Origin of the sequence: Coprococcus sp. BIOML-A2 (assembly GCF_009875795.1) — a bacterium.
Taxonomy (GTDB): Bacteria; Bacillota; Clostridia; order Lachnospirales; family Lachnospiraceae; genus Coprococcus; species Coprococcus aceti.
Genome location: NZ_WWSI01000002.1, coordinates 1 through 57,671, shown reverse-complemented (window position 1 = coordinate 57,671; position 57,671 = coordinate 1). Strand labels below are relative to the sequence as shown.

Here is a 57,671-nt window from a genome sequence, read left to right as displayed (position 1 = left end):
TTGTGACTATGGTGTTGTTGTTCAACTCGCCCTTATCCTTCAGATAACGACCGCAGACATAGAGGATCTTGTCTCCGTCCACGATCTCACCCTTGTCGTCCACTGCAAGACATCTGTCCGCATCACCATCAAATGCAAATCCCACATCAAGTCCCTTCTCCTTGACAAATGCCTGAAGCTTTTCAATGTGTGTTGAACCACAGTCTGTGTTGATGTTTGTTCCATTTGGCTCATTGTTGATGACATATGTCTTTGCTCCGAGAGCGTCATACACCGACTTTGCAACCAGATATGACGCACCATTTGCACAGTCAAGACCAATTCTCATTCCCTTGAAAGGTCTGGTAGGGATCGTGAGCAGATAACCTATATATCTGTTTCTTCCCATTGTGTAGTCGGTGGTCTTACCGATGCTGTCCTTCTTTGCAAATGGTATCTCGCCAAGCTCACCATCTATATACTGCTCGATCTCATTCTCGATGGCAGCCTCAAGCTTGTAGCCCTGACCATTGATTACTTTGATTCCATTGTCATAGTATGGGTTATGGCTGGCTGAGATCATGATACCGCAGTCAAAATCACCTGTGCGGACTATATAAGACACACTAGGTGTAGGTGTTACATGCATCAGGTATACATCAGCTCCGCTGGCTGTAAGTCCCGCAACCAGAGAATACTCGAACATGTAGCTTGAAAGTCTCGTATCCTTTCCGATGACGACATGTGCCTTCCCATCCTCATGCTGCTTGCCATAGTAGTAGCCAAGGTATCTTCCAACCTTATAGGCATGCTCCACTGTAAGGTCTACATTTGCCTCGCCTCTGAATCCATCTGTTCCAAAATATTTACCCATTGTAAAATCCTCGATTCTATTATTCTATAACCTCATCCTGCTCGCTTTCCTGAACGACCAGAAGATCTATCGCTCTCCTGTGGATGTGTATCTTGGTCTCCTTATATTCTCCGCCGAACTCACCATCACATGTCCATGCAACCGGATCCTCTGCATCAAACTTGACCCTGTGAGCCCTGAATGAAACCATGCTCCTCTCATTCACATCACCTGTAAGGAGTGCCCTGACCACTCTCTCCAGATCAGCCGGTGTCTTCATTGTCCTTATCAGTACTCCCTCAAAAAGTCCGTCATCGAACTCAACTCCTTTTCGGGTTATACTCTTAAACCCTCCAACGGATACCGAGTTGGACACCATACCGAATATAAACTCGCCTTCCTGCTCGTCCCCGTCTATTGTAACCTTCATCTTGTAAGATGGTACATTTGCCAGGCTTTTTATCCCCTGCAATACATATGCCGCATGCCCAAATATATTCTTCATATTCTGCGGCGTTGCATATGATGTATCTGAGAACATTCCAAAAGCTGCGACATAAACAAAGTTCTTGTCGTTCAGACTTCCTATATCTATGGAGAACGGCTCTGCCTTCACTATCATCTCAGCCGCCTCAACCGTCTCTCTCGGTATGTCCATGCTCCTTGCAAAGTCATTGGTGGAGCCACACGGAATATATCCAAGTGGAACCCTTATCCCGCTCTTCATATATCCTGTAACTGTGTTGCCCAGGGTTCCATCGCCCCCCGCACATACGATCACATCGTAGTTTGCGCCTTCCTCCTGAACAATTCTCTCTGCGTCATCTGCCGATTTCGTAAGATATGTCCTGACCGCGTAATCGTTATTGCAGAACACTTCCAGCACATCCACCAAAGAATTCTTCAGAGTAGTCCTACCCGCTTTGGGATTCATGATGAACAGCATATTCTTCATACTTTCAATAACACAACCTTTCCCTTTGATACTGCTTATTTACTTGTGATCCTCCTTGTACTTCATGTACAGATCATACCCCTTCTTGCGGAGCTTGCATGATGGACAATGTCCGCAGCCCTCGCCCTTGATGCCATTGTAACATGTGAGTGTCATATCTCTGATAACATCCAGTCCGCCCAGCTCATCAGCCATCTTCCATGTCTCCATCTTATCGATCCACATCAATGGTGTTATTATATCAAACTCGTAGTCCATTGCAAGGTTAAGTGTTGTATTTAACGATTTGATAAATATATCCCTGCAGTCCGGGTATCCTGAGAAGTCGCTCTGGGACACTCCTGTTATTATATCAGATATTCCCCTCTGTTTGGCAAATATTGCTACAAATGTAAGAAATACCATGTTTCTTCCATCGACAAATGAATTCGGCGTGCCCTCCTCAGGTGCATTTTCGTCAACCTTCATATCTGTTCTTGTCAGTGAATTTGGCGCGAGCTGGTTCAACAGGCTCATGTCGAGTATGTGATGCTCCACTCCGAATTTGTCCGCGATCTCCTTAGCACACTCAAGCTCTAACGCATGTCTCTGTCCATAGTCAAATGATACGGCGTACACCTTCTTATACTTCTTGAGTGCCCACAACAGACACGTTGTGCTGTCCTGTCCGCCGCTGAATACTACAACTGCCTCATCCTTATTCTTTAAATTCTGCATGATCTCATCCTCCATATATAATCAAATATGATATTCCGAACCGCATTATAACGCTCACGGATAAATAAATTCACCATTATCAATTCAGTGTACCGATAACTATCTTCCCGCATTGTACATCATCAGCATCTTGTTCTGCAGAGCTGTGTCGCTCTCAAATCTTCCCCTGAGAGTGGTCGTCATGGTCTTGCTTCCCGGTTTCTTGATGCCCCTTGCCGTCATGCAGCTGTGATGTGCCTCTATCATGACCGCCACGTCCTCAGTTCCAGCAGCCTTGGATATGACGTAGGCTATGTCCGAGCCTATCCTCTCCTGGAGCTGAAGTCTCTTCGCCACCATATCCGCAATCCTCGCTATCTTAGAAAGTCCGAGCACTCTTCCATTTGGAATGTATGCGACTGACACCTTCATGTCGTACATAAGCGCCATGTGATGCTCACAGTAGCTGAACACCTCTATATCCTTGACAAACACCATGTCACCGGCCTGCCTTGCCACTCCATCCTCAGCAAATGTCTTGCCGAACATCTCGGCCAGCTCGTCATTGGTGTAGTTCATTCCCTCAAATACTTCCTCGTACATACGCGCAACCCTGTCAGGAGTCTCTACAAGTCCCTCCCTGTCAGGATCATCTCCAAGGGCAATCAATATCCCTCTTACGTGTTCCTTTATAGCCTCTTTATCTATCGCCATCTTATACACCTCTTTCTTCCGGATCCCAAATGAACTTGTGAAGCTGTAACTGAAGCTTCACATCATTCATATCGTTCTCGATCATAAAATCCACTATATCCGCAGGATCTATGCTGCCATACACAGGACTGATGAATACTCTCGTCTTCTCATCCAGCGCATACTCCCTAACTATCTCAAAACATTTTTCCAGATCCTCCTGTGAACCGACCACAAATTTCACCGAATCATTCTTGTCTATATAGTTATAATTTGCAAGGCACATGTCATTCTCCATGCCGCTGGATGGACATTTGTAATCCAGCGTGTACGATACATTTCCCCCAAGAGCCTTGAACTCTGCGATATCCACACTTCCATTTGTCTCGATCTCGACCCTTACATCATCCTCCAGCTCAAATGCAAGGAGCAACTTATCTATGTCCTTCTGTATCAGCGGTTCCCCACCTGTCAGGGTTACATTCTTCACCTTTGTTCTTCTGACATAATCGATGATCTCATCCTCGGTGAGTTCCTCATAAGGAACACCTGCCTCATTTGCCCACTTGGTATCGCAGTAACCGCAATCAAGATTGCATCCCGCAAATCTTATGAACACGGCAAGTTCTCCGGCTCTTGCAGCCTCACCGTTGATACTTATAAATCTCTCTACTACTCTGTATGTGCTCACGACTGTATTTCCTTTCTTCCGGTGTATATTCTCCATTCTCTCACATCTTCCAGATTTTTAGACCTGCCAGCTTCTCACCGGAATCCTATCATATATATTTACTCACAATAAGAAGCCACGTTGTTCGGTGTCTCATACACACTTGCCTCTATGACCTTGTAACCCCGGCCTGCCATCTCATCGTATATATACTTTGCGAAGTTCTCAGCAGTAGGTCTGAAATCAACCTTCACGATTCTCAGATTTTCCGCCAGCAGCGCATCCTCCGTCGCCTGCTTCAGGCTTCCCGTTTCCATGATAAGGCTGTGGTCAAAGTAATCCGCAATCTCCTTCAGATCCTTCTTCAGATTGGAGAAATCAACCACCATTCCTCTGTTCTGTGTATCGCTCTCAAGAGTCTCCGCACCGACCTTGATCTCCACCGTCCATCTGTGTCCGTGGATATTGCTGCATTTGCCATCATAATCTTTCAAAAAATGGGCGCTGTCAAAACTTGCCTTTGTCTTTAACTTATACATAACTCCTCCTATAAGCATCCAACTGTTCACCACAAAAAAAGACCAGAATAGGACATTCTGATCTTCTTCTGTCCTAGTTTTGTTTAGTGACAGGATGGTACTAATGAACTGTCAATCTATAATATTGTATTTATGCTTTATTCGTATATTATATCTGCCTATTTCCTATCAGATATACCAGCTTATGTCTCTTACTATGCTTTAGATATTAAGGAATCCCTTAACCTCTGCAAGCATATCCTCCTTGTCACATACTGTGTCGTGGAGAACCTTTGCTGATCTGATATCTTCTATAGCCTGAGGTACCTTTACACCTGAGAGCTTCTCAAGCTCGTCGACAAGCTCAAAGTCTGTCTTGGAATCATACTCAGCGTCTATAGCGTTCATAACGCTTCTTGTGAACTTGTATGGGCTTGCTGTTGACGCGATGACTGTAGGTGTCTTATCTCCTGTCTCTGCCACATACTTTTCATATACTGTAGCCGCAACTGCTGTATGTGTATCGATGATATAATCATCTGACTCATATACCTTTTTGATGGTAGCTGCTGTCTCTGCCTCTGTTGCATATCCACCATAGAACTCAGCAAGCTTTGCCTTCATATCGTCTGTGATGGTGTACACTCCATCTGTTGTGAGTTCTTTCATAAGCTCTGAGTTCTTCTCAGCATCATTGCCGGCAATCTTGTATATCAATCTCTCAAGGTTGCTTGAAATGAGGATATCCATCGATGGTGATGTTGTGAGTATGAACTCTCTGTTTCTATCGTATGTTCCTGTCTGGAAGAAATCAAACAGAACCTTGTTGTCATTTGATGCACAGATGAACTTTGCGATTGGAAGTCCCATCTCCTTGGCATAGTATGCTGCAAGGATATTACCAAAGTTACCTGTTGGAACGTCCACGTTGATCTTGTCGCCTGCCTTGATGGTTCCGTCTGCAACAAGTCTTGTGTAAGCGTATACATAGTATACCATCTGAGGGACAAGACGTCCGATGTTGATTGAGTTTGCTGATGAAAACTGATATCCCTTCTCATCCATGTACTTTGCAAGCTCTGCATCTGAGAACATCTTCTTTACGCCAGTCTGAGCGTCATCGAAGTTTCCTGTGATACCTACAACAAATGTATTATCTCCCTTCTGGGTAACCATCTGCTTCTCCTGAATAGGGCTTACACCGTGCTTTGGATAGAACACGATTATCTTTGTTCCAGGAACATCTGCAAATCCTGCAAGGGCAGCCTTACCTGTATCACCTGATGTTGCTGTGAGGATGACAATCTCATTCTTTACGCCATTCTTCTTTGCTGATGTTGTGAGAAGATATGGAAGGATTGAAAGTGCCATATCCTTGAATGCTATTGTTGATCCATGGAAAAGCTCAAGATAATATGCTCCTGCCTTATTCACAAGTGGTGCTATAACCGGTGTATCAAACTTTGAATCATATGCTGAATCTATACAATGCTTAAGCTCAGCCTCTGTGAAGTCTGTGAACATAAGCTTCATAACCTCGTATGCAACCTGCTGATAGTTCATCTTTGCAAGGTCTTCCAGAGACACATCAAGTGCTGGTATAGAATCTGGTACAAAAAGGCCCCCCTCATTAGCAAGTCCCTTAAGTATAGCCTGTGATGCTGTTGCTGTCTCATTTGCATTTCTTGTGCTTCTGTAGATAAGTTCCATTTGCCAATCTCCTTAATAAATATATTTAAACATTTCGTTATGTACTAAACTCAGGAATCACCTGTATTCTTACAAATAATCGTGTGCATTATAACACAGCATTTTATAAAAAACAAGCTATAGCCCTCCTCATTCGTGCGACTTTCCCAATACTTATATCACTGCATTTAAAAACCCGCCTTACGGCGGGTCTTTAATATATCTGTATATAATTTCTGATTTTTATTACTTTACATATACATCATAGTAGCCTGTTGCGAAGTTGAGAGCTGCCTGATGATTTGAGAAGTAGATGTCAAGGTGATTACCGTTGATCGCTCCACCTCTGTCCTGTACTGTGTATGTGTGACCATCCACGATGAGCTCTGTACCAAATGCAAAGTTGCTTGGTGCTGCACATGTAACACCCTCAACCGCAGGAGCACCTGAAGCTGTTGTCGGGTTATCCATGTTGCTGTACTCTCCACAGCAGATTGGGCATGGACAATATGCCGTAATCCAGAATGTTCCGAGATATGTACCTGATGTCTCACCATTCACCCACATAACCTTGTCATCAGGAAGTCCGTCTGTTGACTTCTCTGTTGATGGATCAACTGATATCTGATCGTCAGGAAGTCCTGCTGCTGACTTATCCTTATCCTTAACCTTCATCTGTGTGGTAGGCTCTGACTTTGTTGTGTCTGCTGCCTGCTGTGCAGCCTCTGTTGCACGAGCCTCTGTTGTGCTCTCCTGAACTCCACCGCTTATGGCTGAAGTCTTCTTAGCTGTCTTCTTGCTTGAGAGGGCTACTGAACCAGTCTTGTTGACATCTGACAGAGTACCATCTGCCAGTGCAACTGATGATGTTGCCTCTCCATAGTCTGCTGTGTTGTCTGCGTATAATGTATTACCTGCTGCTGCGATCGACACTCCCTTGCCCTTGGATGAAACCATGCTGTCATCTGATGCGATAACTGCGTATGATGAAAATCCAACTGCCAGGAGTACTGCTCCTATGCTAATCTTCTTTACGTTTCTTTTCAGTGATGTCTTCATTAGTTTCTGTGATTTCATACGTGATGAATCTGAAAACTTTTGCATAACCTTTTCTCCTTAATTTCTTTACGGTTTCAGAATTGTTACAAAACCGTTAAAATTTAACTCATGACGCTATTATAATCTCTGTCAAAAGAAAGGTCAAGCAAAGTGGCTATTTTTGTAAATCATGCACAATCCGCATAAAATCTTTAATTCCGTTAATGTAAACATGCAACATTTTAAAATGCTATTTTTGTGCATGTTTCACATTTTAGTACCGTAACATTTTTGAAACAAATCAGCATCTTGTATATTTTTACTTTAGAGTTTTTAATAAATTCTTTGTTTTCTGTTACATTTTTTTGTTTTTATGTTAACTCACAATGACTTTTTCAGGTGCGCTGTCAGCCCATCTACAGAGCAGTTCCTCAAGCTCCTCGTAAGTCTCAACCTGGTTCACATTGCTCCTGAGCTTTGCCGAATCATACATTCCGACTGAGTACCATGCCACGTGCTTTCTCATCTCATGGATACCTGTGTACTCACCCTTGAACTCAACCATGAGTCTCGCATGTCTCAGCATCATATCCTTCACTTCATATATGTCAGGCTTGTCCGGCAGCTCGCCATGCTCGTAGTAGTATTTCATATCGTGGAATATCCACGGGTTGCCCCTCGCACCTCTTCCTATCATAAAGCCGTCACAGTTCGTCTGCGCCCTCATGTCTATGATGTCCTGAGGAGTGTTTATATCGCCATTGCCAATGATCGGGATGCTGCACGCCTCCTTCACCCTGGCTATGACGCTCCAGTCCGCATGTCCCTGATAATACTGCTGCCTTGTCCTTCCGTGCACCGCCACAGCGGCAGCCCCGCTCTCCTGGGCTATATGTGCTATCTCAGGCGCATTTATATGCTCTGAATCAAATCCGCTTCTTATCTTGATGGTCAGCGGTATGCTTATAGCTTTTGCCATGGCCTCGACTATCCTTCCAACGAGAACCGGATCCTTCATCAGCGCAGATCCCTCTCCATTGTTGACCACCTTCGGCACAGGGCAGCCCATATTTACATCTATGAACGAATAACCGTTGCTCTCTATCCTCTTTGCCATCTCCGCCATGATCTCAGGATCAGAGCCAAAGAGCTGCAGCCCAAATGGCTTCTCCCGCTCATCCATAGCCAGAAGCGGCTTCGTGTTCTTATTTTTGTAATATATTGCCTTGGCACTCACCATCTCGCTGTACAGGATATCACAGCCCTGTTCCTTGCATAAAAGACGAAATGGCTGGTCACATACACCAGCCATCGGCGCCAGGATCAATTTATCTCTGAAATCCATAAATTTCTCCATTGCTTCTATAATAATATATAATTTGCAAAATCCGACTTATTTCTGCTTGTCCATGATAAGTCTGAGTCCGTGAAGTGTGAGATCCGGATCATACACATCTATGCAGTCCGTGTTCTCATATATCATCTTTCCAAGTCCGCCGGTAGCCACGACCTTCAAATTGTCGTATCCTGACTCCTTGCGCATTCTCTTCACTATATACTCTGTCTGGCCAATATAGCCCATGCACACACCGGCCTGCATACTGGATATCGTGTCCTTGCACAGTATCGTCTCAGGCACCTTTATCTCTATCTCAGGAAGCTTGGCTGTTCCCGTCCACAGAGCATTTGCAATAAGCCTTATACCCGGCGATGTGACCTCAGCCTCAAACACGCCATCGGCATTGATGAGGTCGTACGTTGTGGCAGTTCCAAAGTCCACCGTGAGAACCGGTCCGCCATACATGTGATAAGCCGCAACTGCGTCAACTATTCTGTCAGCTCCAAGCTGCTTCGGGTTTGGCAGCGCTATATTGATCCCCGTCTTTATTCCCGGCTCAACTATGAGTGGTGTTATTCCAAAATACTTCTTTATGCCATTCACCAGGGAATGCATGATCTTCGGAACAACCGAAGCGATTATAACTTCATCTATAACATCAGTTGACAACTGTCTCATTCTGAGCCAGTCGCACAGAAATACTCCGTACTCATCCGATGTTCTCGATATCCCGGTGGTCATCCTGAAGGTCTTCTCCAGGCGTTCTCCGTCAAACAGTCCTATCGTAATATTTGTATTTCCAGCATCAATAGCAAATAACATGCCCCTTTTTCCTTCCTGATCTTCCAATTATTTTATATCATTCATTTACAAGACTGTTAATGTCAACACCCTGTATAAATATCTTATAGAACAGCTCCAGACTCTGGAACAGCTCCTTCTTTTCATTCTGCAGCTTCTTGACCTTGAGTCCGCATCCTATGTCGTCAAATAACAGGTCATCCTCAAGTGCCCTCGTCTGTATCTTCAGATTGCCGGCGTCGTCAAACACCAACATAAATATTCCTCCGACCTCCTGTGTAAACGCTCCACACATGGCGTGAAGCTCGTCCTTTATCTCATCAGGAAGCTTTGAAAATTCCTTGTTCAGATAAAACTTCTGATTATATATCGAGCTGGCGCACAGAACAAGCTCGCCATCCTCTGTCCTGGTTGAAATCTCCATAACCGCTCCTATCCTATAACGTCCGCCATATCGTACATTCCTGCAGGCTTGCCCTTGAGGAACTTTCCTGCCTCAACAGCACCCTTTGCAAATACTGACTTGGAATATGCAGTGTGCTTAAACTCTATAACCTCATCAATACCTGCAAATATCACCTCATGCTCTCCAACTATAGTGCCGCCTCTGACAGCAGAGATTCCGAGCTCCTTCTTATCTCTCTTCTTTCTCACCTTGCTTCTGTCGTACACATACTCATACTGCTCATTGCATGCCTCATTGATTGAATCAGCAAGAGCAAGAGCTGTTCCGGATGGAGCATCCACCTTCTGGTTGTGATGCTTCTCAACTATCTCTATATCATATCCGGCTGGTGAGAATACCTTCGCAGCATCCTTCAGAAGCTTCATGAGTGTATTGATTCCCAGTGACATGTTCGCTGACTTGAGTATGGCAACCTTTGCACTGCACTCCTTTACCTTTGCAAGCTGCTCATCTGAGAGACCTGTTGTGCAGAGAACTATAGGAGTCTGTGTCCTCACACCGTAATCGAGGAGCTTGTCAACAGCTACAGCCGCTGCAAAATCTATGATGACATCAGCCTCGACATCGCAGGCATCTATATCTGTAAATACCGGATATCCGTTATCCCTGTTGTCCACAACATCTATTCCCGCTACGATCTCGGCATCAGGATCGCTTGCAACGATACCTGTTATTACCTGTCCCATCTTTCCATTGCAACCATGCATTATGATCTTTACCATGTCTGTCTATCCTCCATATATATAAGCTTTGTCATTTGTTGTCGTCTTTTGTGTGGTCTATGCACGCTGACATGCGCATATATTTCAACATGTACTCCATTTTACACATTTGCTCTCCATTGTGCAACGTTTATATCCACCTCGGCAAATAAAAATGTCTGCAGCCAGTTGAGACCGCAGACATCTGTATTGTTTCTATGATAATTACAGTCCTAGAGAACTCCGTACTCTTCCATTGCCTTCTTGAGCTTCTCCACGTTCTGTGGCTCCATCTCAGTGAGCGGCATTCTCATTGTTCCATCACACATACCAAGAAGCTCTACAGCCTTCTTGACAGGTATTGGATTGACCTCGCAGAACAGTGCGTTGCAGAGGTCGATGGCCTTGAGCTGGAGATCAAGGCTTCCCTGAACATCTCCGTCAAGATATTTCTGAACCATATCGTGTACGTCCTCAGGGATTATATTGGCTGTTACTGAGATAACACCCTTTCCGCCAAGTGAGAGAAGAGGTACAACCTGATCGTCATTTCCTGAGTAGATATCTATGCATCCCTTTGAAAGACTTGCAAGCTTTACGACCTGGCTTATATTGCCTGAAGCTTCCTTGATACCGACAATGTTCTCAACGTTCTGTGCAAGATATACTGCTGTCTCCGGCTGGATATTGCAGCCTGTACGTGATGGCACATTGTAAAGGATTATAGGCACATTTACTGAATTTGCAACGGCTGTGAAGTGTGCGATGAGGCCCTTCTGTGTAGCCTTGTTGTAGTATGGTGTAACCACGAGCAGACCGTCCACTCCGTAGCTCTCTGCCTCTGTTGAGAGATATATTGCTGTTGCAGTACAGTTTGAACCTGTTCCTGCTATTACCTTTATTCTGTGATCAGCGAATTCTACACACTTCTTCACGCACTCAAGATGCTCCTCGTGTGACAGTGTTGAAGCCTCGCCTGTTGTTCCGCAGATAACTATGGCATCCGTCTTGTGTGCTATATGAAACTCCACGAGCTCCTTGAGCTTATCATAATCCACATCTCCATTTTCAAGAAATGGTGTTACAAGTGCAACTGCTGAACCGGTAAAAATTGACATATTGTCGTCCTCCTTAAAAATAAATAGTCGATACAATATAGCATAAAAATGGGCTGGCAAAAAGCCAACCCATAAAAACATCTCATTCTTACAAGTAGCTCTCCATCCTCAGATGACAGTCATACAGTTCTTAACTGCACAACCAGCAACAGATCCTGTGGAATATCCATCACTTCGGCGGTCTTCCCTTTCGTCAGGCATCTTCTGCATCCACATGCATCAGCCTGCTTAATCATTAATCCCGCGCCTCTACTATATTGTATTCAGTTTAATCTTAGATAGTGCTACTATATCACCGCATCCAGACCATGTCAACCATATATTTTACTGCGTGCTTCACAAGGGTTCCTCCCACTGACGTGGGCCCCTCCTTATGAAATATCATTCAAGACATTCCATCTTGCTCACAGACACCTCGTATGCCACCTTGCTGATCACCTGGTCATTGTCGATACGCTTCTGATACTCCCTGCTCTGGATCCTTCCCCAAATGGCTACATGCTCTCCTACCTGGAGCTTTCCGGCAAATCTCGCATTTCTGCCCCAGCAGATACATGGTATGTAATCGCTCTTGCCGTATGCTCTGTTGACCGCCAGCAGCACATCCGCGATCTCCCTTCCAAGGGGCGTCATCCTGTACACAGGTGCCTTACATATGTAACCGTCAAGATAGATCTGATTTGGTCTGTTCTCCTCCTCAGCATCATCCTCGTCTATGGTCTCGATCTCTCTCACAAACACAGACAGTATAAGGCGGTTTCTGGTCTCCTCATGCTTGTTGTATGACCTGAACTGTCCCTTTGCCATGATGCGCTCCCCTATGTGGGATTCGTTCACATCGAACAGTCTGTCAGACACCATGAGCGGAATAGTATCGTAAGCATCGCTGAGTCTGCTGACGATGAGATCCACCATATAGAAGCCCTCGCCAAATATCTCGTGGCTGAACACGAACTCTGATGCTATCTCTCCTGCCACCACTACCTGATTGTTGTTTAATGTTTTTTCAGTCATATTTTCTCCCTCCGTTATAACAAACTTTTGCATACTTTAAAAGTTATGCCACGCAGTACAAAAATATGCTGTCTTGTTTAATCTAGTTTTGTCGGTCTCTCTTTCGCTGTCTCATTACCTCATACGACAAAAGAGTCGCCGATATTGCAGCGTTCAGCGATTCGACTTTGCCCTCCATCGGAATCCTGAGAAGTCTGTCGGCTCTGCACGCCACCTCATCCGTCAGGCCATTTCCCTCATTTCCTATGAGGAACGCCACCCTGTCCGGGAATCCTATGTCGTAGAGATCGTCGCCGTCCAGATGTGCTCCGTACACCACAACACCTGACCGTCTCAGCTCCTCCACGGTCCCGGGCAGGTCATCGCACATGACAAATGGCACCCTGAATATGGCACCCATCGTCGATCTGACTACCTTCGGATTGTACGGATCGCATGAACCTTTTCCTATAAGCACGGCGGTCACACCTGCTGCCTCTGCGCTTCTGAATATAGTTCCCATATTTCCGGGATCCTGGAGCGTATCTAGCACAAGAAATGTCTCTCTGTCATTCCTGCCGAGCACGGAATCAAGCTGATAATGCATGCATTTCACCACAGCCATGCACCCCTGTGGAGTCTTGGTCTGTGACACCCCTGCGAACACTCCGTCGCTGAGTATCCAGGTATTCCTGCCATCAAGCACACCCATGCTCTTGAATTCATCCCTGTATTCCTTAAGCGCACTCTCCGACAGATACACCTCCTGAACATTCTGAAGCGGAAGCTCCCTGAACATGCGTATCCCCTCGACCACGAACACGTCTCTGTCCTTTCTGAGCTTTGCATCCTTGTTCAGCTTATTAAGTTCTTTTATCCTCGGATTACTGTTTGCTGTAATTACTTCCACTTTTTTCTCCTTTTGCGGTATTTCTGTCACACTTTTCTGAGCAATACCCTGTCTTTGCCGTATTCCATCTGGAGCGCGTACACCACGCCGGAATTCTCATCCACACAGAATCCCCGGCCCATATTCTTCGCCTGTCTGGACTTCTTGAGCTGCACGTACACTGGACATGTGCCCTTGTACTCCTCAAGGATCGACATAAATGCAGACTCGTTCTTCATGTATTCGTCCACATCATCGAACAATACCCAGAGCTGGCTCTTGCTCTGAACAGGCTTCTGTCTGTTGTTCCATGGCTTCCCCGACTGAAAGCTCTTGCCACCTTCTGCCTCCTCAAAGCTTATCATATCCGACAATATGAGCTTGTTTTCCTTCTCACCGAGATTCGCCCTGCCCCTGACAAACACTCTGGAATCCACCAGAAGTCTGTCCCTGAACTTCTCGAAATCCCTCGGGAATACTATAACCTCGACCTGTCCGACCAAATCCTCTATCGTCACATACGCCATATTCTGATTGTTCTTGGTGAGCTTCACCGTCACCCTTGATATGAGTCCGCCGATGACATACATTGCATTGTCCTGAAGCTTCTGTCCATCTCCGTCACCCTGATCCCGGCTCATCTCATCGTCATCCTCGGTGTCCACCACGAAATCCGTCGCCTGAGCCGTGCATGTTCTCTGCATAAGCTCGATATATTTGCCAAGCGGATGTCCCGATATATACACTCCGAGCACAGACTTCTCAAGCGCCAGCTTCTCCTGATCCGAATACTCCTCCACATCAGGGTAAGGTACAAGATTGCTCTGCACAAAATCGTCTCCCATCAGGTCAAACAGAGACATCTGCCCGGACTCCCTGCTCTTTCTCTCCCTTGCTGCTTCCTCCGCTATGGCCGGAAGAGCCATCATCATCTGCTTTCTGTTTGCCCCCATATCATCAAATGCACCGCTGAGTATCAGAGCTTCCACAGTTTTCTTATTTGTATCCTTTGAAGGCATCCTTGTGAGGAAATTCCTGAGATCCTTAAACGGTCCATTCTTGGTTCTCTCCGCCTCTATCCTGTCGACAACAGCGCCTCCGACACTCTTGATACCGGAGAGGCCGTATCTTATCTTGCCGTTGCTTATGGAGAACTTTGCCACTCCCTCATTTATATCCGGAGGGAGCACCTCAACACCCATCTGCTTGCACACGCTTATATACTTTGCAACCTTGCCATTGTTGTCAATTACCGATGACATCAGCGCAGCCATGAACTCCACCGGATAGTAATACTTCAGGTACGCTGTCTGCGCCGCAAGTACCGCATATGCCACGGAGTGGGACTTGTTAAATGCGTACTCCGCGAACTTCATCATCTCGTCAAATATCTTATTTGCCACGGTCTCCGAGATTCCATTTGCCACACATCCCGGAACATTGAGCTCCTTGTTGCCGTACACAAAGTTATGACGCTCCTTCTCCATCTCCTCAGGCTTCTTCTTCGCCATGGCTCGGCGCACAAGGTCACTTCTTCCCAGCGTATAGCCCGCCAGCTTCATAACGATCTGCATTACCTGCTCCTGGTAAATGATACATCCGTAAGTCGGCTCAAGTATCTCCTCAAGCTCAGGGGTATCATAGTGAACCAGCTCACGGTTCTCCTTGCCCCTGATGTAGTCGTCTATGAACTGCATAGGACCCGGTCTAAACAGAGCAACACCGGCAATTACATCGTCCAGACTCTGCGGCTTCAGCTTCATCATGAAGTTTCTCATGCCCTCACTTTCGAGCTGGAACATACCCTCGGTCTTTCCCTGTCCCATGAGTCCAAGTATATTCGGATCATCGTAATCTATATTGTCTATGTCTATATCCTTGCCTGTTGTCTGCTTGACCAGCTTGACTGTATCCTGCACAACAGTCGCCGTACGGAGTCCCAGGAAGTCCATCTTGAGCATTCCCAGATGCTCCACCGTGTTCTTCTCAAACTGGGTTACCACCGCGCCCTCGGCTCCGACTGACAAAGGCGCGTACTCCTCTATGGCTTCACGGCCTATAACCACTCCCGCCGCATGCATTCCTGCATTTCTAGGGAGTCCCTCAAGCTTTCTGGCTATATCCACAAGCTTCTTGATCTCGTCCGAGCCCTCGTACATATCCCTGAAATCCTTGCTCGTCTTGAGTGCTATATCTATAGTCATATCCTTCTCTGCAGGTATTGCCTTTGCAAGGGAATCACACACCGCATACGGGAGATCCATGGCTCTTCCAACGTCTCTTATGACGTTTCTTGCGCCCATGGTCTGATATGCTATTATCTGTGTCACGCACTCCTCGCCATATTTCCTTACACAGTAGTCGATAACCTCCTGACGTCTGATATAACAGAAATCTATATCAATATCCGGCATGGATACTCGCTCCGGGTTCAGGAATCTCTCGAAGAGAAGGTTGTACTGCAAAGGCTCAATTGTCGTTATGTCCAGACAGTAAGCAACCACACTGCCAACCGCCGAACCTCTTCCAGGTCCAACTGCGATTCCCTGCGATTTTGCAAAATGAATGAAATCCCACACTATCAGGAAATAATCCACAAATCCCATGCTCTTTATGACAGACAGCTCATAATCTATTCTCTGTCTGACCTCGTAGCCGTGGGTTCCCTCGGCCATCTTACCGGACTCCTCATATGTAAGTCCGTACTTTTTCTCCATACCCTCATATACCAGATGATCCAGATATTCCTCCGCGGTATATCCCTCCGGCACATCGAATCTCGGAACCTTCTGCTCGCCAAATACGATATTCACATTACACCGCTCTGCGATCTTATGTGTATTCTCCAGAGCCTCCAGGGCATATGGGAACAGCTCAGCCATCTCCTCCTTTGATTTGAGGTAGAACTGACCTCCCTCATAGCGCATTCTGTTCTCGTCCTGAACCTTGTGGTTAGTCTGTATACACAGGAGAACATCATGTGCCTCCCAGTCCTCGGCATAGATGTAGTGCGAATCATTTGTCACGACCATAGGGATACCCAGTTCCTTTGACAGACGCATGATCCCCGCATTCACAGTTGCCTGCTCAGGTATTCCGTGATCCTGCATCTCCAGAAAATAGTTTTCCTCGCCAAATATATTCCTGTATCTTATCGCAGTCTCCTTCGCACCGTCATAGTCGCCCTTTCTAAGCTTTGTCGCAACCTCACCGGCAAGACAGGCGCTGAGCGCTATAATTCCCTCATGGTACTTCTCCAGCACCTCCATATCGACCCTCGGCTTATAGTAAAAGCCCTCGGTAAATCCTCTGGTCACGATCTTGGACAGATTGTGATATCCCAGATCATTCTCCGCCAGAAGGACGAGGTGATAATATCTGTCATCACCTTTTCCAACTTCCCTGTCAAATCGTGATCCCGGACTGACATACACCTCACATCCGAGAATAGGTTTTATCCCCTCTCTGAGACAAGTCTCATAGAACTCTATAACACCGTACATGACGCCGTGATCCGTTATTGCGAGGGAATCATATCCCAGTTCCTTTGCCCTGCGCACAAGTCCGTCTATCTTCGCCGCACCGTCCAGCAGACTGTAGCCTGTATGCACATGCAGATGTGTAAACTCCATATGTCTCCTCCTTATTTGTTATGCAGTATCTCCCGCCTTATATAGTCAAATGTATAATCTTCGCCCTTCTCAGCCAGAGTCGTTAGCATGTCCTCCAGCAGATCCGCCGATTCAGGGTGCAGATGATGTCTGGATCTGCCCCTCAGATAATACTCAAGCGGAAATGAATCCGTATACTTATCACCATTATAATTCTTGCTGGCAGCCACCCTGTCGCAGAACATCTCCACAACGTACTTCTCCGGCATGCGCATTCCCACCAGCTCCACACAGTTCCTGTCAACACTGTAATCTACCCAGTATTCCAGATGGTGCTTGTTTCTTCCCTTGTGGTGCAGCCATGCGCTTGAATATCCCTTGCTCTCGCGCTCCGCATCATTCGGGCTTCTTGTTCCCTGATAATACTTTGCCCCGACTGAGAACTCAGTCCACGAATACTTTGACAGATCGTGCACAAGCCCCTGCCAGTATAATCCGCACTTAAAGCAGTTATGCATGACCATTCTCTTATGTCTGTTTATGGTTTTCAAATGTCTGTACCATTTTGGAGCATCCATATCATCCCGTCCTTTCCCACTGAGTACAAAAGGCTGCCGCAAAAACTTTTGCAGGCAGCCTTCCTCAATATTGAAGCCGAAAAAGGGACTCGAACCCTCGACCCACGCATTACGAATGCGTTGCTCTACCAACTGAGCTATTTCGGCATCTATAAATTACTACCATACGCTATCGGTTAGAAACACCAGATACCATATAGCGGTATATTTACCAATCCTTTATCGACAAACATGTCATCTGTAGATATCCTCACTGAAGTCTGATTGTCATATCTCTGTTTGAATACTCTGGAGCTCTGGGCCTTGGTGTGCGGACTTGTCTGAACATCCACTGGAATGACCTCTCCATCGCCCTCATACACGAAATCAACCTTCGCTGTGGCCGATGAGATCCAGAAATACAGATCACCGATACTCCTGTTCACATACAGCTCTGCAAGAGCGTACTGCTCTGCTATAACTCCATCCATCATATCAAGAACATTATCTGTGTCAATATCCTGAACCAGAATACCAGCCATGACCCTGAGCAGGCCATGATCAAGATGATACAGCTCAAATGACTTGTCATCCTTCTGGTTTGCCAGAGGAAGCACTCCATTCCTGACTCTGTACACCTGACGCACAACGCCCATCCTGACGATCTGATCAACTGACGCCTCGTACTCCCTGGCACGGGCCTTCGGATCAACGTATCCATACATGAACTTCTTGTTCTCCTTGGTAAGCTGAACCGGAATACTGTTCCATATCGCCATGACCTTGGTAAGATATCTCTTCGGAGTGGAGTTTATCAGATATTCAGTAGTTCTGTCAAGTATAGACTTCAAAACCACATCAACTCTTCTGAGATCTCCTGTCTTATAATATTCATCCACCGCCTCCGGCATTCCTCCGGTCACGAAGAAAGTCTCAAGCATTGTCTGGACGCTGTCCCTGACCTCATCCGGCATCGGTGTGATCTTCTGGTTCTCTATAAATGCACAGAGCTTTCTGCCCTTTCCCGCTTTCAGGAATTCCTCAAAGTTCATAGGCATCATCTCATATACGCATATGTCATCCTGGCACTCTTCCTCTCCCGGGATTGGTCCACAGGATGTCGCAATGACACAGATCCTGCAGTCAGTATTATATCTGCTGTACTCAACAAGGTTGCCGAGCAGTCCCACACAGTTCTGCGCATTGTCAAATATAAGAAGCTTATCCTTGAAATCATACTTGTCAAGCGACGTTGTAAGCTTGGCATGAAGCTTCTCCGGTCTCCTCTCCTTTGCTGCATATGCGGCAAAGTCCGGATACTTGTCCATATCTATTATTATATGATCCTCAAAAAATCCCATGGCAAAATCAGCCACAGCCCATGTCTTGCCAACAAACTTGCCACCACGGACAACTGCAATCTTATCCGCTCCGGTCTCATACCATGTTGCAAGGTCATTCATAACATTTCTAAACAAGCATCTCACCTCGATTCGACCACTTTTTCCAAATCTATTATAGGATACCACTAAAAATTTGCAATGTAAATAGTTAAACCCATATCATTGCACTCTCTGATTTTTTATCACTTTATACTATTCATACAGGAATTTTTCCCTGAAATACGTCTTAAGTGCTGGTTCATCGATATCCATATACTTCATCACAACCTCATACAGGAACTCCTTATAATATTCCCAGTCTTTTCCCGACATATCCAGCTCCTGTACATCCTCATAGAATATCTCTCCAAGCTTATTACGAAGTCTTATAGTCGCTACATATAAGTTGATATTACCATTTGCATTCTCTGACTTCACCACATCCACCGTCATGTCTCCATACTTCAGATGGGTCTCTCCACGCATGATCCTTACTTCCTTCTCAATGCGCAAAAGGCATTTCTCCTCAACCATATCCCGCAGGAAATACCCACGATTTTCAAAGAGATATTTCTTTATGGACATGAGAATGATCTCATTCTGAGAATAACCGGTATAATCAGATAATCTCTCCAAATCCCTCGCCATTCTGGAATCCATTCTCAAAGGCTTGCTCGTGAGCTCTCTCTTGTTAAGTCCCGGCATAATATGCTCCCTTTCTCTATCCCTATGGGGTAAAAAACCCGGAGGAGATATGTCCTCCGGGATCATTCTGATCTAATTGATATCCTGTTGTATTACTCTCCCTTGCCGATCGACAGGAATCCACTCTCATTAGCCTTCAGCAGGAATGCAAGACCGATGTTCTTCTTGCCCTCCTCTGTCGCCTTGTAGATCTCACCTGTCTCAACAAGAGACTTGGCTATTGCAACTACGACATCCTTGAACTGCATCATCTGACGCCTGTCCTTGGAACTCAGTTTGAATATGTACTGGTTCTTGGAGCTTATCAGAAGGATGCTGAATGTATGTACGTTATCCTTTGAAGCCCTTATTGCAGATCCGATCATTCTTGAGTTTGCAATGATCACATCCGCATTCTCATCAGGCAGATACTCTGAAACTATCAGCTTGTAGATCTTCAGGTAATCCTGCTCTGCCGTAGCATTGACAGGCATCTCGGCAACTGCAAACTCAACGACTGAATCAGCCATCTTGATAGTACCGCCGTCATCGTTGATGACTGAGTTACACTCCTTTGGAACACAGAGTCTGAAGAACTTGTTCTCCACAACCTTCTGTCCCTTGGCCGGCTCTCTGAGTATGAGGTCTACATAGTTCATCTCCAGCTTGTTCATGGCAACTATCGCTGACTCATCACCGGTCTCAGCAAGATCGATAAGAGCGTCATACAGGCTCCATATCTGCTGGGTAGTTGTAGGCACAAGTCCGATAAGTTTCTCTATAGCCGGAACATATCCCATACTTGCATTCTCTATGTACAACTTGATGGCCTCGTCGTTTGCCAGGCCCTTCTCAACCTTGTAATTGATGACCTTGAACAGGTTCTCCTTATCCCAGTCATCGAAGTTCGCATTGAACGCCTTCTCGAAATACTTGATACTCTTGATTTCGCCCCTGTAGTTATCCTGCTTCTCCTGTACCTGATAGATTCTTCCGAGCTCATATCCGGCACGGGCGCTTCCAAGACCAAGTGCCTCAAGATAAGCCTTCTCAATCTCATATGGTGTTGCAATGTAGAAAATCTGTCTCTGCTTCATCATGGCTATCTTGATAGCCGCTGACTCGCTTCCGGCCTCCACTGCACGCTCCCACTTCTCAACGGCTGTCTGAAGATCCTCTCCCTTGAGATCCTCAAGATCCTTGATATAGCCCTCAGCCTCCTGAATACCGTTCTCTCTGGCCTTCTTGAAGTAAGACAGTGCCTTGCCTCCGTCTCTCTTAGTTCTGAGCAGACCGTAATAATATATTCTTCCAAGATAGAATGCAACTCTCTTGTGTCCAAGACGCTCTGCATTCTCATACCAGTTAACTGCCTTCACATAATCCTTGAGCTGCTGGTCGTATACGATTCCAAGAAGGAATGCAAGCTCAGGATCCTTAGTCGCCTCAAACAACTGCTTTGCATAGCTTATAGTCTTCTCAACATCCCTGTACGGGCTGTCCTCATCGTAGTACAGCTCTATCAGAAGGTAACTTGCCTTTATGCTTCCAAGCTTAAGAGCCTGCTTTGCGGCTCTCATGGCACCCTCATAATCCTCAAGGTAGTAGCAGTATATAGCCTCGTTATAATACTGCATATCCTTTCTGTTGGCACTGTGGTCACTGGCCAGTGTAGGATCTACAAACGCAAATGAGTTGGCTGTCTCAAATATGATCTCCTCGTACTGCTCTATGATCTCCATAGTAGCACATACGAATCTCATACATGCCAGTCTACGTCCATGATAGAAGGCAAATGACACGATTCCCTTCTCCATGTCCTTGTGATAGTAAGTCGTACATATTCCATCTGCATACTCTGTGACATACGCCTTGAGCTGCAGCTCTTCGTCAAACGCATCGTTACAGTATCTCAGGTAGTTCTCAAGAGTCATCTTTGAATCCTTTGGCACACTGTCATAATATACATACATTGCAAAATCCTTATATGTAAGACTTGGTGCGTAATACTCCTCGCCTGTCGACTCGTTGATCGTCTTCACCCAGCCCTTTGGAAGCTTGTGGATGAATCCCTCAACCTGATCATGTACATATGTGTACTGATACTGAAGTCTTGAAGCCTCGATAACCTTGTAACGCGGCTCCTTTCCCTTTGCCTTTCTGGCCTCTGCTATATCCGTGTACAGCTTGTCCTTCTCCTCGAACTCAAGGCTGTCACCATGGGTACTCATGTACTCAACTCTCTCGTATGAAGCCTTTGCCTTGGCATCACCGGTATCAGCAAGCTTCTTGTACCACATCATGGCCTTGTCCAGATCGATAGGCACGACATAATCACTCTTGTTGCCGTACTCATCCACTCTGTTAAGTCCGCTCTCGTATATTGAGCCGAGGCTCATATACGCTGCCTTTATACCGTAATCTGTGGCTGCAAGCTCATAATACTTGATTGCCTTTGAGAAGTTCTGAACCTCCAGAAGCATCTTGGCAAGCTTGAATATAACATCGCCGTCATGGTTCTGATTCACATACTTCTCGTAATACTTGGTAGATTTATTCAGATCCACATCCACAACTGCGTTGCGATACTTTCCCTTCTCATAAAACTCTGCAAGTGCAAGAAGAGCATCATCCCCATATGACTTATACTGCGCATCCATTATTCCTATGTCTGCAACCTGTTCAAGTATGTTTACTGATTCCTCAGCATCTCCGTTGTCCATAAGGTTCATGGCCTTGTTGAACTGGAGCTCCACATTGTTGACAGGTTCCTTCTTTTTGGAAAATCTGGATACGAATGGTATCTTCTTTAATAATCCGTCAAAAAATCCCATATCCTGTTCCTCCGACAAATGTCCATTGATAAATTTATTTTACCACATACACATCCGAGGTGCAATAAATCATCCAAATTACTTATTGTTTTTTGTCAGATATTCTGAAAGTGCATTGACTGCTGCCTCTTCGTCAGCACCGTCTGCAACTATAGTGAGCTCACTGCCATTCTCGAAGTTCATGCTCATCATACCCATAATGCTCTTAGCATTGATTCTCTTATCTCCGGTAACAAGGTGAACCTTGCTGTCATACTGACTTGCAATCTGTACAAGAACTGCAACAGGTCTTTCCTCTGCCTCTCCCATCATTGATACAACAACTGTCTTTTCGATCATTACATCCTCCTTGGGCTCATCAACAGCCCCGCATTTCTTCTGCGATTTCACTTATTTTTCTTAATCTATGATTAACCCCCGACTTACCGATCGGCGGCGTCATCATCTCACCAAGCTCCTTAAGGGAAGCATCCTCATTCTCCAGTCTGGCAAGCGCCAGCTCCTGAAGGTTATCGGGCAGATATCCTATGCCCTTTGTCTCTATTATGTAATTAATGTCATTCATCTGCTTTACAGCAGCGCTCACGGTCTTGTTGAGGTTTGCGGCCTCACAGTTGACCCTGCGGTTGATATTGTTACGGATATCCTTCCTGATCCTTATGTTCTCCATATTCATCAGGGATATGTGTGCCCCCATTATTCCCAGCATATCAACTATCATCTCTCCATCCTTCAGATAGACGACGTAGTATTTCTTCCGCTGTATTATGCGGGCTTCCACACCAAATCCGTTTATTATCTCCTGTATGAACTGTGCCCTTCCCTCGTTCTCGCACACCACCTCCATGTGGTATCCCTTGTTCGGATCACTGATTGATCCCGAGGTCATGAACACTCCTTTTATATATGCTCTTCTGCAGCAATCCTGCTGAACATCCATCCTGCTGACCTTCATGAGCTGACACTGTATCAGTCCTTCACACTCATGTTCGTTTTCTATCTTCAAGGTCATCAGTATCGTATTGACAATCTCTGGAGAATTGATCTCCATCCTGTATACTCTGCTGTCAGCTCCGGTCCTTCTTACACTTGAGTCCGGAATATATCTGAACAGCCTCTTTATCAGGGAAGCTATCTCCTTTGCGATAACACTTCTCTCTGTAACTATCACCAGCCCGGCCGGTCTGCCGGCCCAATATCTCACATATGCCACCATTGAGATCATCGCAGCCAGCTCAGCTATCTGACAATGCCTCGCTCCCGGGACATTCCCTGCCAGCTCCATCTTAACGTCTGAAGAAAATGACATATTCCACCTGCTATACTATCTGTTATTACATGCTACAACTTCTTGACTATTGAATCCTTCAAAATATCCCTGTGAACTATCCTCACTGTATACTTTGACTTCTGCAAACGGGCATAGACAGCATTGGCTATCGTGACGGATCTGTGTTTTCCGCCTGTGCAGCCGATGGAAATGACCAACTGATTTTTGCCTTCCTTGATATAATTCGGTATCAAAAATGTTATCAGATCTATAAACTTTTCCAGATACTCAGGGCCCTCCTTGCAGTTCATAACATAGTCCTGTATCTCTTTGTCGTTTCCCGTTTTCTCCCTGAGTTCAAGGTCATAGTACGGATTAGGCAGAAATCTCACATCCTGAACTATATCAGAATCCCTCGGTATTCCATACTTAAAGCCAAATGACATGACCGTAATTATGAAATTCGAATACTCCTCATTCTGCACAAATATCTTGTCAAGCTCCGCCTTAAACTCTCTCACAAGGAGGTTGGTAGTATCGATTATATAATCAGCCTCCTCCTTGAGGAAGCCAATAAGCTCACGCTCCTTGTTTATTCCATCTATTATTCGCCCACCCTTGACCGAAAGAGGATGGTTTCTTCTAGTCTCTTTATAACGCTTTACCAGAGTTGCATTGGAACACTCAATGAACAGGATCTCATAATTCATACCCTCTCTTCTGATATCCGCCAGGCACGAATTGAGCTGTGACAAAGCCCTTCCACTTCTGATATCAACACTGATAGCAACATCATCCACCTGGATCTGCTCATCATAAGCGATCTCGGCAAATCTTTTTATAAGCTGGATAGGCAGATTATCAACACAGAAAAATCCGGCATCCTCAAGCGTCTTAAGCGCCGTTGCCTTTCCTGCTCCACTCATTCCTGTCACAATAACAAATCTCATGCTCTGTTCTCCCTGTCTCACTAAATGCTAGAAATCGCCAAGCATCTTCACCTCAGGCTCCAGCATCACGCCAAACTGATCCATAACCTTCTTCTGTACATCACGGATCAGACCTGTCACATCAGCAGCGGTTGCACCGCCCCTGTTCACAACAAATCCGCAGTGCTTCTCGGACACCTGTGCTCCTCCCACAGAATATCCCCTGAGTCCTGCATCCATTATAAGTTTACCCGCAAAATATCCCTCAGGTCTCTTGAATGTAGAGCCCGCCGACGGATACTCAAGCGGCTGCTTTGTTCTTCTGGAATCCGACAATTCCTTCATTCTGTCATCTATATCCTGCTGCACACCTGCTGCCAGCTTCATGGTAACCTCAAGAACTATGAGCCCCTCAGCCTCCACAGCACTGTGTCTGTACGAAAAATCCAGTTCATCCGACGACATATCATATATATGTCCATCGGCATCCATCACCTTGACACTGGTGACAACGTCCTTCATCTCACCACCATAAGCTCCCGCATTCATATACACCGCACCGCCTATAGTACCGGGAATCCCGGAAGCAAACTCAAGACCGGTCAGCGAATTATCCCTTGCCAGTCTGCTGACTCTCACCAGCTTTGCCCCGGCCTGGGCTGTTATCACATCACCGTCAACTGTTATCCCATTCATATTGTCCATTATATTGATTATCATGCCCCTGTAGCCAGCATCCGACACAAGCAGATTACTGCCATTACCAAGAACAAAATACGGTATCTCACATTTCCGACAAAGTTCTATAAGCCCCGCAACCTGATCTGCATCAGAAGGACTCGCAAAATAGTCGGCAGGACCGCCCACCCTGAAGGTAGTGTGTGCGCTCATCACCTCATCTGCGCTTGCATTCTTCTCTCCGGTTATCTCTCGAATACTGTTCAATATTTCTAAATCTGACATGTCAACCTCATACAATCTGTCTTCTATATTTTATTCACATGTGCATGTATTTTAAAACAAAAGTAAAAGCACCCTCTGTCACAGAGAACTGCTTTTTTCTTAACATACACAATAAAAGTCTTTAATATATTGAATTTTACGGCACTATTCATCACCATTAAATTCATCATACATTAAAGACTTTTATAATTCAATATTAAAATTTAATATAAATTTACCATCTTTCGCAAAACCTTTGGATATTTTCACAAATTCTACTGGTAAATTTTACCGAAATTACATTCAGGTCAATTACCTTCCAAGTATGCTGCATGCACTTCCATAAATACCTGCATCATTGCCAAGCTGTGCAAGTGCGAACTTTGTCTGTCTGCATGCATGGAATGCATAATGCTCGAAATACTTCTTTACTGAATCTGTAAGTATGGAGCCCGCCTTTGACACGCCTCCACCGATTACAAATATCTCAGGATCAACTACACATGCTATCTGTGCAAGCGCACGACCCAAGATACGTGCCTGTGTATCAACTATCTCAAGTGCAAGCTCGTCTCCTGCCTTTGCTGCGTCAAATACATCCTTTGCAGTAACAGCCTCGAGCTCACGGAGAGTTGACTTCTTATCTGAAGCTGCCATAGCTCTGCCCGCAAGTCTTACCACGCCTGTTGCAGATGTGTACTGCTCCAGACATCCCTTGTTTCCGCATCCACATGTCTCAGTCTCTGAATCGTCAACACATATATGTCCGATCTCACCGCCGGCACCATTCACGCCGAACAGCATCTTGCCGTTGAGTATGATTCCGCCGCCAACACCTGTTCCAAGTGTTACCATTACCAGATTGCTGTGGCCCTTGCCACCGCCCTGCCACATCTCTCCGAGCGCAGCGACATTTGCGTCATTTCCAGCCTTTACAGGATATCCGATCAGCTTCTCCAGCTCGTCCTCAACATTCAGTATTCCCCATCCGAGGTTTACACACTTGAGAACCGTTCCATCCTCCTTGACAGGTCCCGGAACTCCGATTCCAACGCCCTCAACATCTTCCTTTGCAAGCTTCTTGCTTTCAATAACTTCCTTTATAGAATCAGCAATGTCCGGAAGAACATTCTTTCCACCGTCCTCTGTGCGGGTCTTGATCTCCCACTTGTCGAGCAGTTCGCCCTCAACGGTAAAAAGTCCCATCTTTACTGTAGTTCCTCCAACATCAACTCCAAATACATACTTAGCCATGTTTTTTCTCCTTCCACATTCTCCGCTTTTTATTGTAATATCACGGCCGGCAGTCATTTACTGCTTGTCACCACCGCCGTTGCCCTTCATAATATTCTGTGTAACTCTGTTATAAAGCTCCTGAGCTGCATTGTATCCCATCTTCTTCTGTCTGTGGTTTACAGCCGCCGACTCAACTATGATCGCGATATTTCTTCCCGGTCTGATAGGTATATTGTGACTTACCACCTTATTTCCCAAGAACTCCATATAATTGTCCTCAAGTCCGAGTCTGTCGTATTCTGTATCTTTGCTCCACTCCTCCAGGTTGATGACAAGATCGATATTCTGATCTATCTTAACGCACTCAACACCAAACAGTGATTTCACATCTATTATTCCAATTCCTCTGAGCTCAATAAAATGCCTTGTTATGTCAGGAGCTCTTCCTACAAGAGTTGCATCGCTGACCTTCTTGATCTCAACCACGTCGTCCGCAACAAGTCTGTGTCCTCTCTTCAGAAGCTCCAGCGCCGCCTCCGACTTACCGATTCCACTCTCACCCATGATCAGTACGCCCTCGCCGTATACATCGACAAGAACCGCATGCACCGATATTCTTGGAGCCAGCTCCACATGCAGCCATCTGTCCACCTCATGTACAAATGCAGATGTGACCGCATCGGACGTGAGTACTGGAACCCCATGCTTCTTTGCCATCTCTATGATAAATGGATATGGCTCAAGGCCTCGGCAGAATATAAGGCATGGCGGCTTGTATGAGAAGAACTCATCCATGATGCGCTTGTTCTCCTCCTCAGTATGCATAGCTGCCACATAGGCATGCTCAACATTACCACAAATCTGTATTCTTCCTGCATCAAAGTGCTCGAAGAATCCACCAAACTGTACTGCCGGTCTGTTCATACCCGGATCCTGGATAAGTATCTTATCCGTATCGATCTCCGGAGTATGGTTCTTGAGATCCATCTTCTCTATAAGCTGTGTAACCGTAACACTGTAAACCATATAAACCCTCTGCAACACCGAAACCGATGTTTTTCCTTTCCTAATATAGTCAATATGACTTATTTTATCGCAATTAATTATACTTATGTACGCTCTCTGTTGTCAAGCAGACATGCACAATTACACAGCCAAATATGCAACTCATTTGTGGTCTATTTATTCAGGAATCTCGCCTCATCCTGAACCATGCTGACCTCGCTTCCATCCCTCGCATCTATCAGTACAAGCTGTATCGGGTAAGTGTCGGAATGATCCGAATCCAACTGTGCAAATGAGTACACAGGTATAGCCTCATACTCGCCGTCCCCTGTCTTTATCCTGAAATATGTGAGTCTCACATCGTTGAACTCCACTGAATTATATCCGGTATAATCCGCAAAGTGGCTCTCCATGACTCCCTTGAGGCTTGTCACCGCAGAATCCCAGGTGATCAGTGTCCCTGCATCCTGAATATCCCCCGCGGACTTCATCGGCCAAGTACATGTAAATCCCGTAAGTTTCTCTCCTGTAAATGCGATACTGTATGTGGACTGCTCCGTATAGTAGTATTTCTCTGCAGAAAACGAACCACTGTCCTCCGCATTCTTCTGGTTTGAGATGGTGTCTATGCCAAATGCATCCGGCTGATAGAGCGGCTGTCCATTCACGGACGCCTGAAATGTCACAGAGTATCCATCCTTCTCATATCCTACAACCTCTCCATACTCATCACTATATTGGCGGTAAAGCTCCGACTGTGATGTAGGGACCACATCATTAAAGCCCCATTTGTCCATGTAGTCCAGCGCTTTTACCATTCCGGCATCCTCATCCATGCCACTCATATTGGATTCATCAGTCTGAACGTCCGACGGATTCCCTTCATTTGCCGTTATCAGTTCCGCGGGATCCCATGAGGTATACTCCGTGAATGTCGCACCCTTGTCCGCCATATCTTCAGGAACAGGGTCCGTCACCGCAAGCTGGATAGAAAATCCCTCATCTGATATCCACGACAGATCATAAAAATACAGTATGTATTCAACTCCATCTATCTTCCCAATAAAATAATCCTTGCTGTAATCCACATCGGCACCCCTATGAGCGAACAGTTCATCTCTCTGCTCCTGTGTCACACTGTCCTTCATATCATATGGATACTCGAAAACTCCATCCTCCTCGTCAAATATGCTTTTGAGTATCGTCTCCCTGTCTTCAGCTCCTATGCTGCCCATGGTGAACTTCTTCGTATACATCTTATCGGCATCCGGAGTCTTGATCTCCGACGCTTTGATGCTTGCAGACTCCAAAGTTCCGCAATTTTCAACAGGTATATCAACACTTACGCTGGTCGGAATGCTGAGTGTTCTGGCAAGTCCACCCACACTGTCATCATAATCTGCATCCTTCTCGGTGTCCCCGGACGTGTCCGTTCCGCTGCTGTATTCCTTGATATCATCGCCCTCTATGACCGCCGTGTTTGCTTCCTTTTTCTTATCCGCGCAGCCACCGCACGCCATCGCAAGGCAAACCAAAGCTGCACATATCATCCATCTTCTTTTCCTCATATTTACTCTCCTTCACCAAGATATATTGTCATATACTCATAATAACCTGCCATTGAACTGCTCGGACTTACCTGCATGTAACAATCCTCAAGCTCACTCTCGTCAACAAGGAAATACACCGTCAGCAAATGTTCTTCGCCATCCCTCTTCAGGCAGCAGTAGCCATCCACGCTCTTTTCAGTAATCTCTGTGCCGTCATCTACTACATACGCAGGTACTCCATATGTCATCCGTCTTTCATAACTCGCACGAGGCTCGCCATCTCCGCAATAATAATTCGTGTCAACCGGTGGCGCCAGCTTGTCCCCCGAGAGTTTTTCTCCCCTCTCAAGATCTATAACTATATCGTCATACGGATATGCTCTGTAGTCCGCTTTATATGTGATATCCACCGCAACCATCCGCAAGCTGCTGTTATTATAATCTCCCCAGCTTGTAAAGCTGTTATCTGTCGCTTCGTTCATCCTCCGACATCTGACATCCACAAAGTTTCCGTCCGTATCCACCAGCCCTTTCTCCTTGAGATCTCCCACAACATAGAGCATATCCGCAGGATCTATTCCCCGGGTGTCATCGTATACGTTCACACTGTTTACCGTCATCTCTACGCCATCCACAACAAACGACTCGTCCAATCCTATAAATGTGTACTTGTCATCCACCTGGATCGTATCAACATTATCCGGATTGTCATCATAAAATGTTGAGTCAACTCCGACCCAGTTAGATGGATCATCGCCCTCAGCATCCTTGACATTTATTCCGGTCACGATCTTGTCCAGTTCCTCATCCGTTATATCGCAGCCGATATACACAGTCAGAATAACGGACTCTTCTTTTATCGGAACGTACAGCACTCTATCAAATCCCCAATCAACTCCTCCCCTCTCAAACAACAGGTACTCATAACTTCCCGCCTGTCTGACTGTGGCATCCTCGATGCTTCGGTTTATCACAGTATTCGACTGTCCATTCCACTGGGTTGCCGCTATGGATATTCCCATATATCCTTTCCTGTCCGGGCTGTCATACTTACATTCCTCGACCTGAACCACGCCTTCCGGCAGATAATCAAGAGTGATCTCCACGTATCTTTTGCCAGAATTTATCATGTATGAATTACCATCTCTTCCTTTCATTATGCTCTGTGTTCCATTTTCTTCCTCCTCCGCCATTCTCTTTTTCATCGCGTCCAGAGTCTCCGTGCTCTCGGTGTCATCTGCAGCTGTGGCAACACCATCGTCATTGAGCTCTATCGTTCCACTTGCATAACCACCATTCTTCTCGATCGTAAATCTATACACGCTGACCGCAGCATGGATCGATACCGGTATAAGGATCACACCACACAGCAGCAGTGCTGCAACCTTGATAATTCTCTCCATTCCTCCATGTCTTTTCCCGAGGCCTGTCGGTCTGCCGGACTCCTCCATATCTCTCATTCCGGCGAGCAGACTTTCCTTTTTAGCTTTGTATTCTGCCGAAAATTCATGTTCAGACAGCTTGTCCATATTATCCGTATTGTCCGTGTTATCAACATTCTCCATATTCCTATTCTCCATCCAGCATCATCTCCTTCATCAGCAGTTTTCGCGCTCTCTTTACCGCCCGCTCATATTTCTTCCGGACCGCAGCCTCTGTCAGCCGCATCAGATCAGCTGTCTCTCTTACACTGAGCTGCCGCACTATCCTTAGCTGGAGCACTAGGGCATCATCATCAGATAATCTTCCAAGTATGCCTGTTATCAACTGTCTGTTCTCCACCTCATCAGCCATATTGCTCTTCACCGATGGATCGGCATGACTCCACAGGATGTTGTCTGCAAGTTCCGTGGAATCGTCATCCCCCTGCAGACTGCACACAGCCTCTTTATCTCTTTTATTTTTCCTGTACATATCAACAGCGATATTTCTTGCAGTCTTGGTTATGTACGCCGACCTCTTCTCCTCCGGCATCCTTTTTATCATATTCCTGTATCTTATGACTTTCAGAAATGTCTCCTGTACAGCCTCCTCCGCCTGCCATATATCTCCCAATACGGCATACGACAGCCTGTATAACTTCTGTTCGTACTTGTCATAATATTCTGCTATCAATTCGCTGTCTTTCTTATCATTATGCATAATTTCCCTATCCTTTTTCATGTGTTCCCCGCCATGAACACCCCTTGATATTCTGTCTTTTTTGAACGTTCACTATATATAACGATTACATTATCATAAATGTGACACTTTTTCATAAAAAAAGAGGTTAAAGATTTCTCTTTAACCTCTTTTATGGGAAATATCACTATCTTCAGGCTTTATGCCTGTTCCGAATCCAAGTCTTCTTTATTCCCTGTATCCTCTTTATCCTTTTCTTCAGCTTCAGCCTCGGCTTCTAACAGTTTCGCAGCAGCTTCAGCCTCCTCCTTTGCCTTCTTCGCCTCTTCCTCGGCTTTTCGGGCGGTTTCCTCCAGTTTCTTCTCGTTGAGTCTGAATATCTTCCTCATCGTCGTACTGGTTCCGTATGCAATCGCACCAAATATGAATAAAACCCACAGATACCATATATTAACAAATATCATAGGGTATCTCACGCATATAAATATAGGTGCAAACCATGCGATAAATACTTTTAACCATGAGCCCTTATATGTGATAGCCAAAGCCAGTGAGTTTCTCACCGTGGTTCCCAGCTTATTGTTGTATCTGGCTATCAACGGGAACAAAAACGGAACAATAAGTCCCATAAATATAAGTTCTGTCACAAGAATTCCTGTGTAGAATGTAGATATGAATCCCGTCACTCTCTTGACAAGCAGGAATTCAAAATACATTACAAATATCGCAAGCAGAATAAAGAAATACGCTATGGTCGACTGTTTAAAGTTTCTCTTAAACTCATGGATAAATCCGGCGACAACCGTCTCTTCCTCATCCTCCTGCAGTCTTATACACATAGCATAAAGAGCTGACAGCGATGCTCCCACTGTAAATATAGGTATACAGCCAACTACAAAGCACACATTAAGTGCAAATATAGTTCCAAACGCATCCATTGCCCGTCTCAGAAGTGGTTCTTTCTCTTTTCCCCTGTCATTCTCTCTGCTCTCTTCCCTGTTGTTTGATATCTCGCTCATTCAAAATGTCCTCTTCGCTTATTGTTTCGTAAAAAAAAATAATATAATGCGGGTATCGATCGACCCAAGAGTCATCGATACCTACATTATATTTAATTGATTACAATATATATTACTCCTTTACACCACCAAGTGCAACACCTGCAATAATATATTTAGAAAGGAAGAAGTACATTACGAGGATTGGAATAACAGTTGTGAAAAGTCCACAATAGATCTGACCCCAATCTCTTGACTTATCATTTGCCTTTAACGCCTGAACGTACATTGGCATTGTCTGCTTCTTTCTCTCTGTAGCAAGTATGATAGAAGGTGTATACAGGTTATTCCATGATGCAACGAATCCGAAGATTGCCTGAGTTGCCATAGCTGGCTTCAGAAGAGGAAGTACGATCGAGTTGAACGTATGAATTTCTCCTGATCCATCAATTCTGGCAGCCTCTACGATCTCTACTGAGAGGCCAGTCTCCATGTACTGCTTCATAAAGTAAACAGTTGTTGGTGCTGCGATCGCTGGAATGATCATTGCAAGATATGAACCATAAATATGTGTGAGGTTACATATCTTGATGAAACCTACGATAGATACCTGCTGAGGAATCATCATGATAGCATATATGAAGCCCCATGCAAAATTCTTTGCCTTGAAATTGTAAACTGTAACTGCGTAAGCTGTCAGAGAACCGAAGTAGATCTGAAGAGCTGTTGCAGGTACTGTGATAATTAACGAATTGAGCATAGCCTGAAGTACGTTTACTCCACTCGTCTTCGCACCACCCTCTAAAAGTCCCTTGAAGTTAGTGATGAACTGTGATCCAGGAACAAGCTTTATTCCTGTAAGAATATCACTGGACTTAAGTGTTGAGTTAATTAACAAAATATAAAACGGTATGATTGACAGGAAACAAAGTATGATACAGATGACATATCTTAAAACCCTCGTTCCCGTTGCTTTTGATTCTGTCTGATCCAACTTTGTTCACCTACTTTCCTTGTTTTTCTGTTTTCTCTGATGTCAGCTTGTAGAACAGTAAGCTTATAATCAATGTGAATGCGAAAAGCATTACTGAGTAAGCTGCAGCTTTACCATAATCCTGTGTAGGACCTGCACTTACGTACTTCTTGATAAGCATAACTACTGTTGTTGTAGAATTGACATCTGATCCACCTACTCTTACAACCGGGTTACCTTCGTTGAAGAGCTGTGGAATATCGTACATCTGCAGACCACCGATAGCTGATGTTACAAGTGTGTACTGTAAGATCGGCTTGAGCAGTGGAAGTGTTATCTTAAAGAACTGCTGCTTTGATGTAGCACCATCAACACTGGCTGCCTCGTAAAGTGATGGATTGATACCGAGAATACCTGCACAAAGGACGATCATTGTATTACCATACCACATCCAGAACTGGATAAAAGCAATGATTATAAGTGATGCCCAGCCATGATTCAGGATACCACCCTCATCACACCATCCCCAACTTCTGAACAGGCTCGTGATAGGTCCCTGAACCTCGAACATACCGTAGAAGAGAACGGCGATTGTAGCTGCTGTAATGATGTTAGGCATGTACATGATTACCTTGAATACACCCTGACCCTTTATCTTAACCTTGATGTCTGTGAACCAGGCAGCAAGAACAAGTGCGAGAAGGATCTGAGGTACGAAGTTTACCAACCACAGAACAACTGTTATAGCAAGTGCCTGCCAGAACTCACTTCCGGTCTTTGCAAACACATAATTGGTAAAGTTACCGAGTCCTACGCTTGTTGTCACATATCTACCATTCTTAGCTGAGTAGATAAATGAGTTGTAGAACGTATAGATAAGTGGATACAGCTGAAAGATAAGGAAAACAAGGAAGAACGGAATGAGGAACATCAAACCATACTTGCCATATTCAACTGTCTTGTTCTTTTTCATAGTGTGATACGCCCCCTTAAAATATTGGTCTATAGTACACACGCACCAGCAACTTTCATTACTGATGCGTGCATTTTGTTACTTTATAGTTTTATCCTTTATTTTAGGGATAGATTACTTTGAGATACCAAGCTCTGAAGCACACTTGTCCTCGATGTACTTAACAGCATCATCAACTGATGTGTATGTACCTGAGTTGTAAGCTGTAGCTGCCTCATCGATGAATGCCTTGATTGAAGCATCCTGGTATGTTGTGTTGCTGAGGTTGATTCCCTCTGCTGATGCTGCCCATACCTCGATTGGGTTCTGTCCGCCAAGGAATTTCTGAGCTGCATTTTCGCTTGAAAGCTCACCATTGATAAGTCTCTCGTTAGCTGCCTTGTTGTTTACACAGTCACCTGTCTTGTTTGTGATATCAACACCAACATCTGGATCACATGTTAACTCGTAAAGAAGGAATGCACAAAGCTCTGGGTTTGGTGTATCCTTACCGACCATTACGTATGTACCGCCCCAGTGGTATGATGTAGGGCCTGTAACAGCTCCCCAGTTACCATCTACAGCGCCGTTACCCTGCATTGAACCTATGAACCAAGGACATCCGAAGTAGCAGAATACCTTTGAATCATTTGCCATATCAGCAGCCCATGATGAATCCCAAAGGGCTGTGTTGTTTGAATATCCACCATCATAGATCTTCTTACCTGTCTCAAGGTACTCTGTAACTGCACCGTCAAGTGTAAGCTTCTCTGATGAACCGTCATCTGTTACCCAAGGCTGTGACTGAGTATCCCAGATAGCGTACTTAACATCTGAAGGACCAGATACGATCTTGTATCCAGCATCCTTTAACTTGTCTGCTGTCTCGAAGAACTTGTCCCAATCAGCAAGAGCTGCCTGAACTGTCTCAGGATCATCTGATCCAAGAACTTCCTTAGCAATGTCTCTTCTGTAGAATACAGAACCTGCTGTAGCCTGCCATGTAACAGCCTTAAGCTCGCCGTTGTATGTGCCATACTGCTTAGCGAAGTCATATGAGTTAGCCATAACATCATCTGTGAAACCAAGATCTGTAAGGTTAGCTGTCTTTGTGTCATCCTCTGACCAGTACTTAGCTACATCGTTATCAGCAGGGATAAGTGAAGGATACTTATCTCCACTTGTAAGAGCTGTATCAATAGCTGTCTTGTACTCATCTGTTGTTCCACCAACACCAAGTGTTACGAACTCAACATAGTCCTTGTACTCTGGGAACTTGTCAAGAACGACGTTCATCTTCTTTGAGAAATCCTCATCCCATGAGTAAGCGTAGATCTTCTTGCTGTCATCCCAGCCATCTGTGCTAGGTGCTGCAATTGCTCCTGTTGCTGAAGCATCTGCCTCTGTTGCCTCTGTAGCATCATCTGATGCTGCCTCTGTTGTAGCATCATCTGATGCTGCCTCTGTTGTAGCATCATCATTTCCGCCACATGCAACGAGTGATAATCCCATTGCCATAGCTAATGAAAGTGCTAACGCCTTTTTGATTTTTCTCACAAAAAAACCCTCCTTTTAAATATGTGTGCTATTCCAATGCTATGCTCTAAAATCACCTTATCGAGCATATCCGGAATGCCGTGTCATGCTTTTTCATGACCTCTGTTGTGATTTTATTGACAACGTCCTTGTCAACATAGGCTTATTATAGGGCATATTATCTAATTTGGCAACCCCTTTTTTGAGTTTTTTTATCTTTTTTGCACATTCGCCTTTTTTTAAGCTAAAAAAATAACTAATTAAACTTTATCTATAAGGCGTGTATTTTATCATTTTTGTCAAATAGCCTATTTTTCGTACATTCCATGCGCCTTTCCGGCTAATATGGCAACTGTACTTTATATATAGAAAACAGCTTATTTACAAGGTTTTCTTTTAGTCATTATGTATAGTGCATGCAAAACCGATCTGTTTTATTGTGCAATTTTAAATTTTAGACTTTTTTCACTATTGGAGGGGTTCTGTTCTCCTCTTCTATATGTTAGTATACTATTATTAAATATATTTGACGCGGAAGACCGGACGCCCTCCGGCTCTTTTCGTGCAGAGGAGTTTTGAATGAGCAAAAAAGATAATACACAGGAAGAGGTGCTGGAAAGCACACAGAAGGATGCCCCGGATGACATTTTGATCCAGCCAAGGGGTGTCAAGCGTGAGGTGGCCGACGGTTTCTCAGATCCTAGATCTGCAGCGCCCAAAGCGGACCTTGCGACCGAAAACAGTCTTGAGCTTCACGCCATGACGAGATCAGAGCGCCGCAGATACAGACGGGCACAAAAAAAGGCTGAGACAGCGGACATGACACGCTCACAGCGTTTTCATTATTTTATAGACTGCAACAAATGGAAGATCATAGGAATACTGATGATCGTAGTGTCACTGGCCTGGATCTCACTGGCGGTATATTCCAATACCCGGCCGACGGTATTTGCATATGCGGTGGTCAACAGTCCTGATCCATGGAGCGTGGACACATCCGTTATAGACGACTATAAGAGCTACTATAATTATAAGGACTCGGACAAGATCAAATATATGCAGAACCTGCATTACGATCCGACTACATTTGACGCTGACTACGATGCAAATGGAACGGAATACTCTTCCTTCCCGCTGCTGTGCGAGGACAATGTATATGATGTGCTGATATCCGACAAGGCCGGAGTTGAGTGCTGCAGTTGGATAAATCTGATACATCCGCTTGATACATATGATGGCACTCTCAAAACTCTCTTCGAGGGAGAGCTCAAGGATCGTGTAGTAACGGCGCAGGATTCCGCAAATCACACTTCCGCATACGCAATAAACATCAGCGGAACGGATTTTGCCAACCGCATGAACCTGGGATACAACGATGTGTATCTCTCATTCCCGGGCAACAGCGAGGAGAATGTTGACCACATTATCAAGCTGTTGAATTACATTTTTGATCTTGGTATAGAATAAGAAAAAATGGCTGTGACATATTGTTGTGTCACAGCCATTTTTTCTGTCATGATCTGTATTCAGGTGATCATATATCAATATATCAGTCCTCTGAATCCATGTTCATGACCTGTCTCTTTCTGGCAAGCTCGTCATTTGCAAGATACTCATCGTATGTTGTCTGCTTGTCTATGAGACCTGTATTTGTAATCTCTATGATTCTGTTTGCAGTTGTCTGTACAAACTGGTGATCCTGTGAGGAGAACAGTACTACACCAGGGAACTTGATAAGTCCGTTATTGAGTGCCGTGATGGACTCCATATCGAGGTGGTTTGTAGGCTCATCGAGAATCAGGGTGTTTGAACCCATGATCATCAGCTTGGACAGAAGACATCTTACCTTCTCTCCTCCAGATAGGACCTTGACCTTCTTAACTCCATCCTCACCTGCAAAGAGCATTCTTCCGAGGAAGCCTCTTACATATGTGGCATCCTTCTCGTCTGAATACTGTGTCAGCCAGTCAACTATCACGAGGTCGTTGTCGAACTCCTTGGTGTTGTCCTTAGGGAAATATCCCTGTGAGGTAGTAACTCCCCACTTATAGCTTCCCTCGTCCGGTTCCTCCTCGCCTGCAAGTATCTTGAAGAGCATGGTGGTTGACTTGGTGTTCGGTCCGACAAATGCTATCTTGTCGTCATGACCAACCGTGAACGAGATATCATCCAGAAGCTTTTCTCCGTCAACCGTCTTGGAGATATGTGATACGGTAAGCACCTCGTTACCGATGTCTCTCTTTGGTCTGAAATCAATGTATGGATATTTTCTGCTTGATGGCTTGATGTCATCCAGCTCGATCTTCTCAAGGGCACGCTTACGGGATGTAGCCTGCTTGGACTTGGAAGCATTTGCCGAGAATCTCTGAATGAACTCCTGGAGCTCTTTGATCTTCTCTTCCTTCTTCTTGTTGGCTTCCTTCATCTGCTTGATCATAAGCTGACTTGACTCGTACCAGAAGTCATAGTTACCTGCGTAAAGCTGGATCTTGCTGTAATCTATATCTGCTATATGGGTACATACCTTGTTCAGGAAATATCTGTCATGCGATACAACGATAACCGTGTTCTCAAAGTTGATGAGAAATTCCTCAAGCCATGCGATGGCATCCATATCAAGGTGGTTTGTAGGCTCATCCAGAAGAAGTACATCCGGATTGCCAAAAAGGGCCTGGGCAAGAAGCACCTTGACCTTGAGTCCACCATCCAGATCCTTCATCAGGCTGTAGTGATACTCTGTGCCTACTCCAAGTCCGTTCAGGAGTGTGGAAGCATCTGACTCTGCCTCCCAGCCGTTCATCTCAGCAAATTCAGCCTCAAGCTCTGCAGCCTTGACTCCATCCTCGTCTGAGAAGTCCTCCTTCATATATATAGCATCTTTTTCCTTCATTATCTCATACAGACGCTTGTTACCCATGATTACTGTGTCAAGCACCTGGTACTCATCGTATTTGTAGTGATCCTGCTGGAGAACTGAAAGTCTCTCTCCATCATTCATTGTCACATCACCCTTTGACGGCTCTATCTCTCCTGACAGGATCTTCAGGAAAGTTGACTTGCCGGCACCATTTGCACCGATCAGTCCATAACAGTTACCCTCTGTAAATTTGATATTTACATCCTCAAATAAAGCCTTCTTACCAAATCTCAATGTTATGTTATTCGCACTAATCATCGACGTATATACCTTTCACTATTTACTCTGTCTGCACACGCAGACGTCTCCATTTTCAGTGATTAAGTATATCAATACATGTCAGATGTGTCAACTTTACTTTATGTACAGAGCGGCGCTTTTCCTGCCCCGCTCCACTCTTCCATTCTGATATCCTTTACCAGAATTTTCTGGCTGCCAGCTAGAGATTCTTGACTATAGGATCATACAGATCAAGCTCACAGTACTCTGTGTCTGTAAAATGATCGCAGTTAAGACAACTCTTACCCGTCACATCGTTTGAAAGGCCCTTACAAGAACACTTCTTCTCATACGCACTGCATCTCTCTGCAACTTCTTTGTAGGTTTCTGTTGAACTTCTCATGATGTTCTCTCCTTTTTGCTATGCATTTTTCTGCTGCCTTATTATTGTGTGTCTTTTTCTGCTTTTTATTCCACATTTCATTCTTCGCTGATTCTTTGCCACATCAAGGTACGGATTCTTGACAATATGCTATATATTAAGTACAATCAGAATTAAAAATTTTTTAAATGATTGGAGATGAAATCTTGGACGCAGGTTCCATAATAAACATTATCATTCTGGTGGTGCTGATCGCACTGTCCGCATTCTTTTCTTCAGCTGAAACAGCACTCACAACGGTGAGTAAATTCTCGCTCAGGTCTCTTGCAGACAACGGCAACAAGCGGGCCTCACGGGTTCTCAAGGTCACAGAGAATTCAGGCAAGCTGATAAGCACTATTCTTATAGGAAATAACATTGTCAACATATCAGCATCTTCTCTCACGACCACATTCGTAACAAAGGCATTTGGAAGCTCTGCTGTCGGTATTGCAACCGGAGCCCTGACACTGATCGTTCTCCTCTTCGGAGAAATCACACCAAAGACCCTGGCTCAGCGTTATAACCTGAAGATATCGCTGTTATACATTGACATAATCCAGTTCCTTATGATAGTGCTCACACCTGTGATATTCATAGTGAATAAGATCGCTGATTTTATATTCTGGATCATAAGGCTCGACAAGGACGGCGGGAACCAGAAGATGACCGAGGATGAACTCATAAGCATGGTGAACGTCAGTGAGGAGGAAGGCGTCATCGAGGACAAAGAGAAGGAAATGATAACCAATGTGGTGGACTTCGGAGATTCCATTGCAAGGGATGTCATGATCCCAAGAGCAGATATGACCATCGCCTCTGTTGATATGGCTTATGATGATCTGCTGAAGCTCTACATGGAAGTACCGTATACGAGAATTCCTGTATATGAGGACTCCAGAGATAACGTGATCGGTATCCTTCATGTTAAGGATCTCTTCTTCTACAAGGCAACCCATGATATCAATAATTTCAGCGTTCGTAACATCATGAGAAAGCCACTGTATGTATATGAATATCAGAAGACCAATGATCTTCTGCACTCCATGAAGTCGGATTCCAATACCATGGCCATAGTGCTCGATGAGTACGGAATCTGCATAGGACTTATTACCATTGAGGATCTCATTGAGGAAATCATCGGAGACATCAAGGATGAGTACGACACGGAGGAACACAACAACATCATCAAGGTCGACGACACCCACTACAACGTCGATGGCTCCATCAAGCTGGATGATCTGAATGATGCACTGAATCTAAAGATAGAATCAGAGGACTACGACTCCCTCGGCGGTTACATAACCGAGCTGCTGGATCACATTCCAGCCAAGGGCGAGTCCGTCACCGACATCTCATGCATCTACAAGGTACTTGAGATGGACAAAAAGCGAGTCGCCAGAGTGCTTATCACGCTGGCTCCGCAGGAGCCAGGCGACGCCGATGGCGAGTAAGTCAGCGCCGGGTGGCGGGGTTATGCGCAAACAGACATTTTCGTTGAAAAAGATACAATTTTGTGATATTTCTCGAAGGAATTTACGAAAAGCACACAGGCTTGCAAAAGCTTGTGTGCTTTTCTCTTTTTTCGGCTCAAAAAGATACAATCGTCAAACTTGCAGCCAGCTAGCGTCCTGAGCATTCTCTTTCCTCTTGATTTTTTAACAAATTAATACGTTTTATAGTAAAACAACCTTGTAATGTAGTTTTGAATACTATATAATATGTCGTGTTGATTCAAAATCAACTGTTTATATGCGGTATTACACACTGCATAAACAACACATACTGCACAAAACAGCACATGCTGCGTAAACAATGCATACTGCATACACAGCACGTACAACTGTTGGAATATGTCAATTTGTGAACGGTATTTATGAACAGCTTTTTCGCACAGCAGTTCCTGTGCGTGCTCCAACTAATATAAGAGGTGTCTATATGGATAAAAAGACAAATATTAAAGACATAATATCAATGGCCGGTGGCCTTGATTATATAAACCCTAAGGATATTCCTTCCATTGACCTGTACATGGATCAGTTGACCACCTTCATGGAGGATCAGCTTGGAAAGAACAGGCGCAATGACGAGGACAAGGTGATGACCAAGACCATGATCAACAACTACACAAAGAACAATCTTCTGCCATCGCCTAACAAGAAGAGATATTCTAAGCAGCACCTTATACTGCTCATTTATATATACTACCTGAAGAACATGCTCAGCATCAACGATATACAGACTCTGCTTGAGCCTCTTATAGATGGTTATTTTGATTCCAACAAGGACGGAAAGGATATTTCTGATATATACGCCCACTTGTATGAGCATCTATCCCAGCATTACGGTGACATCATCAAGGATATCGTGAGAACAGCCAACAAGGCTGATGCCATGTACGATCCTGAGAAGGACTCCTATCTCCACGATCTCAGCATGATCTCACTTCTCTCAGTTGATATATATGCCAAGAAGAAATATGTGGAGCATCTGGTAGACAAGCTCAGACAGGAATCTGAGGAAGATGCCAAGGCGAAGGCTAAAGCCCAGGCACAGAAAGCCAGAGAGCAGGCAGCAGCCAAAGCCGCAAAGGCTAAGCAGCCACAGGCAAACGCCGCAGCCGAGGGCAAGAAAAAATAGTCAGCTTACGCACAACCAACAAGTATTGCGACCAGATTTCACAGGACTCCAGCCTGTAACACAAATAAAACCCCTGAACGATAAAATGTAATCGTTCAGGGGTTTTGTCTGACTACTTGTCGGTTTTCTCGTTGCTCTGCTTGTCATTCTGCTGGAAGCTCTTCATTCTTGAAAATACAAGCTCATATCCGTCCTTGCCATAATTCAGGGATCTGTTGACCCTGCTTATCGTGGCTGTGGATGCTCCGGTCTTCTCCGCAACCTCCAGATATGTGTTGTCTTCCTTCAGCATCTTGGCCACTGCAAAACGCTGTGCTATAGATAACAGTTCATTCACCGTGCATACATCCTCAAAGAAATTAAAGCACTCCTCTTCTGTCTCCAATGTAAGTATTGCCTCAAACAGATCCTGTACTGCCTCTGTATGTACTGTTTTTCCCATGTCTAAGCTCCTTTTTGACTTTCACGACTTTAGCGTGATAAAGTAATATATACTATATACCACTTTCTTATAATTTGCAATCTTTTTTGATCCAGACTGAAAGGCCTCTTCTGTTGACATAGAACTCGCCACAGCCCTCGTCATCTATCTTGATGTCATACTTGGCATTACCCATGACATCTGCAAAATGTGCTCCCGCAAACTGTCTGCCCACATACATTCTCTTGGTGCCGCCCATTCCATCGGACATGACAACCGCAAGTCCTGAATCCTTGTGCTCCTCGTCGCCCTCTCTGGTCCATCCAACAACCTCGCTGTGATCAAAGTAGTCGTGCTGAGTTCCGTATGCATATTTCTTTCTGAGCTTGAGCAGCTTATTCAGTATCGTCTTCTTAGACTTTACCTTAACCTGTGGTATTCCCGCATAGTCGCCGATATACAGGCACGGATAGCCCTGCTCTCTGAGCAGTATGACCGCATACGCCAGAGGCTTGAACCAATCCTCAACGTACGATTCCAGAACTCCTCCGACCTGGGATTCGTGGTTATCTACAAATGTAACAGCCTTCTCCGGATTGCTCATCATAAGCGAACCCTTAAGCAGATCTGCCATGTTATACTCTCCATCTGCCACAGATGCATCGTGGAAATTGAAGTGCAATGGCACATCGAACATGGATGCCTCATTGTCTGTGGCCTTGATATAGCCATTCAGATATTCTGTATTCCAGTGCCAGAAATCACCGACAGCAAATATGTCCTTATGTACATATTCCGGAGCCTCATCTGCGCCCTTCTTTTTAGCGGCTACAGGGACATCAGATGTCGCTTCAATAAAATCCTTCACAAACCATGCAGGGATAGCCTCCGCCTCCTGGAATCTGAATCCGTCCACATCAGTGGTCTTCTCGTACCACTGAGCCCACGCCATGAGCTCGTCATACACTTCCTGATTGTAGAAATCAATCTCGCTTCCAATTATATAATCATACTTGGAATATTCCTTGTCCGCCTCGTCATAATCCTTGCCCTCAAGAGCGCACACACGCTTCTTGAATTCTTCCTGCTTCCAGTCTATTCCCGCAAAATGCTTCCAGTTCCACTTGAACTTGGAATACTTTGACTTTCTTCCAGGGAATGTAAACTTTGAAAGTGCTCCCACAGTCTTCTTATTGCCGATCATCTGTGGAATATCTTTGGTGTTGAAGTCGGCTGCTGTAACCTTCTCTATCCTGTCAGCGCCGAGCTTCTGTCTGACCGCAATGTCCGCATAGACATTTATCCCCTGATCCTTCATAGCCTTTATAGCAGCTATATACTCATCCTTAGTTCCATATCTGGTTCCAACTGAACCCTTCTGGTCAAACTCTCCCAGATCATACAGATCGTACGGAGCATACCCCATATCTTCTTTGCCCTGTGCTCCCTTTGTAGCAGGCGGAAACCATACAGCCGTAGCCCCCATCTTCTTCAGAACCGCAGCGTCCTCTGCTGCCTTTTTCCATAAATCCTGGCTGTCGGTCGTATTCGCTGTAAAATACTGTACCAAAAGTCCGTTATCCTTCATCTCAATACCTCCGTTATTGGCTTTTAATCACCCTTATAAGTCATTATATCAAATCTGAATATATGAGTAAAGACCGACAAATAACAAAAAACATGCCCGCAGACTCCCCTTACCGGAGTGCCTGCAGGCATGCCAAAGACACTATGTACTGTAACGTATATATCTCGGATTACACACGCTGATCCATGCATGTATACACCACAGCTTATAGCTGTATTACATATTCTTGATTCTCTCTATAGCCTCAACTGTATTCTCATAAGTTCCGAATGCAGTAAGTCTGAAATATCCCTCACCGCTTGGTCCGAAGCCTGAACCTGGGGTTCCGACTACATTTGCATTCTCAAGCAGATAATCGAAGAAATCCCATGATGACATGTTGTTCGGTGTCTTAAGCCAGATGTATGGCGCATTTACACCGCCTGATACAGTGTAGCCTGCATCCTTAAGTCCCTGTGAGATAACCTTTGCGTTGTTCATGTAGTATGCGATCTGAGCCTTTGTCTGAGCCTTGCCCTCGTCTGAGTACACTGCGTCTCCTGCTGCCTGAACAATGTATGGAGCGCCATTGAACTTTGTTCCATGCCTTCTTGCCCACAGGCTGTGCATTGACACGCCATCTGCGTCCTTCAGATCCTTTGGAACTACAGCATAGCCAAGACGTGTTCCTGTGAATCCTGCGTTCTTAGAAAAGCTCTTGAGCTCGATAGCGCATGTCTTTGCGCCCTCGCACTCATATATTGTATGAGGAACATCCTCCTCGCTGATATATGCCTCGTATGCAGCATCGTAGATGATGACTGCTCCGACCTTATTTGCGTAATCTACCCACTCCTGAAGCTGATCCTTCTTGATCGTTGCTCCTGTAGGGTTGTTTGGGAAACACAGATATATGATGTCAGGTATCTCCTTTGGAAGCTCTGGCGCAAAGTTATTGTCCGCAAGACATGGCATGTAAATTACATCGCTCCACAACTCTGTGTTCTTGTCGTATGTTCCTGTTCTTCCTGCCATTACATTTGAATCAACATATACAGGGTATACAGGATCACATACTGCGATCTTGCTGTCTGCTGTAAATATCTCCTGGATATTTGCTGAGTCACTCTTTGCCCCGTCGCTGACAAATATCTCATCAGCAGATATGTCCACGCCTCTGTCAGCATAGTCGTTCTTTGCTATGGTGTTTCTGAGGAACTCATAGCCGAGATCAGGAGCATATCCCTTGAATGTCTCCGCAACTGCCATCTCGTCTACAGCCTTGTGAAGGCGCTCTATGATAGCCGGTGCAAGTGGCTGAGTCACATCACCGATACTGAGTCTTATAACCTTCTTGTCAGGGTGTGCTGCGCTGTACTCTCTCTGCTTTCTTCCAACTGTTGAGAAGAGATAACTTCCCGGAAGCTTTAAATAATTTTCATTTGCCTTAAACATATCTTTCCTCCTAATATATATCAGTCCAGCCTTCAAATACTTCCCTTGCCGGTCCTGTCATGTACATAGTTTCATTCTGCCTGTCGTAATCAATATCCAAAGTTCCTCCGAGCAATGAGACCTTTACCGAATCTCTCGTCCTGCCGGCAGCTATCCCCGCCGCCACAGCCGCACACGCGCCTGTACCGCACGCAAATGTCTCGCCAGAGCCGCGCTCCCACACTCGCATCCTCATATGATCTTCGTCAACGATCTGGACAAATTCTACATTTGTCCTGTTCGGGAACATGGGATGCACTTCCATCTCAGGCCCCAGAGTCTCCATCTGGCAGACATATATATCATCCACCCACACAACCGCATGGGGATTGCCCATGGATACCCGGACAAAATCCACGGTTTCATCAGGCAGAACAGCCATCTCGACAGCCGCACCTATATCCGGTCTGCCCATATCCACACATACCGCAACCACTCTTCCATCCTGCAGAATACATCTGAGCCGTTTTATACCCGCCTGTGTCTCCACAGTAAATTCCGTCTTCTCCGTCATTCCATGGTCGTATACATACTTGCCAAGGCATCTTATGCCATTTCCACACATCTCTGCCCTGCTGCCATCCGCATTGTATATATCCATATTAAAATCAGCCCTGGCCGAAGGTCCTATAAGTATCAGTCCGTCGCCCCCAATGCCCCTGTGCCTGTCACTGACAAGCCTGGCTAAGATCTCCGGATCATATACCTTTTCTCTGAAGCAGTTCACGTACACGTAGTCATTTCCAAGTCCTTCCATCTTCGTGAATCGCAATAGAAAGCCTCCCTCTTGATCTGTTTTAAAAACAATCTGAATTATCCAGTATCATATATGCCATCTCGACTATATTTATACCGTTATCCATGCTCTTCTTTTGCAGATATCTGTGAGCGCCCTGTTCATCATACTCAAAGTCGTGCATAAGCTTGAGTTTTGCCGCCTTGATGACCTTCTTCTCTTCCTTGGTTCTCTCCTTCGGCCTGGACTTTCTCTTTTTTCTCTCCCACAGAAGATTCTCTATTGTGAGACTTACGGTATTCACAAAGTCCATGGACTTTATCGGCATAGACAGACATACCACGCCGCTGTCCCGGACTTCCTCATAATTCTTCTTGCTGCTGAGCACGATCATGTCAAAATATTTCGGAATATAATTCTCAAGATCTGAATACATCATATCCAGGAATTTATATCCACATATTATGACTCCATCGTCACACGCATCCGCAGCCTGCGCCGCCTGGGCTCCGGTTGTACACACCTTTGTAACACTTATACCATTGCGAATGAGCAGGTTTTTTATACTCTTTGCTTCCTCTATTTTCGGAAAAACTATTATAACATTTACCAAATCAAAGCCCTCTCAATCGTGTATGTATAGCTATTATCAAATATATAGGTAAGCAGACCTTTCGCTCCGCTTACCTATACTACTCATCATTTTATATTGTTCGTGTATAAGATCAGACTTTGTACAGATAGTTTGAAATCTCCCAGTCTGTAACCTGTCTTGTGTACTCATTCCACTCATCCATCTTGGCACTTGTATATCTCTCGAAGATGTGTGAACCAACTGCCTCCTTCATGAAGTCGCTCTCGCTCATGGCAAGAGTTGCCTCTCTGAGGTTTGCAGGAAGGCTGTGGATATGACGTGCCTTCTTCTCCTCTGCAGTGAGGTTGAATATATTTGTATCTACACTTGGTGGAACTGGAAGCTGACGCTTGATTCCGTCAAGTCCTGCTTTAAGGCATACTGCCATGGCAAGGTATGGGTTAGCTGTTGGATCCGGACATCTGAGCTCAACTCTTGTTCCTGCACCACGTGCACTTGGAATTCTGATAAGTGGACTTCTGTTCTTTGCTGACCATGCGATGTAAATAGGAGCCTCATAGCCTGGAACAAGTCTCTTGTATGAATTTACAAGTGGGTTGGTGATGGCTGTCATCTCCTTCATATGCTCCATGATTCCGGCGATGAACCAGTAAGCCTCCTGGCTAAGTCCGAGCTTATCGTTCTCATCTGCAAATATGTTCTTGCCATCCTTCTGGAGCGACATGTTCATATGCATACCTGAACCGCATACGCCATACTTTGGCTTTGGCATGAATGTTGCGCAGAGACCATGTCTCTTGGCAATAGTCTTTACAACCAGTTTGAATGTCTCGATGTTGTCGGCGGTTCTCAAAGCCTCACCGTACTTGAAATCTATCTCATGCTGTGCAGGAGCTACCTCATGGTGTGATGCCTCGATCTCAAATCCCATCTGCTCAAGAGTAAGAACCATATCTCTTCTCGCATTCTCACCGAAATCCAGTGGTCCGAGATCAAAATAGCTTGCTCTCTCGTATGTGTTAGTTGTAGGCATTCCGTTCTCATCTGTCTGGAAGAGGAAGAACTCACACTCAGGACCTACATTCATAGTGTAACCCATCTCTTTTGCCTCAGCCAGAGCTCTCTTAAGTACATATCTTGGATCGCCCTCAAATGGTGTTCCATCAGGCTTATATACATCACATATAAGTCTTGCAACCTTTCCCTGCTGTGGTCTCCAAGGGAATGTCTCATATGTATCATAATCAGGATACAGATACATATCTGACTCCTCAATTCTCGCAAAGCCCTCTATAGAAGAACCGTCGAACATGATCTTGTTGTCAAGTGCCTTCTCTATCTGGCTTGAGGTTATCGCTACGTTCTTAAGGTCACCAAAAATATCTGTGAACTGAAGTCTTATAAACTCAACATCATCTTCTTTGACCTTTTTCAGTATGTCTTCCTTTGTGTATTTTCCCATCGTTATACTCCTTTTCTACACATTGTTTGATCCTCTGCATGTAAATACCTATGAGTTTTTCTCATAGCTAGAGTTATAATAAACTTTGACAGAACTTTTGTCAACACAGATGAACGGTTGAGCAAATGTATATTCTGTCATAATTCTCTATCGAAGATCTCTCTTCCTGAATGTCAACCACGTTGCCACTATCATCACCGCGCCATACGCAGCGGCCACTGCCAGGGATATTCCCGCGTGACTCCAGTCTATATCGACCTGACTCATCTCCCTCACAGAGCTGAACGGCATATAGCCCAGTATTTTCTCCAGAACATCCGACTGGAACAGCACAGGCATGATCTGCACGCCGAGATCCGCCAGGAAAAACAGCAGCAGATTCACGGATACGGACGCTGCCTTGGACGTCAGCGCAAATGCAAGGAATACGCATGTCATATATAACATCGTAAGCACAAAGCCCTCGCACACTATCGATCTCAGCATATATCCCGCCACATTCAGGGTAAATGCCTTTCCAAAGCCTCCACAAATGCATCCTCCTATGGTATATACAAGTATGTCCTCAAAAGAGAGTATCCATATCGCCACTATATATACTATGATCTTCGAAAACATTATATGTGCCCTGCTGTGTCCCTGGGCTATCGCACACTGGATATCCCTGGACTTGTAATCGCTGGTGATGAGCGACGCCGCAATAAATCCAAACAGCATGCCGGACACCGAGCTTCCAGAAAACGAGCCCAGCAGATACTGGAACTGAAAATCCCCCGTGAGTTCCATTCCGAGAATATCTCCAACCAATCCCACCGAGATCAGATATATTATATCCTGGACAAAGAAAACTATCAGGCACACCCTGAAGCCCAGGCTCTTATACAGCTTATAAAATTCAGCCGACAACAGTTCACGCATAATGAGCACCCCCTATCCTATGAATAAAGTAGTTCTCAAGGCTCTCCTCCTCGAGATGGTACTCACTGACAAACACCCTCTCATTGTAGAGAACCCATGCCAGCTCGTCTGAGTTTACCGGCTGGTCCACGATTATCTCATCGCCATTCACATACACATTCACTATATTGTATCTCATAGCAAGTATATCAAGAACCTTCTTCACATCATTGGTGCGCAATCTCAGTCTCCTGTGGCACTTCGCGTCAAGCTGCGCTGCAGAGAGGCAGTCTATGATCTGTCCTCTGTCTATCATTATGTAGTCCGTTGCCAGCTCGTGAAGCTCTGTGAGTATATGGCTGGATATAAGTATCGTCACACCAAATCTCTGATTTATCTGCTTGAGAAGATTTCTTATCTCAACTATTCCAACCGGATCAAGTCCGTTTATCGGCTCATCCAATAGCAGGAGATCCGGACCTGACAGCATGGCACAGCCAATCGCCAGCCTCTGCTTCATTCCCATCGAATAATTCCTAAACTTCTTCTTGCCAACGCCCTGCAATCCAACATTTGCTATGGTCTGCTCGATGAGCTTGTCGTTCTTTATCCCCCTCAGCTTCATATTAAGCTTTATGTTGTCTACAGCATTATAATTGTCGTGCAGTCCGGCATGTTCGCACACCGTTCCTATCCTCTTTCTGGCATTCACCAGCCCCTTGCTGTCACTGGCGCCAAATAATTCTATCTCTCCCTCGTCAGGAAACAACAGACCATTGATATGATTGATCAGGGTAGTCTTTCCTGCCCCGTTCTGTCCTATAAAGCCATATATCTTCCCCCTTTCAAGAGATATATTGACATTGGACAAAACAGTATTCTTTCCAAATGTCTTCGTGAGTCCGCTTACTCTCACAACATTCTCTGCCATTTATCCCCCACCTTTCTGTCCTCATAAAATACGCCTACAGGAAATAATATTCTATGAATTTACACAAAAACCCGTCATCCAGCACATAGCTGAACAACGGGTCCTTTATATACTTATCAATGATAAGAATTAATCCTGAACGTATGGTAATATTGCGATCTGTCTAGCTCTCTTAACAGCAATTGTGATTGCTCTCTGATGCTTAGCACATGTTCCTGTGATTCTTCTTGGAAGGATCTTACCTCTCTCTGAGATATACTTTCTGAGTGCGTTTGAATCCTTGTAATCGATCACAGCCTCTTTATTAGCACAATACTCGCAGACTTTCTTTCTTCTACGGATATTTCTTCTCTTCATTGGAGCGTCAGCTCTATCAGTCTTATTGTAAGCCATTGTATTTACCTCCTATTTTACTTGAATGGTAAATCGTCCTCAATACCTTCCGGTATACTCATGAAGCCCTCAGCTCCTGCATTGCCAGGTGCCGGTCTTCCTGCTGGCTGATATCCACCGCCTGATGCCTGTCCGCTTGCAGCCTTGCTCTCAGCAAACTCCTGCTCCTCAACAACAACATCAGTTGTGTACACCTTGTTACCATCCTTATTCGTATAGCTTCCAGTCTGGATTCTACCTGTTATAGCAATCTTCGTTCCCTGCTTCAGGTACTTCTCTGCAAACTCAGCGCTCCTGCCAAATGCAACGCAGCCGATGAAGTCTGCACTCTGGTCGCCATTTCTATTGAATCTTCTGTCTACAGCCAATGTGTATCTTGCAATAGCCATCTGGCCATCACCTGTGTTTGACTGTGAATATCTAACTTCCGGGTCTCTTGTGAGACGACCCATCAATATTACCTTGTTCATTATAGAATACCTCCTATTACTCGGCGTCTAATCTAACGCAAAGATATCTAAGAACTGATTCCATAATACGAATGTTAGCCTCAAGCTGAGCTGGAACTCCAGCCTCTGCATCAAACTGAATGAAGTAGTAGTATGCTTCGCCCATCTTCTGAATCTCGTAAGCAAGCTTCTTGAGTCCACACTCGTTAACTTCTGTAATTGTTGCGTTAGCCTTCTCAATATAAGACTTAACCTTATCAACTACAGCTGTTCTGGCTTCCTCATCAATCTTTGCACTAACAACTAAAGTTAATTCATATTTGTTCATTACATTGCACCTCCTTATGGTCTCTGGCCCACAGTCATCTGTGAGCAAGGAAAATATGATTAATACATCACAAGTTCAGATACTATCATATTTTTCCAGCCAATTCAAGCATTTTTTCTATGATCATCCCAAAAATTCTGTGGCATGCTTTCTCGACCACAAAGGGAACATGCTTCTCTGGCATCTGTAGTTCTCTCTCTGCTCCACGCTCACCGCGCTGAAGAATGTTCTCCACATATCTGTGTAATCATCCTCCATATATTCTGCACTGCCCAGCGTCTCCATCTCCTGATCTGTAAGCCGCCTCACATACATATCCGAATCCACCGGATGCACCACGGCGTAACGTCTGCCATCATCCACTATCAGCCAGTATTCTGACGGCATCCTGTCCGCAAAATGACTGGCGACAAGAAGCGCAACATCGTCCTTTGGTTCTATATGACATACATACACCCGCCCCTGGACAACAGTGAATCTGGCTATCTCCCTGAATAGATGTGCCTCGTTGCTCACACTCCGCCCAAGCTCCATGATACGCATCACCTCCGGACTTATGAGCATATGTTCCACCTTCCGCCCCTCGGCAAATGCCAGTATCAGATATCTGTACACAGTATCCAGTGCATCCTCCTGATGCGACAATAGTGCATTGAATACGTTGCGGTACACCAGCCAGGATACCTTCTTCACAGACCGGGTAAACTTCTGCACCTTGTCCGCATCCGGCTCGACATGTATATAGTCAGCGAACATATCCAGTTGTTCCACAGGCTCCTTCATAAGCATCACATGGTCGTGTCCGACCTGCAGTGCCATACTCCACGCCTCATATATGCATGTAGCCATATCGTCATATCTGTCTCTGCATGTGAAAACCTTCATATTGTCCATAACTTCCACCTTCACGCCTTCATTCCTATATCAAATAAAGTCATCTGTCTATACTGTTCATTGCCGTGTGATGCCTGCCAGTTCTCTCCCCGGCTCAGATCCGTCATCTCCCTGACAATGTAATCCCTCTCTATAGGGATCCTGTACATCATACGTCCGCCACACGTTATAAAATAATGTGCTCTCTTAAGCACCACCCCCATCTTCTTCAGATTATCGAAATCCAGACTTCCGTATCTGCGGGCTCTCACTATCCTGCCCGCCGACTTCGGCCCTATGCCGGGAATCCTGAGAAGCAGATCATACGGTGCCGTCTGCACCTCCACCGGGAACTGGTCAAGATGTCTCACTGCCCAGTTGCACTTCGGATCCATTCTCTGATCGAGGTTCGGCTCGTTCTCAGACAATATCTCCTCAGCGTGGAATCCATAATATCTGAGCAGCCAGTCCGCCTGATACAATCTGTGCTCACGGAGCAATGGAACCGCCGTATCCAGCGCAGGGAGTGCCGAGTCCTCGTTGATCGGTATATACGCGGAGTAGAACACACGCTTCAGATCGTATCGCTGATACAGTCTCTGGGCTGTGTGTATGAGCGTGTAATCCGACTCTCCGCTGGCTCCAACTATCATCTGTGTGCTCTGTCCCGCCGGGGCAAATGCCTGTCTCCTGTCTGTATCTCCAAACATGACAGGGAGGGGCGAAGAGGCAGCACCGATGTCTCTTTTATCAGAGGTCATTCCATCTGTGAGTGCCTCTGCTGCTGACATCTGCAGAGCACCATGTCTTTCCTGCCCTGCCAGCTCTGCTTTGTATGCGGTCAGATCCTTCTGCAGATTCTTCTCGTTGAATATGCTTCCAGTAAGGTATCTGTTGATACCGCTCCTCTCCATACGCGCAGTCTTGCCCACCGCCAGTCTGTGGGATTCTATAGTGCTGGTCAGCTTGCCCATGGGATCAAGTATGGTGCCAAAGCTCTTGTTCGGGGCAAGCTTCTTCAACCCCTCCTCAGTCGGCAGCTCCATATTAACACTTATCCTGTCCGCTAAATATCCCACCATGCTTATAAGCTCATCCGATGCCCCCGGAATGGTCTTCACATGGATATATCCATTGAACCTGTACTTCGTCCTGAGAAGATACAGAGTCTCACACATCCTCTGCATGGTGTATGTCGGATCCCTGAGCACTCCAGAGCTCAGGAACAACCCTTCTATATAATTCCTCTTGTAGAACTCTATGACCAGATCGCACAGCTCCTCCGGTTCAAATGTCGCTCTTGGCACATCATTGCTTCTGCGGTTCAGACAGTACTTGCAGTCATATACACAGTGGTTCGTCATAAGGACCTTAAGCAGCGATATACATCTTCCATCCGCTGCAAAGCTGTGACATATACCACATGATACACTGTTGCCCAGGGCTCCCTTCTGTCCCTTCCTGTCCACTCCACTAGATGTACATGCCACATCATACTTCGCCGCATCCGCCAGTATATTCAGTTTTTCCTTCGTTGTAAGTCCTGTAATTATCTCGTTCATGCATAATATTATACGAACATTTGTTCGGTATTGCAAGAGGTAATTTCTGGTTGCCGGTTAAAGCATAATATTACTTATGGATGGCGCAGACAAAAAAAGACCAGACACACTCTGAACGAATGTATCCGGTCTTCTCTATGCGAAAGGCTCTGGACTATGACAGTTCCTTTCTTCTATATGATCCTAAGCTATATCTTAGAGCTGTGGGCCTGCTGCAACTAATGCCTTACCTGCTGCATTACCCTCGTACTTAGCAAAGTTCTTCTGGAATCTTGCTGCAAGATCCTTAGCCTTTGTCTCCCACTCTGAAGCATCAGCGTATGTGTCACGTGGGTCAAGGATTGCTGGATCTACGCCAGGAAGCTCTGTTGGAACCTCGAAGTCGAACATAGGGATCTTCTTTGTAGGAGCCTCATTGATAGCACCGCTGAGGATTGCATCGATGATTCCTCTTGTATCCTTGATTGAGATTCTCTTGCCTGTTCCATTCCATCCTGTGTTGACAAGGTATGCCTTAGCACCGCTCTTCTCCATCTTCTTAACAAGCTCCTCTGCATACTTTGTAGGATGCAGCTCGAGGAATGCCTGACCGAAGCAAGCTGAGAATGTAGGTGTTGGCTCTGTGATACCTCTCTCTGTACCAGCAAGCTTTGCTGTGAATCCTGACAGGAAGTAGTACTGTGTCTGCTCTGGTGTAAGGATTGATACTGGAGGAAGTACTCCAAACGCATCTGCTGAAAGGAAGATTACGTTCTTTGCAGCTGGTGCTGATGATATAGGTCTTACAATGTTCTTGATATGATCTATTGGGTAAGATACACGAGTGTTCTCTGTTACGCTCTTATCAGTGAAATCGATCTTGCCGTTTGCATCAAGTGTAACGTTCTCAAGAAGAGCGTTTCTCTTGATAGCGTTGTAGATGTCTGGCTCTGAATCCTTGTCAAGGTCGATAACCTTAGCATAGCATCCACCCTCGAAGTTGAATACGCCGTTGTCATCCCAGCCGTGCTCATCATCACCGATGAGGAGACGCTTTGGATCTGTTGAAAGTGTTGTCTTACCTGTTCCTGAAAGGCCGAAGAAGATAGCTGTGTTCTCACCGTTCATATCTGTGTTAGCTGAGCAGTGCATTGAAGCCATTCCCTTAAGTGGAAGGTAGTAGTTCATCATTGAGAACATACCCTTCTTCATCTCTCCGCCGTACCATGTGTTAACTATAACCTGCTCATGGCTTGTGATGTTGAATGCTACACATGTCTCTGAGTTAAGTCCTAACTCCTTGTAGTTCTCAACCTTAGCCTTTGAAGCATTGTACACTACGAAATCTGGCTCGAAGTTCTTAAGCTCTTCCTCAGTTGGCTTGATGAACATGTTTGTTACGAAATGAGCCTGCCAAGCAACCTCAACGATGAAACGGATAGCCATACGAGTATCAGCATTTGCTCCGCAGAATGCATCAACTACGAAAAGTCTCTTGTTTGAGAGCTCCTTCTTTGCAAGATCCTTAACTGATGCCCATGTCTCCTCTGTCATTGGATGGTTATCGTTCTTGTACTCATCTGATGTCCACCATACAGTGTCCTTTGAGTTCTCATCTACTACGATATACTTATCTTTAGGTGAACGGCCTGTATAAATACCAGTCATAACGTTAACTGCGCCGAGCTCACTAACCTGTCCCTTCTCGTATCCCTGAAGGTCAGCCTTTGTCTCTTCCTCGAATAACAATTCATATGAAGGATTGTGTACGATCTCTGTTGTGCCTGTAATGCCATACTTAGTTAAATCAACTGTTGCCATTTTTCTTAACTCCTTTTCTTTAAATGTATTTCATTGATAGGTGCATGTCGCCTGTACCCTGCCGGCACCGCAACTATACAGCACTCAATAATCTGAAAATAAATATGAACACTTTCTCTCATATTCAGTTGAAAGTATACCCAATTAGTCAAAATAAATCAATATGATTATTGAGTTTTTTTTGTAGTTTACAGAAACTTCTCATTTATAATCTCAATTTTATATTTATTACTTGCATAACCTAAGATAATGAGCTTCCACGTCTCTTCTCAAGAAATTTTGACTTCACTATCAGAATATCACCTGTCTGTATCTCCAGATCACCTGTCGGCAGTATAGACATATTATCCCTGAGTACCATATATATATTCACACCATACTCCTCCGTAGCCTGGAGTATGGTCCTGCCGCAAAACTTGCTCACATCATCTACGAGCAGTTCTCCAATCTCGTCCACATCAACAACTTTGGACTCCTCGTTGGCATTGTTCTGATACTGTTCTACAAATCCGGCGCTTATGATACCTGTAGGTATCGCTACCAGCAGAACTCCCATAAATGCTATGACTATCGCCATGCATTTGCCCAGCAGCGTGATCGGGTAAATGTCTCCATACCCCACGGTAAGGACTGTCGATACCGCCCACCATATGCCGCTGAAGGCGTTGCTGAACACTCCCGGCTGTGCGGCATGCTCAGTGCTGTACATACACAGGCTGCTCGCCATCATCAGTATAAATATGATGAACATGGACGATATGATCTGTCTGCTCTTTCTCAGCAGGACCATCTTGATGACATTGAAGCTGTCGTACTTTGAATTGATCCTGAAAAGATGGAATATACGGATCACCCTGAGCATCCTGAACGCCACGAAGCCAGACAGAAAGAACACTGGTATGATCGTGAGCAGATCCACAACTCCGTCATATGATATGAGGAACTTTCCTATAGCCTTTCCTCTGGTGCATGTGGGATACAGGAAATCCGCCGTCCATATGCGGAGAATATACTCAACACAGAATATGCCTGTAGTCACCCACTCGATAACACTCAGCAGCCCATAATATGGTTCAAGCTGATCGTAGGTCTGCAGGAACATCACCGATATGTTCGACAATATGACACCCACTATGAATATGTCAAATGCCCTGCTCGCCAGATTGCTTTTGTCCCCTATCTGTATTATGTCAAATATTTGCTTTTTGAGTTTTGTCTTGTTTACCGCCATTGCTCTCCTCTTATATATCTATTTGTCCTTGAGAATGTCCATCATCTCATCTATCATCTCTTCGTCCTGAAGCCTGAACTTGATCTCCACGCGTCTCGACGCTGCCATGTCCACTGCTTATGATGCCGTTGCTCTCCGTCAGACAGTACTTTGCCACTGAGAACGCTCGCTGCTGTGAAAGTTCAAGATTGTATATGTAGGAACCATTCGTATCCGTGTGTCCCTCTATGATTATCTCCGAAACGTATTCCCTGTAATCATCGCGCAGAAGCACACTGCAGTACTTCGGCAGGAACTGGTTGATGGTAAGCATACACGAATATACCACCCGTTATGGCAAACATACACACACTTATAATCGCCCTATCTCCTATCATAATTAAAAAGAGGCTGTTTTACCAGTTGAAATACTTACTCCTTTACCTGTTATTTACATATTTATGCGGGATTTACATGTTTTTACAAGGCTCTGTGCATACCGCACAAATGGCCATTTTCTTTTTGTGCACTTTGAAAAATGTGTCATAAAATCTTTAAATTTTGAAGATTTTATTTTGCAAAACGTTTTTTTTCTGTACATATTCTGTTCATATTTTGTGTATATACTGAACTCAGTTGTCCAAGAGAAAGTAATTTACTCTTAGTTGTTTAAGTTGTTGTTTAAAAAAGAACCGCCTAGCATGATATGCCCCCTGTCAAGTAGACAGGTTAAATATCTAAAATGAGGTGCTGATGAACGACCGTACAAAATGTGCGG

Annotated in this window: 54 protein-coding genes, 1 tRNA gene and 1 riboswitch (1 of these 56 running past the window's edge); of the genes, 3 read left to right on the top strand and 52 right to left on the bottom strand. The window is 45.1% G+C overall.

Annotated features, from left to right (window positions below):
- The 34 genes from glmM to GT575_RS04110 form a co-directional block, all read right to left on the bottom strand.
- Positions 1–853: the 5' portion of a phosphoglucosamine mutase gene (gene glmM / locus GT575_RS04275; RefSeq protein ID WP_055223692.1), read on the bottom strand. Its footprint begins 503 nt before the window's first position; 853 of the gene's 1,356 nt are visible here — the first part of the coding sequence; the start codon lies at positions 851–853; its stop codon lies off the left edge, out of view.
- Between the two features lie 19 nt (positions 854–872).
- Positions 873–1,787, bottom strand: coding sequence for a diacylglycerol/lipid kinase family protein (locus tag GT575_RS04270; RefSeq protein WP_022216588.1), 915 nt, complete (start codon positions 1,785–1,787; stop codon positions 873–875).
- Positions 1,788–1,826: 39 nt separating this feature from the next.
- The gene (queC, locus tag GT575_RS04265; RefSeq protein ID WP_055143853.1) at positions 1,827–2,504 is read right to left on the bottom strand and encodes a 7-cyano-7-deazaguanine synthase QueC; all 678 of its coding nucleotides are present in this window, start codon (positions 2,502–2,504) and stop codon (positions 1,827–1,829) included.
- Between the two features lie 99 nt (positions 2,505–2,603).
- A complete protein-coding gene (gene folE, locus GT575_RS04260; RefSeq protein WP_117548574.1) occupies positions 2,604–3,197 on the bottom strand; it encodes a GTP cyclohydrolase I FolE in 594 nt (197 codons plus the stop codon).
- Between the two features lies 1 nt (position 3,198).
- Positions 3,199–3,903 carry a putative 7-carboxy-7-deazaguanine synthase QueE gene (queE, locus tag GT575_RS04255; protein WP_022216591.1) on the bottom strand — a complete coding sequence of 235 codons (705 nt, stop codon included), beginning with the start codon at positions 3,901–3,903 and terminating at the stop codon, positions 3,199–3,201.
- A 62-nt stretch (positions 3,904–3,965) separates the two neighbouring features.
- The gene (gene queD, locus GT575_RS04250) at positions 3,966–4,385 is read right to left on the bottom strand and encodes a 6-carboxytetrahydropterin synthase QueD (RefSeq protein WP_192934998.1); all 420 of its coding nucleotides are present in this window, start codon (positions 4,383–4,385) and stop codon (positions 3,966–3,968) included.
- 201 nt (positions 4,386–4,586) lie between these two features.
- Positions 4,587–6,074, bottom strand: a complete 1,488-nt coding sequence (gene thrC / locus GT575_RS04245; protein WP_022216593.1) for a threonine synthase — start codon at positions 6,072–6,074, stop codon at positions 4,587–4,589.
- A 225-nt stretch (positions 6,075–6,299) separates the two neighbouring features.
- Positions 6,300–7,157, bottom strand: coding sequence for a 3D domain-containing protein (locus GT575_RS04240; protein WP_015533272.1), 858 nt, complete (start codon positions 7,155–7,157; stop codon positions 6,300–6,302).
- Positions 7,158–7,467: 310 nt separating this feature from the next.
- A complete protein-coding gene (gene dusB, locus GT575_RS04235; RefSeq protein ID WP_117875401.1) occupies positions 7,468–8,436 on the bottom strand; it encodes a tRNA dihydrouridine synthase DusB in 969 nt (322 codons plus the stop codon).
- A 48-nt stretch (positions 8,437–8,484) separates the two neighbouring features.
- Positions 8,485–9,252 carry a type III pantothenate kinase gene (locus tag GT575_RS04230; RefSeq protein WP_022216596.1) on the bottom strand — a complete coding sequence of 256 codons (768 nt, stop codon included), beginning with the start codon at positions 9,250–9,252 and terminating at the stop codon, positions 8,485–8,487.
- A 37-nt stretch (positions 9,253–9,289) separates the two neighbouring features.
- Entirely contained in the window at positions 9,290–9,655 is a 366-nt protein-coding gene (locus GT575_RS04225; protein WP_015533275.1) for a DUF6145 family protein, read from the bottom strand.
- Between the two features lie 8 nt (positions 9,656–9,663).
- Positions 9,664–10,419: a 4-hydroxy-tetrahydrodipicolinate reductase gene (dapB, locus tag GT575_RS04220; RefSeq protein ID WP_161171554.1), complete on the bottom strand. Its 756-nt coding sequence runs from the start codon at positions 10,417–10,419 to the stop codon at positions 9,664–9,666.
- 212 nt (positions 10,420–10,631) lie between these two features.
- Complete coding sequence (gene dapA / locus GT575_RS04215; RefSeq protein WP_022216598.1) at positions 10,632–11,516, bottom strand: 4-hydroxy-tetrahydrodipicolinate synthase; 885 nt, start codon at positions 11,514–11,516, stop codon at positions 10,632–10,634.
- Positions 11,517–11,603: 87 nt separating this feature from the next.
- Positions 11,604–11,776: riboswitch (Lysine riboswitch) on the bottom strand.
- Positions 11,777–11,897: 121 nt separating this feature from the next.
- A complete protein-coding gene (locus tag GT575_RS04210) occupies positions 11,898–12,530 on the bottom strand; it encodes a single-stranded DNA-binding protein (RefSeq protein WP_015533280.1) in 633 nt (210 codons plus the stop codon).
- Between the two features lie 82 nt (positions 12,531–12,612).
- A complete protein-coding gene (locus tag GT575_RS04205; protein WP_022216600.1) occupies positions 12,613–13,419 on the bottom strand; it encodes a TrmH family RNA methyltransferase in 807 nt (268 codons plus the stop codon).
- 26 nt (positions 13,420–13,445) lie between these two features.
- Positions 13,446–17,030 (bottom strand): DNA polymerase III subunit alpha, encoded by a 3,585-nt coding sequence (locus GT575_RS04200; RefSeq protein ID WP_161171553.1) that lies wholly within the window; start codon positions 17,028–17,030, stop codon positions 13,446–13,448.
- A gap of 11 nt (positions 17,031–17,041) precedes the next feature.
- Positions 17,042–17,587, bottom strand: a complete 546-nt coding sequence (locus GT575_RS04195; RefSeq protein ID WP_015533282.1) for a DUF5662 family protein — start codon at positions 17,585–17,587, stop codon at positions 17,042–17,044.
- A 74-nt stretch (positions 17,588–17,661) separates the two neighbouring features.
- Positions 17,662–17,734, bottom strand: a tRNA-Thr gene (locus tag GT575_RS04190).
- Positions 17,735–17,763: 29 nt separating this feature from the next.
- Complete coding sequence (locus tag GT575_RS04185) at positions 17,764–19,044, bottom strand: DUF4143 domain-containing protein (protein ID WP_022216601.1); 1,281 nt, start codon at positions 19,042–19,044, stop codon at positions 17,764–17,766.
- Positions 19,045–19,161: 117 nt separating this feature from the next.
- On the bottom strand, positions 19,162–19,653 hold the full coding sequence (locus GT575_RS04180) for a hypothetical protein (protein ID WP_015533284.1): 492 nt from the start codon (positions 19,651–19,653) through the stop codon (positions 19,162–19,164).
- A 92-nt stretch (positions 19,654–19,745) separates the two neighbouring features.
- A complete protein-coding gene (locus GT575_RS04175; RefSeq protein WP_022216602.1) occupies positions 19,746–22,466 on the bottom strand; it encodes a tetratricopeptide repeat protein in 2,721 nt (906 codons plus the stop codon).
- Between the two features lie 78 nt (positions 22,467–22,544).
- Entirely contained in the window at positions 22,545–22,805 is a 261-nt protein-coding gene (locus tag GT575_RS04170; RefSeq protein WP_015533286.1) for an HPr family phosphocarrier protein, read from the bottom strand.
- A 19-nt stretch (positions 22,806–22,824) separates the two neighbouring features.
- Positions 22,825–23,775, bottom strand: a complete 951-nt coding sequence (gene whiA / locus GT575_RS04165) for a DNA-binding protein WhiA (protein ID WP_015533287.1) — start codon at positions 23,773–23,775, stop codon at positions 22,825–22,827.
- 32 nt (positions 23,776–23,807) lie between these two features.
- Complete coding sequence (rapZ, locus tag GT575_RS04160) at positions 23,808–24,686, bottom strand: RNase adapter RapZ (protein WP_015533288.1); 879 nt, start codon at positions 24,684–24,686, stop codon at positions 23,808–23,810.
- A gap of 27 nt (positions 24,687–24,713) precedes the next feature.
- Positions 24,714–25,628, bottom strand: coding sequence for a UDP-N-acetylmuramate dehydrogenase (gene murB, locus GT575_RS04155; RefSeq protein WP_161171552.1), 915 nt, complete (start codon positions 25,626–25,628; stop codon positions 24,714–24,716).
- A 291-nt stretch (positions 25,629–25,919) separates the two neighbouring features.
- Positions 25,920–26,861, bottom strand: a complete 942-nt coding sequence (locus GT575_RS04150) for an ROK family glucokinase (RefSeq protein WP_055223838.1) — start codon at positions 26,859–26,861, stop codon at positions 25,920–25,922.
- A 57-nt stretch (positions 26,862–26,918) separates the two neighbouring features.
- Positions 26,919–27,869, bottom strand: a complete 951-nt coding sequence (gene hprK / locus GT575_RS04145) for an HPr(Ser) kinase/phosphatase (protein WP_015533291.1) — start codon at positions 27,867–27,869, stop codon at positions 26,919–26,921.
- A 152-nt stretch (positions 27,870–28,021) separates the two neighbouring features.
- The gene (locus GT575_RS04140; RefSeq protein ID WP_015533292.1) at positions 28,022–29,416 is read right to left on the bottom strand and encodes a hypothetical protein; all 1,395 of its coding nucleotides are present in this window, start codon (positions 29,414–29,416) and stop codon (positions 28,022–28,024) included.
- A 2-nt stretch (positions 29,417–29,418) separates the two neighbouring features.
- Positions 29,419–30,978 (bottom strand): hypothetical protein, encoded by a 1,560-nt coding sequence (locus tag GT575_RS04135; protein ID WP_161171551.1) that lies wholly within the window; start codon positions 30,976–30,978, stop codon positions 29,419–29,421.
- A complete protein-coding gene (locus GT575_RS04130; RefSeq protein WP_022216606.1) occupies positions 30,968–31,540 on the bottom strand; it encodes an RNA polymerase sigma factor in 573 nt (190 codons plus the stop codon). Before GT575_RS04130 ends, GT575_RS04135 begins: the two co-directional genes overlap by 11 nt.
- 179 nt (positions 31,541–31,719) lie before the next feature.
- Positions 31,720–32,538 (bottom strand): YesL family protein, encoded by an 819-nt coding sequence (locus GT575_RS04125; RefSeq protein WP_015533295.1) that lies wholly within the window; start codon positions 32,536–32,538, stop codon positions 31,720–31,722.
- A gap of 112 nt (positions 32,539–32,650) precedes the next feature.
- Complete coding sequence (locus GT575_RS04120; RefSeq protein ID WP_022216607.1) at positions 32,651–33,511, bottom strand: carbohydrate ABC transporter permease; 861 nt, start codon at positions 33,509–33,511, stop codon at positions 32,651–32,653.
- A 10-nt stretch (positions 33,512–33,521) separates the two neighbouring features.
- Complete coding sequence (locus tag GT575_RS04115; protein WP_015533296.1) at positions 33,522–34,463, bottom strand: carbohydrate ABC transporter permease; 942 nt, start codon at positions 34,461–34,463, stop codon at positions 33,522–33,524.
- A 114-nt stretch (positions 34,464–34,577) separates the two neighbouring features.
- Positions 34,578–35,999 (bottom strand): ABC transporter substrate-binding protein, encoded by a 1,422-nt coding sequence (locus tag GT575_RS04110; RefSeq protein ID WP_161171550.1) that lies wholly within the window; start codon positions 35,997–35,999, stop codon positions 34,578–34,580.
- A gap of 558 nt (positions 36,000–36,557) precedes the next feature.
- Between GT575_RS04110 and GT575_RS04105 the strand changes: the two genes are divergently transcribed.
- Positions 36,558–37,445 (top strand): hypothetical protein, encoded by an 888-nt coding sequence (locus GT575_RS04105; RefSeq protein WP_022216609.1) that lies wholly within the window; start codon positions 36,558–36,560, stop codon positions 37,443–37,445.
- Positions 37,446–37,527: 82 nt separating this feature from the next.
- Here the strand turns inward: GT575_RS04105 and GT575_RS04100 are convergent, their stop codons facing one another.
- Positions 37,528–39,153 (bottom strand): ABC-F family ATP-binding cassette domain-containing protein, encoded by a 1,626-nt coding sequence (locus GT575_RS04100; RefSeq protein ID WP_161171549.1) that lies wholly within the window; start codon positions 39,151–39,153, stop codon positions 37,528–37,530.
- Positions 39,154–39,334: 181 nt separating this feature from the next.
- The gene (locus GT575_RS04095; protein ID WP_015533298.1) at positions 39,335–39,517 is read right to left on the bottom strand and encodes a hypothetical protein; all 183 of its coding nucleotides are present in this window, start codon (positions 39,515–39,517) and stop codon (positions 39,335–39,337) included.
- Positions 39,518–39,702: 185 nt separating this feature from the next.
- Here GT575_RS04095 and GT575_RS04090 point away from each other — a divergent pair, with 185 nt between their 5' ends.
- On the top strand, positions 39,703–40,989 hold the full coding sequence (locus GT575_RS04090) for an HlyC/CorC family transporter (RefSeq protein WP_055143832.1): 1,287 nt from the start codon (positions 39,703–39,705) through the stop codon (positions 40,987–40,989).
- A gap of 484 nt (positions 40,990–41,473) precedes the next feature.
- Positions 41,474–42,175 (top strand): DUF1836 domain-containing protein, encoded by a 702-nt coding sequence (locus GT575_RS04085; RefSeq protein WP_055143830.1) that lies wholly within the window; start codon positions 41,474–41,476, stop codon positions 42,173–42,175.
- 112 nt (positions 42,176–42,287) lie between these two features.
- Here GT575_RS04085 and GT575_RS04080 read toward each other — a convergent pair whose 3' ends face one another.
- From GT575_RS04080 to GT575_RS04005, 16 genes are all read right to left on the bottom strand, one after another.
- Complete coding sequence (locus GT575_RS04080) at positions 42,288–42,617, bottom strand: YerC/YecD family TrpR-related protein (protein WP_015533300.1); 330 nt, start codon at positions 42,615–42,617, stop codon at positions 42,288–42,290.
- Between the two features lie 67 nt (positions 42,618–42,684).
- Positions 42,685–44,184, bottom strand: a complete 1,500-nt coding sequence (locus GT575_RS04075; protein ID WP_015533301.1) for an alpha-amylase — start codon at positions 44,182–44,184, stop codon at positions 42,685–42,687.
- Positions 44,185–44,400: 216 nt separating this feature from the next.
- Positions 44,401–45,618, bottom strand: coding sequence for an LL-diaminopimelate aminotransferase (locus tag GT575_RS04070; protein WP_161171548.1), 1,218 nt, complete (start codon positions 45,616–45,618; stop codon positions 44,401–44,403).
- Between the two features lie 10 nt (positions 45,619–45,628).
- The gene (gene dapF, locus GT575_RS04065; RefSeq protein WP_055143828.1) at positions 45,629–46,429 is read right to left on the bottom strand and encodes a diaminopimelate epimerase; all 801 of its coding nucleotides are present in this window, start codon (positions 46,427–46,429) and stop codon (positions 45,629–45,631) included.
- Between the two features lie 25 nt (positions 46,430–46,454).
- Positions 46,455–47,006, bottom strand: coding sequence for an ANTAR domain-containing response regulator (locus GT575_RS04060; protein WP_022216613.1), 552 nt, complete (start codon positions 47,004–47,006; stop codon positions 46,455–46,457).
- Positions 47,007–47,118: 112 nt separating this feature from the next.
- The gene (gene glnA, locus GT575_RS04055; RefSeq protein ID WP_118649319.1) at positions 47,119–48,450 is read right to left on the bottom strand and encodes a type I glutamate--ammonia ligase; all 1,332 of its coding nucleotides are present in this window, start codon (positions 48,448–48,450) and stop codon (positions 47,119–47,121) included.
- Between the two features lie 147 nt (positions 48,451–48,597).
- Positions 48,598–49,368, bottom strand: a complete 771-nt coding sequence (locus GT575_RS04050) for an ABC transporter permease (protein ID WP_161171547.1) — start codon at positions 49,366–49,368, stop codon at positions 48,598–48,600.
- On the bottom strand, positions 49,361–50,278 hold the full coding sequence (locus tag GT575_RS04045) for an ABC transporter ATP-binding protein (protein WP_022216614.1): 918 nt from the start codon (positions 50,276–50,278) through the stop codon (positions 49,361–49,363). The genes GT575_RS04050 and GT575_RS04045 overlap by 8 nt, the downstream gene beginning before the upstream one ends.
- Before the next feature lie 129 nt (positions 50,279–50,407).
- Positions 50,408–50,671 (bottom strand): 30S ribosomal protein S18, encoded by a 264-nt coding sequence (gene rpsR / locus GT575_RS04040; RefSeq protein ID WP_015533306.1) that lies wholly within the window; start codon positions 50,669–50,671, stop codon positions 50,408–50,410.
- Between the two features lie 17 nt (positions 50,672–50,688).
- A complete protein-coding gene (locus GT575_RS04035) occupies positions 50,689–51,141 on the bottom strand; it encodes a single-stranded DNA-binding protein (RefSeq protein ID WP_022216615.1) in 453 nt (150 codons plus the stop codon).
- A 16-nt stretch (positions 51,142–51,157) separates the two neighbouring features.
- Positions 51,158–51,448: a 30S ribosomal protein S6 gene (rpsF, locus tag GT575_RS04030; RefSeq protein WP_015533308.1), complete on the bottom strand. Its 291-nt coding sequence runs from the start codon at positions 51,446–51,448 to the stop codon at positions 51,158–51,160.
- A 123-nt stretch (positions 51,449–51,571) separates the two neighbouring features.
- Entirely contained in the window at positions 51,572–52,342 is a 771-nt protein-coding gene (locus GT575_RS04025) for a TIGR03915 family putative DNA repair protein (RefSeq protein WP_330375961.1), read from the bottom strand.
- Positions 52,343–52,353: 11 nt separating this feature from the next.
- Complete coding sequence (locus tag GT575_RS04020) at positions 52,354–53,883, bottom strand: putative DNA modification/repair radical SAM protein (RefSeq protein ID WP_055279807.1); 1,530 nt, start codon at positions 53,881–53,883, stop codon at positions 52,354–52,356.
- Between the two features lie 195 nt (positions 53,884–54,078).
- The gene (gene pckA, locus GT575_RS04015) at positions 54,079–55,683 is read right to left on the bottom strand and encodes a phosphoenolpyruvate carboxykinase (ATP) (RefSeq protein WP_004849399.1); all 1,605 of its coding nucleotides are present in this window, start codon (positions 55,681–55,683) and stop codon (positions 54,079–54,081) included.
- 241 nt (positions 55,684–55,924) lie between these two features.
- A complete protein-coding gene (locus tag GT575_RS04010) occupies positions 55,925–56,914 on the bottom strand; it encodes an ion transporter (protein WP_055223667.1) in 990 nt (329 codons plus the stop codon).
- A 46-nt stretch (positions 56,915–56,960) separates the two neighbouring features.
- Complete coding sequence (locus tag GT575_RS04005; protein ID WP_022216619.1) at positions 56,961–57,227, bottom strand: OmpA family protein; 267 nt, start codon at positions 57,225–57,227, stop codon at positions 56,961–56,963.
- Positions 57,228–57,671 lie beyond the last annotated feature (444 nt).

What these genes read in the sequence shown, in the direction of transcription:
- GT575_RS04100 (WP_161171549.1), bottom strand. Translation starts at nt 39,153, where the DNA reads ATGATTAGTGCGAATAACATAACATTGAGATTTGGTAAGAAGGCTTTA.
- GT575_RS04005 (WP_022216619.1), bottom strand. Translation starts at nt 57,227, where the DNA reads ATGCTTACCATCAACCAGTTCCTGCCGAAGTACTGCAGTGTGCTTCTG.
- GT575_RS04180 (WP_015533284.1), bottom strand. Translation starts at nt 19,653, where the DNA reads ATGCCGGGACTTAACAAGAGAGAGCTCACGAGCAAGCCTTTGAGAATG.
- GT575_RS04045 (WP_022216614.1), bottom strand. Translation starts at nt 50,278, where the DNA reads ATGGCAGAGAATGTTGTGAGAGTAAGCGGACTCACGAAGACATTTGGA.
- hprK (WP_015533291.1), bottom strand. Translation starts at nt 27,869, where the DNA reads ATGGTTTACAGTGTTACGGTTACACAGCTTATAGAGAAGATGGATCTC.
- dapA (WP_022216598.1), bottom strand. Translation starts at nt 11,516, where the DNA reads ATGTCAATTTTTACCGGTTCAGCAGTTGCACTTGTAACACCATTTCTT.
- GT575_RS04050 (WP_161171547.1), bottom strand. Translation starts at nt 49,368, where the DNA reads ATGCGTGAACTGTTGTCGGCTGAATTTTATAAGCTGTATAAGAGCCTG.
- whiA (WP_015533287.1), bottom strand. Translation starts at nt 23,775, where the DNA reads ATGTCATTTTCTTCAGACGTTAAGATGGAGCTGGCAGGGAATGTCCCG.
- GT575_RS04150 (WP_055223838.1), bottom strand. Translation starts at nt 26,861, where the DNA reads ATGGCTAAGTATGTATTTGGAGTTGATGTTGGAGGAACTACAGTAAAG.
- GT575_RS04115 (WP_015533296.1), bottom strand. Translation starts at nt 34,463, where the DNA reads ATGAAAAAGAACAAGACAGTTGAATATGGCAAGTATGGTTTGATGTTC.
- GT575_RS04070 (WP_161171548.1), bottom strand. Translation starts at nt 45,618, where the DNA reads ATGTTTAAGGCAAATGAAAATTATTTAAAGCTTCCGGGAAGTTATCTC.
- GT575_RS04095 (WP_015533298.1), bottom strand. Translation starts at nt 39,517, where the DNA reads ATGAGAAGTTCAACAGAAACCTACAAAGAAGTTGCAGAGAGATGCAGT.
- GT575_RS04125 (WP_015533295.1), bottom strand. Translation starts at nt 32,538, where the DNA reads ATGAGCGAGATATCAAACAACAGGGAAGAGAGCAGAGAGAATGACAGG.
- dusB (WP_117875401.1), bottom strand. Translation starts at nt 8,436, where the DNA reads ATGGATTTCAGAGATAAATTGATCCTGGCGCCGATGGCTGGTGTATGT.
- GT575_RS04105 (WP_022216609.1), top strand. Translation starts at nt 36,558, where the DNA reads ATGAGCAAAAAAGATAATACACAGGAAGAGGTGCTGGAAAGCACACAG.
- GT575_RS04140 (WP_015533292.1), bottom strand. Translation starts at nt 29,416, where the DNA reads ATGAGGAAAAGAAGATGGATGATATGTGCAGCTTTGGTTTGCCTTGCG.
- GT575_RS04195 (WP_015533282.1), bottom strand. Translation starts at nt 17,587, where the DNA reads ATGGATGCTCCAAAATGGTACAGACATTTGAAAACCATAAACAGACAT.
- GT575_RS04240 (WP_015533272.1), bottom strand. Translation starts at nt 7,157, where the DNA reads ATGCAAAAGTTTTCAGATTCATCACGTATGAAATCACAGAAACTAATG.
- GT575_RS04170 (WP_015533286.1), bottom strand. Translation starts at nt 22,805, where the DNA reads ATGATCGAAAAGACAGTTGTTGTATCAATGATGGGAGAGGCAGAGGAA.
- GT575_RS04230 (WP_022216596.1), bottom strand. Translation starts at nt 9,252, where the DNA reads ATGTTATTTGCTATTGATGCTGGAAATACAAATATTACGATAGGACTG.
- queE (WP_022216591.1), bottom strand. Translation starts at nt 3,903, where the DNA reads ATGGAGAATATACACCGGAAGAAAGGAAATACAGTCGTGAGCACATAC.
- GT575_RS04075 (WP_015533301.1), bottom strand. Translation starts at nt 44,184, where the DNA reads ATGAAGGATAACGGACTTTTGGTACAGTATTTTACAGCGAATACGACC.
- GT575_RS04020 (WP_055279807.1), bottom strand. Translation starts at nt 53,883, where the DNA reads ATGAACGAGATAATTACAGGACTTACAACGAAGGAAAAACTGAATATA.
- GT575_RS04025 (WP_330375961.1), bottom strand. Translation starts at nt 52,342, where the DNA reads ATGGACAATATGAAGGTTTTCACATGCAGAGACAGATATGACGATATG.
- GT575_RS04130 (WP_022216606.1), bottom strand. Translation starts at nt 31,540, where the DNA reads ATGCATAATGATAAGAAAGACAGCGAATTGATAGCAGAATATTATGAC.
- glnA (WP_118649319.1), bottom strand. Translation starts at nt 48,450, where the DNA reads ATGGGAAAATACACAAAGGAAGACATACTGAAAAAGGTCAAAGAAGAT.
- rpsR (WP_015533306.1), bottom strand. Translation starts at nt 50,671, where the DNA reads ATGGCTTACAATAAGACTGATAGAGCTGACGCTCCAATGAAGAGAAGA.
- dapB (WP_161171554.1), bottom strand. Translation starts at nt 10,419, where the DNA reads ATGGTAAAGATCATAATGCATGGTTGCAATGGAAAGATGGGACAGGTA.
- rpsF (WP_015533308.1), bottom strand. Translation starts at nt 51,448, where the DNA reads ATGAACAAATATGAATTAACTTTAGTTGTTAGTGCAAAGATTGATGAG.
- GT575_RS04010 (WP_055223667.1), bottom strand. Translation starts at nt 56,914, where the DNA reads ATGGCGGTAAACAAGACAAAACTCAAAAAGCAAATATTTGACATAATA.
- queC (WP_055143853.1), bottom strand. Translation starts at nt 2,504, where the DNA reads ATGCAGAATTTAAAGAATAAGGATGAGGCAGTTGTAGTATTCAGCGGC.
- GT575_RS04085 (WP_055143830.1), top strand. Translation starts at nt 41,474, where the DNA reads ATGGATAAAAAGACAAATATTAAAGACATAATATCAATGGCCGGTGGC.
- GT575_RS04200 (WP_161171553.1), bottom strand. Translation starts at nt 17,030, where the DNA reads ATGGAGTTTACACATCTGCATGTGCATACAGGCTACAGTCTGCTGGAC.
- murB (WP_161171552.1), bottom strand. Translation starts at nt 25,628, where the DNA reads ATGTCAGATTTAGAAATATTGAACAGTATTCGAGAGATAACCGGAGAG.
- GT575_RS04210 (WP_015533280.1), bottom strand. Translation starts at nt 12,530, where the DNA reads ATGACTGAAAAAACATTAAACAACAATCAGGTAGTGGTGGCAGGAGAG.
- folE (WP_117548574.1), bottom strand. Translation starts at nt 3,197, where the DNA reads ATGGCGATAGATAAAGAGGCTATAAAGGAACACGTAAGAGGGATATTG.
- pckA (WP_004849399.1), bottom strand. Translation starts at nt 55,683, where the DNA reads ATGGCAACAGTTGATTTAACTAAGTATGGCATTACAGGCACAACAGAG.
- thrC (WP_022216593.1), bottom strand. Translation starts at nt 6,074, where the DNA reads ATGGAACTTATCTACAGAAGCACAAGAAATGCAAATGAGACAGCAACA.
- queD (WP_192934998.1), bottom strand. Translation starts at nt 4,385, where the DNA reads ATGTATAAGTTAAAGACAAAGGCAAGTTTTGACAGCGCCCATTTTTTG.
- GT575_RS04080 (WP_015533300.1), bottom strand. Translation starts at nt 42,617, where the DNA reads ATGGGAAAAACAGTACATACAGAGGCAGTACAGGATCTGTTTGAGGCA.
- rapZ (WP_015533288.1), bottom strand. Translation starts at nt 24,686, where the DNA reads ATGAGATTTGTTATTGTGACAGGAATGAGTGGAGCAGGAAAGGCAACG.
- GT575_RS04175 (WP_022216602.1), bottom strand. Translation starts at nt 22,466, where the DNA reads ATGGGATTTTTTGACGGATTATTAAAGAAGATACCATTCGTATCCAGA.
- GT575_RS04135 (WP_161171551.1), bottom strand. Translation starts at nt 30,978, where the DNA reads ATGGAGAATAGGAATATGGAGAATGTTGATAACACGGACAATACGGAT.
- GT575_RS04270 (WP_022216588.1), bottom strand. Translation starts at nt 1,787, where the DNA reads ATGAAGAATATGCTGTTCATCATGAATCCCAAAGCGGGTAGGACTACT.
- GT575_RS04225 (WP_015533275.1), bottom strand. Translation starts at nt 9,655, where the DNA reads ATGGAGATTTCAACCAGGACAGAGGATGGCGAGCTTGTTCTGTGCGCC.
- GT575_RS04035 (WP_022216615.1), bottom strand. Translation starts at nt 51,141, where the DNA reads ATGAACAAGGTAATATTGATGGGTCGTCTCACAAGAGACCCGGAAGTT.